This window comes from Streptomyces sp. NBC_00076, from assembly GCF_045041235.1.
In the GTDB taxonomy this organism is placed as follows: Bacteria; Actinomycetota; Actinomycetes; order Streptomycetales; family Streptomycetaceae; genus Streptomyces.
On sequence record NZ_CP108242.1, the window covers coordinates 5,030,027 to 5,086,565 of the forward strand.

The window sequence follows — 56,539 nt, forward strand, 5'->3', positions numbered from 1 at the left end:
CAGGACCTCGCCGTTCTCGTCGCGGACCAGGATGGGCAGGTGGCCGGCCGAGGCGTACACCAGCCGGCCCTCGTTCGGGTCGTGGATGGCGTAGACGCAGGTGGCGATCTGGTTGGCGTCGATCTCCGCGGCGAGGCCGTCCAGGAGCTGGAGGATCTCGTGCGGGGGGAGGTCCAGGCGGGCGTAGGCCCGCACCGCGGTGCGGAGTTGGCCCATGACCGCGGCCGCGCGGACTCCTCGGCCCATCACGTCGCCGATCACGAGGGCGGTGCGGCCGCCGCCCAGGGTGATCACGTCGTACCAGTCGCCGCCGACGGCGGCCTCCGTGCCGCCCGGCTGGTAGGTGGCCGCGACGCGCAGGTCGTCGGGCTGTTCCAGTTCCTGGGGGAGCAGGGAGCGCTGGAGGGTGACCGCGGTTTCCCGTTGCTCCCGTTCGCTGGCTCTGAGGCGTTCGGCGGCCTCGGCGTGGTCGGTGACGTCGGTGGCGAAGACGAGCACGCCTCCGCCGTCGCCCTGGGCGACCGGGGTGCAGGTGAAGGTGTAGGAGCGGCCGTCGGGGGCCTTGCGGGACTTGACGGTGCGGGGCTTTCCGCTGCGCAGGACCTGGTCCAGGAGCGGGAGCAGACCGAGTTCGTCGAGTTCCGGGACGGCCTCGCGGGCCGGGGCGCCGGTCGGGCGGGTGCCGAAGGCCGTCACATAGGCGTCGTTGACGTAGGCGAGGCGGTGGTCGGGACCGTGGACGAGGGCGACGAGGGCGGGGACGCGGTCCAGGACCTCGCGTACCGGCAGTTCGTCGACGGCGGGCACCGGTGGGGCGGCGTCGGTGAGTTGTTCGGCGCGGGCCGCGGGCACGGACGAGCTCGCGGCGTCCTCCCCCCGGTCCGGGGTCACCGGGTGGTCGGTCCGCGCTGCGGCGCGGCGCTGCGTTCCGGGGATGCGGGCGCTCCAGCGCGTGAAGTTCACGAATCCTTGCCTCGTGTCGTCGTCTGCGGCGTCTTCGGCCGGCTCCGGACCCGGTGGGGGGTCAGGGGGGCGGCACCCCGGGATTGCAGCACTGGGGGAAGCCTCGTGGGTTCGAAGGGCGGGGTCGGTCCGTCATGCGTGGGGGGGGGGACCAGTCTGGCAGGGCGGCCGACCGGGTCGGCATCCGTCAGACGCCTACCCCGTGGCTGAAGTTCCTCGGTCCGGTCAGGACGACCCCTTCGGGTCGTTCGAGGGGTCATGAGGAGGCTTTCCACCGGCCGCGAGTTCGAACTCCGCTCGGGGATGTTCGAGTGATCCCAGGGAGACGATCTCTCTCTTGAAGAGCCCGGACAGGGTCCATTCGGCCAGGACACGGGCCTTGCGGTTGAAGGTGGGGACCCTGCTGAGGTGGTAGACGCGGTGCATGAACCAGGCAGGGTAGCCCTTCAGCTTGCGTCCGTAGACGTGTGCGACACCTTTGTGGAGCCCCAGCGACGCCACCGAGCCGACGTACTTGTGGGAGTACGTCTCCAGGGGCTCGCCGCGCAGGGAGTGCGCGATGTTGTCGCCGAGGACCTTCGCCTGGCGGAGCGCGTGCTGGGCGTTGGGGGCGGTCTCCTTGCCGGGTTCTTCGGCGGTGACGTCGGGGACGGCCGCCGCGTCTCCGGCTGCCCAAGCGTGCGTGATGCCCTCGATCGTCAACTGGGCGGTGCATTTCAGGCGCCCGCGTTCGTTCAGGGGCAGGTCGGTGGCGGCGAGGAGCGGGTGGGGTTTCACACCGGCGGTCCAGACGACCGTACGGGTCGGGAAGCGGGCGCCGTCGCTGAGGACGGCGACGCGGTCGGCGCAGGACTCCAGGCGGGTGTTCAGGCGTACGTCGATGTTGCGGCGGCGCAGTTCGGTGACGGTGTAGCGGCCCATCTCCTCGCCGACCTCGGGCAGGATGCGGTCCGATGCCTCGACGAGGATCCACTTCATGTCCTGGGGCCGGATGTTGTGGTAGTAGCGCGCGGTGTAGCGGGCCATGTCCTCCAGCTCGCCGAGTGCCTCGACGCCGGCATAGCCGCCGCCGACGAAGACGAAGGTGAGGGCCGCGTCGCGGACGGCGGGGTCGCGGGTGGAGGAGGCGATGTCCATCTGCTCGATGACGTGGTTGCGCAGGCCGATGGCCTCCTCGACGGTCTTGAAGCCGATGGCGTGCTCGGCGAGACCGGGGACGGGCAGGGTGCGTGAGATCGAGCCGGGGGCGAGGACGAGTTCGTCGTACGACAGCTGCTGGGCGCCGGTGCCCTCCTCCTCGGTGGCGAGTGTGGTGAGGGCGGCGGTGCGCTTGGCGTGGTCGATGGAGGTGACCTCGCCGACGACGACCCGGCAGCGGTCCAGGACGCGGCGCAGGGGTACCACGACATGGCGCGGGGAGATGGATCCGGCTGCCGCTTCGGGGAGGAAGGGCTGATAGGTCATGTACGGGTCGGGCGTGACCACAGTGATCTCGGCCTCGCTCCGCTCCAGTTCCCGTTTCAGCTTCCGCTGGAGACGCAGGGCCGTGTACATCCCGACGTAGCCACCGCCGACAACGAGAATGCGCGCACGTTCCTTCACCATCCCATGACGCACCGGGCGCTTGCGTTTGTCCACAGCCTCGACAATTTGTGTGACCGCGCGCCATCGGCGCACAGGGTTGGCCGAATCACCAGAGTGCGCGGTATCCTCGCAGGTCAGTGGGTGTGTCCCGGGCGGTTGGAGGGGGCGAAATCAGGACGTATGCGCCCCGTACTCCGATCGGGGTGCGCTCCGTGCGGAACGTGCCCCTTCTGAATTGACCCTCACTCAACTATGTTCGTGTGTCGACGGGGTGTAGAGGGAATGCGCCTTCGGGTCCGCGACCGACGGGCCCGGGAAGCGGGCCTGTTCCGTTCACCCCGGCTTTCAGGTGGCGGGGAGAGTCTCCGGGGGGAGACGTCATTACCGGGGGATCACTTATGCATGTTCAGGACTCTCATTGGTCGTCCGCGTCCACCATCGCACCTGCTGGGGCGATGGGCGGCGCGATCGGCTCAGCGATGAGCGTGGCGGGCAACAACGGACGCGGGGACAGTTCGCGGACCACACCGCTGCGCGTGGACGCACAGCGCAATCTGGAGCACGTGCTGCGTGCGGCGCGGGAGGTCTTCGGCGAGCTGGGGTACGGCGCGCCGATGGAGGACGTGGCGCGGCGCGCGCGGGTCGGCGTCGGCACGGTGTACCGGCGCTTCCCGAGCAAGGACGTCCTGGTGCGACGGATAGCCGAGGAGGAGACCTCCCGGCTGACCGACCAGGCACGGACGGCGCTCGGTCAGGAGGACGAACCGTGGTCGGCGCTCTCGCGCTTCCTGCGGACGTCGGTGGCCTCGGGCGCCGGGCGGCTGCTGCCGCCGCAGGTGCTGCGGGTCGGCGTGGCGGACGAGGGCACCGGGTTCGAGGCGGCGCGGGTGCCGCAGCAGCGGACCCAGCCGGGCTCCGGGGAGTTACGGATCCTGGCGGACGAGGCTCCGGCGCTCTCCGCGGACGACACGGGCGCGACGGCCCTGCTCGACGTCGTGGGTCAGCTCGTGGAGCGGGCCCGCGCGGCGGGTGAATTGCGGACAGATGTGTCGGTGGCGGACGTCCTGCTGGTCATAGCGACGGCGGCACCCTCGCTGCCGGACGCGGCACAGCAGGCGGCTGCCTCGTCGCGGCTGCTGGACATCCTTCTGGAGGGCCTGCGCTCGCGGCCGGCTTGAGGAACTGGGGCCCGGGAGACGCCAACCTGTGGGGCGAGTGCCCCCGAAGAGGCCATCCTGTGAGGCGGCGCCCGTCACCGGGCGTCGCCTTGTGGCTCGCGACCGTGACTCGAACAGGTGACGGTGGAGAGTGAGCGCCGCACCGCTCTCACCCCGGGTGCAGTACGTGGGGACAATTCCGTTGCTTCTCGGGCGCTCTTCTCAACTCCCGCACGTAGAAAGCCGATTGAGGCCTCCCGGTCCACGTGACGACCGGTGCCGCGTCGCCTGAAGTCCGTACGGACGACGGGAAGGGCCGCACGGCAGGGTCCTGAACAAAAGCCCATATGGCACTCTGACCGGGTGTTCGGGACTGGTAGGGCCGGCGGCGGGGGCTTTCCGCGATGAGCTTTGACGGGCGGGACGGGTCACTCGGTGACGACGACGCGGAGGCCGGCGGCGCGGCCTCGCCGCAGGTGCCGAGCCAGGGGGGACGGGCCGGTGGTCCGCACGAGCCGGTGGCGGCCGGTATCCCGGCGCAGGGCGGCGAGCCTGTGGAGAGCAGCGTTCCGGCCCAGCGCGACCGGCGCGAGGACGGCGGTGCCCTGCCGCCGCCCAGGGAGCTGCCGCCGTCCGACGGCGACCTGATCGAGCGGATGCGCGCGGGCGACGACACCGCCTACGAGGCGCTCTACCGGCGCCACGCGGGAGCGGTGCGCCGGTACGCCCGCACCTGCTGCCGGGACAGCCACACCGCGGACGACCTCACCGCCGAGGTCTTCGCCCGCATGCTCCAGGCGGTGCGCGGCGGCCTGGGCCCCGAGCACGCCGTACGTCCCTATCTGCTCACCACCGTCCGCCGGGTGGCCGCGAGCTGGACGAAGTCCGCGAAGCGGGAGCAGCTGGTCGACGACTTCGCGGTGTTCGCCGCGCAGTCCACGCGCGCGTCCGAGGTGTCCGACGGCACCTCGCCCCCCGGCTCCTTCGGAGGGGGCCTGGACCTGGGTGCCGATGTGCGGGCGATGCACGAGGCCGAGCAGTCCATGGCCATGCGGGCCTTCCGGTCGCTGCCCGAGCGTTGGCAGGCCGTGCTGTGGCACACCGAGGTCGAGGACGAGTCGCCGAGCGAGGTCGCCACGCTCTTCGGGCTGGACGCCAACGGCACCCGGGTGCTTGCCAGCCGGGCCCGCGAGGGTCTCAAGCAGGCCTACCTCCAGGCCCACGTCAGCGCCGCCCTGGCCGGCGACGAGGAGTGCGCCCGCTACGCCGACCGGCTCGGCGCCTACGCCCGCGGCGGCCTGCGCACCCGCGCCGAACGGGGGCTGCGCAAGCACCTTGAGGAGTGCGCCAAGTGCTGGCTGGCCGCGGGCCAGATCAAGGAAGTCGCCGGCGGTATCCCCGCCGTCGTACCGGTCGCGGTCATCGGCTGGTTCGGTGCCGCCGGGTACGCCAAGGCTGTCGGAATCATCGCCGGCGCCGGGGCGGGCGCGGCCGGTGTCGCGGGGGCGGCCACGTCGGCGGGCGGCGGCTCGGGGGGCGGGGCAGCGAGCGGTGGCAGTGCGAGCACGGGTGGCGGGGCGAGCGCAGGTGGCAGTGCGGCCGCCTCCGAAGGGCTCGGCGCGCCGGTGAAGGCCGGTGTCGCGGCCGGTGTGGCGGCGGTGGCCGTCGTCGCGGTGACGCTCGCGCTGGCCGGCGGGGACAACCCGCCCAGGAAGCCGGACGCCAAGCCGCCCGCGTCAGCGCCGGTCGCCGAGCCGGCCGAGCCCGCCGAGAACCCGCCCACGCCTTCGGGGCAGGCGCCCGATCCGAAGCAGCCGGTGATCGCGGCGGCGGCCGCCGTGGCCAGCACGCCCGCAGGCGCATCCACGCCGACACCGACGTCGACTTCGGCTTCGGCTTCGGCTTCGGCTTCGGCTTCGGCTTCGAAGCCCGCGCCCACGCCCACGCCCACCTCGACTCCCCCGTCGGCCTCCACATCGACGCCGAAGCCGACCCCGACAGCCACCCCCGCCCCACCTTCACCGCAGTCACCGCCTCCACCGCCTCCCCCGTCCTTCGTGTACCAGTGGAGCGAGCTGTCGTACGACATCTTTGGCGACGGCACCGAGCCCGAGATGCGGATCGGCGGGAGCAGCTGGGTGTGGCAGCGGTACGGCATGTCGATCGCGGGCAAGCAGTACAGGCACGGCGTGACCGTGCACGGGAGTTCCTCCGTCACGATCGACCTCAACCGGGAGTGCACCGCCTACGACGCCCTGGTCGGCGTCGACGACCTGACCGCCGGGCTCGGCAAGGTCTCCTTCTCGGTCTACGCCGACGGGGTCCGGTTGTGGCGGTCCGGGACGGTCGGGGGCCGGGACTCCGCGGTGCCCGCCCATGTGGACCTCGCCGGGCGCGAGACCGTCAGGCTGGTGGTCGAGCCGCACAGCCACCTCGACGACCTGGCGCTCGCGGACTGGGCGGAGTCGAGGTTCACCTGCTCGTGAAGCCGTAACGGCGAGGATCCGTGACCACCGCCGCGTCCTAGGCGAGCACCGCCCCGCCGCCCGAAGCCCCGGCCCCCAGTGCTCCCTGCTGCGGTGTGACGCCCGCCGGAACCGCCCGCGTACGTGCGGGCGTTCCCGTCCAGCAGGTGCCCCGGCGGGCGATCAGCCGCCCGAGCCACAGCTCCAGGGAGACCAGGTCCGCCAGTCCGTCCAGGGGCAGCGGCTCGCCCTCCGCCGCGGCGCGCAGTGCCTTGCGGACCACCCGGGCTTCGACCAGGCCCGCCTGCGCGAGCAGGGGTGTGCCGAAGAGGGACATGAGGGAGTCCGCGGCGACTCGGAGCCCGGCGCGGGCGGCGGCGGCCGAGGGCCCGTGGGAGGTGGCGCCCCACCCGGGCGGGAGATCGGCGACCCCGGCGCCCTCCAGGACCGTACGGAGGATGGCCGCGCGGGCGCCCGGCTGGACCCGTAGGGCTTCCGGGAGGGCGCGGCAGGCGCGGACGACCTGGTTGTCGAGGAACGGGGCGTGCAGGCGCTGGAAGCGGACTTCGGCCGCCTGTTCGAGGATGCGCAGGTCCGCCGCGCTCCGGGTGAGGGCCGCACGGGCGCGGAAGTCGCCCGGTCGCTGCCCCGGACCGATCCCGGAACGCTGGGTCGCCCCTTGCAGGCGAACCGATACTTCAGCCAGCGCCTCACCCGTGAGCCAGCGCGCGGCGGGGCCCGGTCTGGCCCAGGTGAGCGCGGCCAGGGACGCCCCCACGGCACCTCCGGGTTCGTCGAAACGGCGGCGCATGAGACGGTCGGCGAGGCCTTCCAGACCGGAGCGGTAGGGCGTACGGGCGAGGCGGCGGGCCGCGCCGTACACGCGCGCGGGGACCAGGACCGAGCCGTCCGCCCTGGCGAGCGCGGCGACGGGACGGACCAGGTGACGGCGTTTGCGGTCCATCAGGAGGTCCGCGAGGCGGGCCGGGTGGGCGTCCAGGACCTGGCGGGCGCCGTAGCCGGTGAAGTGGTCCGCGCTGCCGGCCGCGAGGCGGGCGCGGTGGCGGGCGGCGGTCACCAGGGAGGCGGCGGGTTCGTCGGTCAGCGGGCCGTCCAGGTCGGCGTACGGGAGGGTCTCCTCGTCGCCGGTCACCACCACGTGGTGCAGGCGCGGGTTGGCCGCGAGCGTGCCCGCCCGCTCCAGTTCGGCCTCCCGGCCGCCGACGGCCAGATCGTTGAAGGTGACCGCCAGCAGCCGTTCCCCCGCGCCCGTGCCGTGGCCCAGCACGGTCCCCGGCATGCCGGGCAGGCCGGCGGCGAGCAGCGCGAGGGTTCCCGAGGCGGGGCCGCCGGACAGATCCGCTCCGATGCCCGGGACCGGCATCCCGCGCGCGGCGCGCCGTTCGGCGGGCCCCATGCCGGGGACCGGGCCTGGGTCTATGTCCGCGCCGGGGACATGACGGGGAGCGGACAGCCGCGCGCGGACGGCGTCGACCAGGGCGTCCCGTACGGCGTCGACCGCGCTGTCCGGGTCGGCGGAGGGTGCCGCCACGGCGAGGGAGGCGACCTGCTCGTATCCGGCGATCTCGCGCGCACCGGCGCGCAGGATCAGCGCGTGCCCCGGCGGAATGCGCCGTACGCCGTCGTAGGGGGTGGAGTCGTGCAGCGCGGCCGGGACGTCGGGGGCGGCGAGCAGCGCGGCGAGGTGGCCGTAGTCGAGGTTGGCCTCGATGAGGTCGGCGAGGGGCAGCGCGGCCGTCGCGTAGGCGGTGCCGCCGGCCCAGGGGGTGTGGAACACCGGGCGGGCGCCCGCCAGATCACCGCAGACGGTGATGCGGCGGCCCACCTGGACGACGGCCGTGTAGCTGCCCGGCCAGGCCGTCAGGTGCCGAAGTGCCCCGCCCCGCGCGGCGAACAGACCGACCCTCAGCTGTTCGTCGGAGGCGCCGCAGGTACCGAGGACGGCGATCCGGGTCCGCTCGTCGGCCTTCAGCACCCGCACCTCGTCCGGACGCCAGTCGCCGACCGCCCACAGCGGATCGGGATCGCCCCACAGAAGATGCGAGCCCACCGGATGCAGTGTCTCGCCGTCGTGCCCCACAGCGCCCGCGGAGCCGATCTCGGCGGCCACCGGGGCGGTGCTGCTCCATCCCACCAACCACCGCATCGCCGCCTCCACAGGCTGTGGACAACCAGTGCACCGTACGAACTCGGCACCATGCTGCCATGAAGGAGGCGCGACGGAGGGACGGCGGGGTCGCTCGCGCTCCGGGGAATGCGCCCCGGCGGATACCGTCCCATCGGACCTGGCCCGCCCGCACACCGCGTCGAACAGCCGCGCGAGGCAAGGAGATCGGGCACGGGCGAGGAGTGTTGATACGGTGACTGCGACGCGAATGCGCCCCCGAAACGCTCCCCAAAAACTCCCAACGCGCCCTCAACTGCCGTGGTGGGAGGGCTGACGGCCCGCACGAGTGGGGTCGATTTTCAGCCAAATCGGCGACAACGGAACAGGTTTGAGCACGCTCCGTACACGCCTCGCCCGCCGTCCGGCGAGCGCACGGCCCGGGAAACGGAGTTCGCCCCCCGGGCCGGTCCGCCGCCCGCGGGGATGTAGGCGGCGGTGTCCCCCAGCCCACTGGATCCAGTACAGCGGGCCGACCCACGCACGGCCCATGGAACCGCTCCCGCGATGGCCGGAGAAGAGCGCACGGCCGGGCGCACGGCCACACAGCGGGAGCACGTCGCAACCCTCCGTCGCTGAACCGCACTTCAGTACGGACCACAATCCCGCCAACCGGAACAATGCCCCTTAACGCTTGGGATGCGGCGAACTACGCTGGGTTTACGAATGCCGCATGGTTATGCCAGCGCGGCAGCCGTCTGTGTCGAGGGGTGGCGCAATGTCCAGGGAGCAACGCGGGCCGAACGAAAAACTCGGCGCCGTTCTCGCCCTCGCGGGAATCAGCAACGCAGGACTCGCGCGGCGCGTCAACGATCTTGGCGCCCAACGCGGGTTGACTCTTCGCTACGACAAGACGTCGGTGGCGCGCTGGGTGTCGAAGGGCATGGTGCCGCAAGGCGCCGCGCCCCATCTCATCGCCGCCGCGATAGGGCAGAAGCTCGGCCGCCCGGTGCCGCTCCACGAGATCGGCCTGGCGGACGCGGATCCCGCGCCAGAAGTGGGCCTCGCCTTCCCCAGAGACGTCGGACAGGCGGTGCGGTCGGCGACGGAGCTGTACCGCCTCGACCTGGCCGGACGCCGGGCCGGTTCCGGCGGCATCTGGCAGTCCCTGGCCGGATCGTTCGCGGTGAGCGCCTACGCGACGCCCGCCTCACGCTGGCTGATAACCCCGGCCGACAGCTCGGTCGCACGCGAGGTGAACTCCGCCGAGGCCTCCGGCGCACCGCTCAAAGTCGGCCACAGCGATGTGCAGAAACTGCGGGAGGCCGCCGAGGACGCCAGGCGCTGGGACTCCAAGTACGGAGGCGGCGACTGGCGTTCGTCGATGGTGCCGGAGTGCCTGCGGGTGGAGGCGGCTCCGCTGCTGCTCGGCGCGTACTCCGACGAGGTCGGCCGGGCACTGTTCGGCGCGAGTGCCGAACTCACCCGCCTCGCCGGCTGGATGGCCTTCGACACCGGCCAGCAGGAGGCCGCGCAGCGGTACTACATCCAGGCGCTGCGGCTCGCGCGCGCGGCGGCCGACGTCCCGCTCGGGGGCTACGTCCTGGCCTCCATGTCCCTCCAGGCGACCTACCGGGGCTTCGGCGACGAGGGCGTCGACCTCGCCCAGGCCGCTCTGGAACGCAACCGGGGGCTGGCCACCGCCCGCACCATGAGCTTCTTCCGCCTCGTCGAGGCACGTGCCCACGCGCGCGCGGGAGACGCCCAGGCGGCCGGCGCGGCCCTGAAGGCGGCGGAGGGCTGGCTGGAGCGGTCCCGCGACGGCGACAACGATCCGTCCTGGCTCGGCTTCTACTCGTACGACCGGTTCGCCGCGGACGCCGCGGAGTGCTACCGCGACCTGAAGGCCCCCCGTCAGGTGCGCCGGTTCACGGAACAGGCGCTGTCGAAGCCGACGGAGGAATTCGTGCGCTCGCACGGGCTGCGTCTCGTCGTCTCGGCGGTCGCGGAGCTCGAGTCCGGCAATCTCGACGCGGCATGCGAGCAGGGCGTGCGGGCGGTGGAGGTCGCGGGGCGCATCTCCTCGGCGCGCACCACCGAGTACGTGAAGGATCTTCTCCATCGTCTGGAGCCGTACGGGGACGAGCCGCGGGTGGTGGAGCTGCGGGAGCGGGCGCGGCCGCTGCTCATGACTCCGGCGTAGGCGCTCCGCTCGGGGCGCCGGATGCCGTCGCGTCCGCCGTGCCGACCCGTCCGCTGATCCCGTCAGCTGATCCCGTCAGCTGATCCCGTCAGCTGATCCCGTCAGCTGATCCGGTCTAGTTCCAGCCCCGTGCTCCCTTGGCGGGGCTGCGGTTTCCCTGGTTTGAAGGCATTGTCAGTGGCGCAGTGCACTATCGAAGCCGGGAGGTGGTGCAGGTGGCGAGGCAGGCGCGGGAGATCGCGTACGACTGCGACGTGCTCGTGATCGGCGGCGGGATCGTCGGCCTGTCGACGGCGTATGCGATCACGCGGGCCGCGCCGGGCACGCGGGTGACGGTGCTGGAGAAGGAACCCGGGCCCGCCCGGCATCAGACCGGGCGCAACAGCGGAGTGATCCACAGCGGGATCTACTACCGCCCCGGTTCCCTCAAGGCGCGGTACGCGGTCAGGGGCGCCGCCGAGATGATCAAGTTCTGCGCGGAGTACGACATCCCGCACGCCGTCACCGGCAAGCTGATCGTCGCCACCGAGCGGGCCGAGCTCCCCCGATTGCACGCACTCGCACAGCGCGGCCGGGAGAACGGCATTTCGGTGCGTGAACTGGGCGCGGCCCAGATCGCCGAGTACGAGCCGGAGGTCCGCGGGCTCGCCGCGATACACGTCGGGACGACCGGGGTGTGCGACTTCGTGGCGGTCGCCCGACAGCTGGCCGAGGCGTCGGGGGCGGAGATCCGCTACGGGGCGCGTGTGGTGCGGGTGGACCGGCGGCCGGAGCTCGGAGTGGCCGTGCGGACCGCGGACGGGGACGTCGTGCGCGGGCGGGCACTCGTGAACTGCGCCGGGCTGTACTGCGACGAGATCGCGCGGATGACCGGGGACGAGCCGGGGATGCGCATCGTGCCGTTCCGGGGCGAGTACTACACGCTGACCCGGCCGGAGCTGGTGCGGGGGCTGGTGTATCCGGTGCCGGATCCGGCGTTTCCGTTCCTCGGGGTGCATCTCACCCGCGGGATCGACGGGGGCGTGCACATCGGCCCCAACGCGGTGCCGGCGCTGGCCAGAGAGGGCTACGACTGGAGTGTGGTGCGGCCACGGGAGCTGGGGACGACGCTGCGCTGGCCGGGCTCCTGGCGGATAGCGCGGCGGCACTGGCGGTACGGGTCCGGTGAGCTGCGGCGGTCGGTGTCCAAGGGGGCGTTCGTCGGGGCGGTGCGGAGGCTGCTGCCCGCGGTCGAGGAGGCGGATCTGACGCCGGCGGCGGCCGGGGTGCGAGCCCAGGCGGTGCTGCGCGACGGGACGCTCGTGGACGACTTCCTGATCCAGGAAGGGCCGCGGACGGTGCACGTACTGAACGCACCGTCCCCCGCGGCGACGGCTTCGCTGCCGATCGGGCGGGAGGTGGCCCGCAGGGCGCTGGCGGTGCTGGGGGCGGAATGAGGGGAACGGTGAGCGGGCGGTCGGCAAGAGGACGGACGTGGATGAGCGGCCGGCCATCGATACGAGCAAGGCATCGATGCGGACAGAGACGGCATCGGCCCGGCCGCCGTAAAATCGACGCACTGTGTCTGACTCTCTCAACGCTTCCGAAACCCCGCACACCCCCGGTGTGTCCCGCCGCCACACCCGGGAGAAGGGCGAACCGCGGTTCCCGGACGGGCCGCAGCCCGATCCCGCCGGGTCGCACTTCGAGCGGCGGATCCGGAGTTTCCAGCCGCGCCGCAGTCGGGTGACGGCGGGGCAGGCGGACGCGCTGCAACGGCTGTGGCCGAAGTGGGGCCTCGACATCGACGGGCAGCGGGTGATCGACCTCGGCGAGCTGTTCGGGAACGACCGTCCGGTCGTGCTGGAGATCGGCTTCGGGATGGGCGAGGCCACCGCGCGGATGGCCGCCGCCGACCCGGACACCAACATCCTCGCCGTGGACGTACACACCCCGGGGCAGGGGAACCTGCTCAATCTCGCGGACCACAACGGGCTGTCCAACGTCCGCGTCGGCAACGGGGACGCGATCATCCTGCTGCGCGAGATGCTCACCCCCGACTCCCTCGGCGGCCTACGCGTCTACTTCCCGGACCCCTGGCCCAAGAAGCGGCACCACAAGCGACGGCTGATCCAACCGGAGTTCCTCACCCTCGCCGCCGCCCGGCTCCGGCCAGGGGCGATCATGCACTGCGCGACGGACTGGGAGCCGTACGCGGAGCGGATGCTGGAGGTGCTCGACGAGCACCCCGCCTTCGAGAACACCGAGGCCGACGGGGGTTTCGCGCCGCGTCCCGGGTTCCGGCCGCTGACCCGTTTCGAGGGTCAGGGACTGGAGAAGGGACATGTCGTGAACGACCTGCTCTTCCGCCGCGTAGAGCACTCGTGAAGCCCTCCGCAAAAGCACCGTTAGGGTCAATGCCGTGGCCACCGTTCCCCCGTATCCGCCGCACCCCGGTGCCCCTTCCGGCGGCGCCCTGCGCCACGCTCACTGGTGGCAGCGGAAGTGGGTGCGGTACGGCGCGCTGAGCACCCTGCTCGCGCTCTCCGGGCTGGTCATCCTCGCCCTGGTCCGCGAACAGACCGGCACGGAGGGATTCCTGGTCGGGCTCGGGCTCGCCGTCCTGCCCGTGCCGCTGCTCACCGCCGTCTTCCGGTGGCTCGACCGGGTCGAGCCGGGCCCATGGCGCAACCTGCTGTTCGCGTTCGCGTGGGGCGCCTGCGCGGCCGCGCTGATAGCGATCGTGGCCAACAGCTTCGCGACCAGATGGATAGCGACGGCCACCGCGGACCCCTCCAGCGCGGACACCCTCGGCGCGACGGTGATAGCGCCGATCGTGGAGGAGTCGGCCAAGGCCGCCGCCGTCCTCCTGGTCTTCCTCTTCCGGCGCCGGGACTTCACCGGGATCGTCGACGGGGTGGTGATAGCGGGCGTCACCGCCACCGGGTTCGCCTTCACCGAGAACATCCTCTACCTCGGCACGGCGTTCGGCACCGACCAGCTCACCGGCGACCGCGGTATCGCCTCCGTCACCGCGGCGACCTTCTTCGTGCGGATCATCATGTCGCCGTTCGCGCACCCGCTGTTCACCGTCCTCACCGGCATCGGCTTCGGCATCTCCGCGCTGTCGGCGGAACGCCAGCACGTGCGACGCGTGCTGCTGCCGCTGTCCGGGCTGCTGCTGGCGATGGGCATGCACGCGATCTGGAACGCCTCGTCGACGTTCGGCGAGTACGGGTTCATCGCCGTGTACGCGGCGTTCATGGTGCCCGCGTTCGGGCTGCTGACCTGGCTGGTCATCTGGACCCGGCAGCGCGAGCTGAGGACCGTACGGGAGGAGCTGCCCGCCTACACGGTGGCAGGATGGCTGACACCGGCCGAGCCGTACGCGCTCGGGTCGATGCGGGCACGGCGGATGGCGCGCGAGTACGCCCACCGGCGCGGAGGCCGTCCCGCGGCGCGGGCGGTGGCCCAGTACGAGGCGTACGCGACCTCCCTGGCCTTCCTACGGCACCGGGGGCGCCGCGGCCGGGCGGGGGCCGACTTCGTCGTACGCGAGCAGGAGTTGCTGCAGGAGCTGTGGCGGCGGCGGGACGTGGCGCGTCCCGCGCTGGACCACGCGGCGCGGGCGACGGCCCCGCCGGTGGCGGTGGCCGCGCCACCCTGGCCGGTGTACGGGGTGTACGGGTATCCGGCAGCGCCGGCGTACCCGGGCCACCTTGGGCAGGCGGTGGTGCCGTATCCGGCATACAACCCGTACCGGTCGTAGTCGCCGACCGAGCTGCCGCTGTCTCCACCCGCACCCAAGGGAGTTGACCCGAGCGGCGCCTGAGAACCCCGCACCGCGCGCAACGACGCGCGTCCCCAGTCGCACACTCGGGCCAGGCGCCCGTAGGACAGCCCCTCAGCCCTCAGCCCCTCAGGCAGAGGCCTCCGTCAACCGCGTGACCTCAGCGTCGGTCAGGACGAGGTCGCCCGCGCCCACCAGCGCCGGGAGTTGTTCCACCGTGCGCGCGGACGCGATCGGGGCCGCCACCGTCGGCTGGGCCGCGAGCCAGGCCAGGGCGACCGTGGCGATCTGGGTGTCGTGGGACTGGGCGATCTCGTCGAGGGCGGTGAGGACCTGCCGACCACGCTCGGTCTCCAGGTGCTTGGCCGCGCCCTCGGCCCGCGCGCTGTCGACCGTCGTACCGGGCCGGTACTTGCCGGTGAGGAAGCCGGAGGCGAGCGAGAAGTACGGGACGGCGGCGAGGCCGAAGCGTGCGGCGACGTCCTGGAGCTCACCCTCGTAGGTGTCGCGGGAGACCAGGTTGTAGTGGGGCTGCACAGCCACGTACCGCGCCAGGCCCACGCGCTCGGAGTGGGAGAGCGACGCTTCCAGCCGCTCGGGCGAGATGTTGGAGGCGGCGATGTACCGCACCTTGCCCGCCCTCACCAACTCGTCGAGCGCGCCGATGATCTCCTCGACCGGCACGTCCGGCTTGTCGAAGTGCGTGTAGTACAGGTCGATGTAGTCGGTGCCGAGGCGACGCAGCGAGGCGTCGGCGGCGGCCTTGATGTTGTCGGCGGACAGGCCCTGGTACTCGGGGTGCTGGCTGACCTTGGTGGCGATGACGACGTCGGAGCGATTCCCGCGGGCCTTGACCCACTTGCCGATGATGGTCTCGGACTCACCGCCGGAGTTGCCCTCGATCCACGCCGAGTACGAGTCGGCGGTGTCGACGAAGTTGCCCCCGGCGGCCGTGTACGCGTCCAGGACGGCGAAGGAGGCGGCCTCGTCGGCCGTCCAGCCGAAGACGTTGCCGCCCAGGGAGAGAGGGAAGACCTCCAGGTCCGAGGTACCGAGCTTGCGAAGAGAAGTCATGCTTCTCTTCAACACCCGTGGCGGAGCGCCTCATTCCGCCAGGACTGAGGCGCTCACGAAATCCACGCAACCGTCAGGGGTTGAGCCCCTTGCTGCGCAGCCAGGCCATCGGGTCGATGCCCGTGTCCGCGCCGCCCGAGTGGACCTCCAGATGGAGGTGGGCCCCGGTGACGTTGCCGGTGGCGCCCACGCGGCCGATGACGTCACCCGTGCTGACCTTCTGGCCGACGCTGACGCTGATGGACGACTGGTGGCAGAACCACAGCTCGGTGCCGTCGTCCAGGGTGAGGATCGTGCGGTAGCCGTACGAACCGGCCCAGCCCGCCTCCGTGATGGTCCCGCTGTGGACGGCCTTGATGAGCGTGCCCGTGGGCGCGGCGAAGTCGAGGCCGGTGTGGTAACCGGACGACCACAGGGAACCGGCCTGACCGAAGGTGGAGGTGATGGTGTACGAGGAGGTCGGCAGCGTGTACTGCTTGGCCAGCTCGGCGAGACGCTCGGCCTCGGCCTTCTTCTCGGCCTCCTCCTCCGCCTTCTGCTTCGCGGCGGCGGCCTTGGCCTCGGCTTCCTTCTCCGCCTTGGCGACCGCTTCCGCGACCTGCTTCTCGGCGGTGGCCGCGGCCTCGGCGGCGGCCTTGCTCTCGACCTGGTCCGCCTGCTTCTCGGCCTGGGCCATGATCCGGGCGCGCAGCACCTCCCCGGCGTCCGAGGTGCCCTCCGCGGTCTCCTCGGAGGTCACACCGACGCCGCTGAGCGCGGTCGCCGAGCCCTCGGGGGTGTCGTCCTCCGAAAGGAGGGAACCCACAGAGGGAAGATCGGGAATGGAGATGGACACCGGAGGCTTGCCGGTGTTGGCGCTGGCTATACCGCCCGCGCCGACGGCGGCGATGACGCCGACGCCCAGGACGGTCGAGCTGCGGGCGAGTCCGCCGCGCTGCTTGGCGACACGGTGCCGACCGCGTACCGGACGCAGGGACTCCTCGGTGGGGTTCCACTCCGTCCAGGGGCCCTCGTCGGTGCGGTACTCGCCGTAGCCGAAGGTTTCGGTGTCGCGCTGGCTCGGCACGAACGGGGCTTCTGGGGCAGGCCGGTTGGACGCCACGTGGGCGTACTCCTTTCCTTCCTTCTCGCCTACCGGGTTAGCTGACGGGTTCGGAGCAGGAAGGTCTCCTACGCGCGTATACCAGCCGTGAGTTCACGGTGATATCCGCGCGATTCACCCCAAGTTGGTGGTTCCCCGGTTTCCTTGCGGAATTCGGCGCATGCGCACGGAGCCGACTCTTGTGACGGCTGGGACGACCGCGCTGCGTTATCGAACGTTAATAGACCCGGGGGCCTGATTCCAAGCTGTTCCGCTTGATCATTAACGAATTTCCGCCCGACCAAGGCCTCATGACCGGCGAAAACGGGCGAGTTGACCTTGCCTCAGGAGACACACAGGTATTGACGGTGTGTCAGTTGTTATGCGGAGGTACCCACACGATCACCCCTCGTGACCGCCCACAATACGCGCCCCAACGCACCGAGGGCCGGAACCCTTTCGGATTCCGGCCCTCGGTTTTCAGTAGCGGGGACAGGATTTGAACCTGCGACCTCTGGGTTATGAGCCCAGCGAGCTACCGAGCTGCTCCACCCCGCGCCGTTGTGACTTCAGAGTACGCCATCCGCACCCCAGAAGTCACATCGGTTCCCCGGCGGCCGTGCACCCGCGTACGGAGGGAAGGGGACGGGACGGGGGTGTCCGCCCGCAGCGGTTGTCGCGTCAACACCGCCCCCTCACCAAGAAACCGATTCCGCGACGTTCCGAGGACGGACACCCCCGCCCCGGCCCCAACCCACCACCACACCCCAGGCGCTACACGCACCCCCACAACCCGCACAGGCGCCGCAGGCATCACGCACCACCCAACCCACACAAGCCGCCGCAGGCATCTCCCGCCCCAACCCGCAGACACGCACCCACCGAACCCCCGCTACAGGACAGCCACCCCCACCGAGCCCCACAGGCCGCCGCAGGCATCCCCCGCCCAACCGCCGGAGGCACCCGCACCCGTCACCGCAGCAAATGAAGATTCGCCCCCTTGGCCAGCCCCTCATACTCACCCAGCACCACCACATCCACCCCCGCCCCCGACAGCACCCCAGTCCCGTCGGCCCCCTGCACGAACGTGTCCGGCTCCCGCCACGCCGTGACCACCCGCCGTACCCCCGCCGACAGGATCAGCTGAGCACAGGGCGCCGGCCGGGACGCCCGGCGGGCGCACGGTTCCAGGCTGCTGTAGACCGTCGCGGACGCGAGCCGCGCATCCCCCGCGTCGATCTTCGCCAGCGCCGCCTCCTCCGCGTGGACGACAGGGTCGTCCCCCTCCCTCGAGTACCCGCGGGCAAGCTCCGTGCCGTCGGCCGCCACCACCACCGCACCCACGCTGAACGCCGTCCGAGAGGGCGGACACTGGGCGGCCAGCGAACAGGCGAGCCCCAGCCAGTGCCGATCCGCGGCGGAGGGGAGATGACCGACGCCGGGCGCCGTGGGCTCGTACCGCATGAGGACGACGTCCCCGATGGGACGGGTCTCCATCAGCCTCAGGCGCCCGCCCTGATACGGCCCGGCCCCGAAGAGACGAGGCGCCCCGGGATCACCGACGAACAACGGGGCCAGCACCAGCTGAAGTTCATCCGCGAGCCCCTGCCGCAGCAACTGGGTGTGGATCCGTCCGCCGCCCTCGACCATGAGCCGCCGGACGCCCCGCACCTCACCCAGATGCTCCAGCAGCAACCGCCAGTCGAGTTCGACGCCCCCCAACGCGACGACGTCCGTTGCCGGCCCCAGCCCCAGCGCACGGACCCGCTCCGCCCCCTTCTCCGTCGTGTAGACGACCTTCTCGCCGCCCGTGTGCCAGAACTTCGCGGCCGCGTCGAGGTCGCCGGAGCCGCTGACGGTGACCTTCAGCGGGTACTCCGGCTGCCCGGCGGCAACGCGCACGGCCCGCCGCGACGCCGAGTTGACCAGCAGCCGCGGGTTGTCGGCGCGAATGGTCCCCGCGCCGACGAGGATCGCGTCCACGGAGGCCCGCACCTCGTCGACCCGGTCGAAGTCGGCCGGGCTGGAGAGCAGCAGGCGTTCGGGGCCGGTGTCGTCCAGGTAGCCGTCGAGGGAGACGGCGGCGGAGAGGAGGACGTACGGGTGGGGCATCGGAGCGGTCCCTCTCGAAGGCGGCGACACGGGTAGGGCTTGGTTCAAGTTTGAAACAAACTTACACTGGGAGCATGACGACTCGCTGGCTCACCCCGAAGGAGCAGCGCGCCTGGCGCGCGTACATCGCCGCGACGCACCTCCTGGAGGACGCGCTCGACCGGCAGCTCCAGCAGGACGCCGGCATGCCCCACCTCTACTACTCCATCCTCGCCAACCTCTCCGACGCCCCGGAACACCGGCTGCGCATGACCGATCTCGCCGAGCAGCTGAAGATCACCCGGAGCCGGCTGACCTACGCGGTGACCCGCCTGGAGAAGGACGGCCTGCTCAGGCGGGAGAACTGCCGATGGGACAAGCGGGGCAGCATCGCCGCGCTCACCGAGGAGGGGATGACGGTCCTGGAACAGACCGCGCCGGGGCACGTCGAGACCGTACGGGCATCGCTGTTCGACCAGCTCACCGAGGAGCAGGTGGACCAGCTGGAGGAGATCTGTACGGGGATCGCGCGGGCCCTGGAGAGTGACGACGCCCGCCCCGCGGCGGACGACGTACCGTGGCGCCGCCGCTCTTCCTCCCCTTCGTGACCTACCTCGCAATCCAGTTGCTTCAAATTTAAAGCATGGGGTAGGGTCCATACCCAAGATCTGCTTCAAATCTGAAGCAGATACGGCCCCGGACCCGGAGGACCGCATGCCCGACTTCCCCGCCGCCACCCCGCGCTCCCGCGTCCGGGTCCCGCTGCGCTTCCACGACGGCTATGGCGTGGACGCCGAACTGGTCACCTTCCACGGTCTGGTTGACGGCCAGGAACACGTGGCCGTCGTCCTGGGCGACCCGGCCCCCGGCACCGCCCCGCTCGTCCGGCTGCACTCCGAGTGCCTGACCGGCGACGTCTTCGGCTCGGCCCGTTGCGACTGCGGCCCGCAGCTGCGCGAGGCGGTCGAGCGGATCGCGGACCGCGGCGGCGTTCTGCTCTACCTTCGCCAGGAGGGCCGCGGAATCGGCCTCTACAACAAGCTCGACGCGTACGCCCTCCAGGACCAGGGTCTCGACACGTACGCCGCCAACACCGCGCTCGGCCTGCCCGAGGACGCCCGCGACTACACGGCCGCCGCGCAGATGCTGGGCGCGCTCGGCATCACAGGCCTGGACCTGCTCTCCAACAACCCCGACAAGGCCGACCAGTTGCGCGACCTGGGCATCGACGTCCAACGCCGCGTACCCACCGGTGTGTTCACCACCGCGCACAACGTCCGTTACCTGCGCGCGAAGGTCCTCCAGACCCAGCACACGCTTCCCCTGGGCGAATTGACGGGCCACGCGGTCTGACACCGCACGAGCCCGCACCCACCCCGCACCTCTCGGCCCTGCCCTGCCCCCGTCCCCTCCAACTACCGATTCTCGTAGGCCAGTTGCCGACGCTACGCACTATGTACGCGCTCTTCCCGCACCAGGGCACCGTCCTCGGTGATCACCACACGCACGGCAGCTCCACCTGGATCACCGTTCCCTCTCCGACAGGGCTGGCCACCTCGACCGTCCCGTCGAGCGCGGCGACCCGGCGCCGCATGCCGAGGATGCCCGAGCCGTCGCCGGTCTCGTCGGCGCCGCCCCGGCCCTCGTCGCGCACCCGCACCGACAGCCCCCGCCGGGTCCGGGCGAGCCGGACGTCGGCGCTCGGCGACCCGCTGTACTTGGCGGCGTTGGTCAACGCCTCCGCGACCACGAAATACGCGGCGGCCTCCACGGCCGCGGGCGCCCGTACCCCCTCGTCCAGTCCGCCGTCGTCCACGGTCACGGCGAGCCCGCTGCCGGCGGCCAGCGCGCGGACGGCGCCGGCCAGTCCCCGGTCGGTGAGGATCGGCGGGTGGATGCCGCGCACCACGTGCCGCAGCTCGGTCAACGCCTGTTCGGCCTGGTCCTGGGCGTCGTCCAGCAGTGTGCGCGCGGCGTCAGGATCACGGTCGTAGGCCCGCTTGGCGAGCCCGATCCGCATCGACAGGGCCACCAGCCGGGCCTGCGCGCCGTCGTGCAGGTCCCGCTCGATACGGCGCAGTTCGGCGCCGTGCGCGGCGATCGCGTCGGCCCGGGTCTCCTTCAGTTCCTCGACCCGAGCGGCCAGTCGCGCCTGCGGGGAGGGCATGAGCAGGGCGGTCGACCAACGGGCCTCGGTGTCCGCGAGCCCCACGATCAGCGGCAGCACGACCGCCGGCCGGCGCAGCAGCCCGCACCACACACCGTCGACGACCAGTCCCACGGGCCACAGCGGCAGCGCGAGGACGACGAGGGCACCGTAGACGTAGTAGGCGAACATCCAGCGCAGATCGGTGCGCGTGCCGGGATCGCGTACGGCGATCCGCAGCCGCTCGCGCAGGGACCCGTCGAGACTCTGGTACGCCTCCGGGATCCGCCGCTCGGTCCAGGCGGACGTCAGCTGGCGTTTGGCCCCGGCGATCCGCCGGATCAGCAGTACCGTCTCGGGCAGCATCCAGGCACCGACCACCGCGAGCGTGCCGATGGCAGTGATCAGCAGCACGGTGATGAAGATCCACACACCGAGCGCCATCGCCGCGGCCACCACGAGATGCACCGTGGCCCACGCGGCACGCCGGACCGCTTTCCACATACGGCAACGCTAGAGGATCCGCCGGCCGCGGTCGGGGGGAGCGGCCACCCGGGCGGGGGTGGAGCGCGCTACACCCCCGAGGCCGCTGCCTCCCTCTCGACGCCCTCGGGGTCACAACACAGGCACGCCGAGCACACGCCGTTCACGTATGGCGCATGATGCACTCTCAGCACGCATCACCAGGGGGATCATGCGCACGCGCACAACCGTCGTCGCCGTCATGCTGCTAGGCGCGACGGCCACGGCCTGCTCCGGCACGACCGGCGACGAGGCACCCACCGCAGCCACCGGGGCGGCCGGCACGCCCACGGCCTCAGTCGGCGGAGGAGCCGGAACCGGGCCGCTGCGGATCGGGACCGGCCGTCACTGGATTGACATCGACACCGACGGCAGCCCCATCAGCGCCACCACCACCGTTCTCGGCTACACCCAACCCGCCAAGGGCGTCGGCCTGCCCGACAAGGCCGCCGACTTCTCCGATCCCGTGTGGGCCACACTCGAAGTCAAGGTCTGCGCCGATTCGGACAGCACGAACGTGATGGTCGGGCAGACCCCCTGGTCGCTGGGTTTCGCCGACGACACCCGTCTCGCCGCCCCCGGGCTCAGCGGTTCCGGTGTGCCAAAGCCGGAGTACCCCGCCGACGGCGCCGCGGTGACGCCGGGCACCTGCCTCCGCGGAAAGATCACGTACGCCCTCGAAAAGGACACCCGTCCCGATCAGGTGATCTACGGCGTCGAAGGCCGCGATCCCATCGAATGGGCGATCCCGAAGGCCTGACACCTGGGCCACCGGGCGCGATTCGACCCGATGCGGCTGCGACGCCCCCGTACAGGACCCTGAGGGGCCACGCAGTGAGGGCCCTACCGGCGCGCGCCGGTAGGGCCTTCACTGCTGTTCGGCTCGCGCCGGTCCCGTCGGTCAGACGGACATGGGAGTGCCGAGCATCACGGAAGCCCGCTGGAACGGGCTTTCGACACGCGCGGGTGCGGCCTTGGGGAGGCTGCGGCAGGTGAAGCCGAGCCGGGCCATGGCCCGGAGGACTTCGCCGGCGCTGAAATCGCGGCGGTCCTGGCGGGTGATGACCTGGCCGACCTGCTTGACGGGGTAGTGGCGTCGTCCGATGATCACGGACTCACCGGTGACCGGCTCGGGCTTGACCCCCTGCATCGAGTCCAGCACGCCGCTCTTGGTCAGGTCGAACGGGAAACGGGCGATGACACAGCGCATGATGCCTCACAGTGAGAAGGGGAGAACAGGACCGACCGCGGTGAAACGCCTCAGGGGGAGAGGGCGAGGACGCCCACGGTGCTGCCGTGTTTGCCGACCACGGGCAGACGACCGTGCCGCCCGTAGGACATCGTGTCCTCGGCTTCGGCCCTTGTGGCCAGCGGTGAGGCGAAGGGCCCCCCGCAATCGGTGATGTCACGCAGGCGGACCCTGTCCGTGTATCCGGAGCTGTCCCGGACCCCGATGAGCCGGGCCTGGGTGACCAGGCCGACACGCAGGCCGTCGTCGTCGCAGACGACCAGATGCCCCGTACGCGCGGCGGCCATGACGGACAGCGCCACCTCCACCGTCATGTCCTCCCAGACCTGCGGTCCGGCCGCGTCCATGGCGACGACCACCGGGCTGTGCGCGGGGCCGGCACTCGCCGGGCGGGACTGCATCTGGACCAGCGTCAAAGGGTGTCTCCTGCGCAGAAGGGTCGGATTCCTGATCAGAACGTTCTATGCCGCCGCACGGACTGTGGACTGCCGTACGGGTGCGCGGCGGGTCGCCGAAGCGGGGCGTCGTCGGCCGCGTGAGGTGGCGCCGCGCTTCTTGGTGCGTTCGGCCACCGGCGCGGTGATGACGACCGGGATACCGGAGGGGGCCTGGGCACCGGTGATGCGGTGCAGCGCCTCTTCGCCGACGCGGACCTGGGTGGTCTGCGGGACGATGCCGGCCGCTGCCATGAGGCGGGTCATGTCGCGGCGCTGGTTCGGGGTGACCAGGGTGACGACGCTGCCGGACTCACCGGCGCGGGCGGTCCTGCCGCCGCGGTGGAGGTAGTCCTTGTGGTCGGTCGGAGGGTCGACGTTGACGACGAGGTCGAGGTTGTCGACGTGGATGCCACGCGCCGCGACATTGGTCGCCACCAGCACGTTGACGTGCCCGCTCTTGAACTGCGTCAGCGTGCGGGTGCGCTGCGGCTGCGACTTCCCGCCGTGCAGGGCGGCGGCCCGTACCCCGCTGTTCAGGAGATGCTCGGTGAGGCGGTCGACGGCGTGCTTGGTGTCCAGGAACATGATCACGCGGCCGTCGCGTGCGGCGATCTCGGTGGTGGCCGTGTGCTTGTCGGCGCCGTGGACATGCAGCACGTGGTGCTCCATCGTCGTGACCGCGCCGGCCGAGGGGTCGACTGAGTGCACGACGGGGTCGCTGAGGTAACGGCGCACGAGCAGGTCGACGTTGCGGTCGAGGGTGGCGGAGAACAGCATGCGCTGGCCCTCGGGGCGGACCTGGTCGAGAAGAGCGGTGACCTGCGGCATGAAGCCCATGTCGGCCATCTGGTCGGCCTCGTCGAGGACCGTGATGGCAACCTGGTTCAGTCGGCACTCGCCGCGGTCGATGAGGTCCTTGAGGCGTCCTGGGGTGGCTACGACGACCTCGGCACCACCGCGCAGCGCGCTCGCCTGCCTGCCGATCGACATGCCGCCCACGACCGTGGCCAGCCGCAGCTTCACGGAACGGGCGTACGGGGCGAGCGCGTCGGTGACCTGCTGCGCCAGCTCACGCGTCGGTACGAGGATCAGCCCCAGCGGCTGCCCGGCCTCGGCGCGCTGCCCGGCCGTACGGGCCAGCAGCGCCAGCCCGAAGGCGAGGGTCTTGCCGGAGCCGGTGCGCCCGCGGCCCAGTACGTCCCGGCCGGCCAGGGAGTTCGGCAGGGTCGCGGCCTGGATCGGGAACGGTACGGTCACGCCCTGCGAGCCGAGCGCGGCCAGCAGCTCACTCGGCATGACGAGATCGGCGAAGCCCTCCACGGCGGGAAGCGCGGGAGTGATCGTCTTGGGGAGGGCGAACTCCCCCTGGATCGCGGCGGGCCGGCGGCCGTAACCGCCGGACCGGCTCGGCCCGCCGGACCGGCTCGGGGTCGACGAGCCGAATTGACTGCCGCTCCTCCCGGAGGCGGCACTGCCGTTACGGGTGCGGGCGAAGCGGTCGTTCGTGCGTGTGGGGTTCATGCGGAACCTTCCTCGATGCGGCACATACCAAGGAATTCCCGCAGCGATGAGCGGCACGGAGAATTGCAAGAATGGGCCGGTGGAACGCGAAATCGGATCTGACCGACGGTAAATCCGTGCGGGCGCAGGCGTTTAAATGGGTGACGCGACATGGATGCGATATCCGGGGCGTCTACCGCGGTGCAGCTGTGAAGGGATGCATCTGCATCCCGAAGGAGGATCCGTGTGCGGCGACACCGCGGATTCCTCGGAGTCGTCGTCTCGCAGGTGACACCACTGCGAGAAATGCGAGCAGCTGGGGCCCGCACCCCTCAGGATGCGGGCCCCAGCTGCAAAGTACGCGTCAGCGTCAGGCGAGAACGATGTTCTCGGCCGTCGGGCCCTTCTGGCCCTGCGCGATGTCGAAGTTCACCTTCTGGCCTTCGAGCAGCTCGCGGAAGCCCTGGGCAGCGATGTTCGAGTAGTGGGCGAACACGTCAGCGCCGCCACCATCCTGCTCGATGAAGCCGAAACCCTTTTCCGCGTTGAACCACTTCACGGTACCAGCAGCCATGTCATATCTCCTTTGGGGCAGTGCGTACGGAATCCGCACTGCGCGGACACCGTGTCGCCGCGATGATTACCCCGCCCGGAAAAAGACCGGAAATACAAAAGTGCTCCCAGTGGCTCAAAATCCGGCCGGAGAGCACTTGAAGTTTCGGGAACCACAACTGCAACTGAGATCGACAGTAGCACACCGCAACGGGCCTCTGCGCATCAAATAATCCCCCTCTAATTTTCGCGGCAAGGAACCTGTCTGTATGTTCCGTTAAAATCTCAGCTCACGGGCACAGGTATTGATTCACCCACAGCGCAGCGTTTCGGAAAGAGTATGGGGCGTGCCCCGGCGCAGCGCTTGGCTGGCCCGCAAGGAGCTCTGCCGCCCGACGGTGGTAGAGGTTCGTGAACGCCGAGGGCCCGGGTGAGAGCTGCCGACTCCGCATTGAGGCCGCGCCGGATGCGGCGGGTCGCGCCCGCGGTGGAGGCGGCGGCCGAGCACACCGAGGTGTGGCGGGCGGCGGCCGAGCACACCAAGGTGTGGTGGGCGGCGGCCGGGGTGATGGCCGCCGTCGGCGGGTGGCGCGGCCGCACGGCCGTTGCTGTCGCGTCGCCCCGCGCCGGATCCTAGGTGAACAGGGCCCACCGGGTGAGCAAGGACAGAAAGGTGAGCAAGGGCCACAAGGCGAGCAGGGTCCGCAGGGCGAACAAGGCCCCAGGGGTGAACAGGGTCCGCCCGGCCCTGCCTGCCCCGACGGGTACAGCCCGCAGGCCCCGAGCTACGACCCCGACCCGCTCGTCTGCCGGAAGGACGGAGCACCCGACCCGGAGCCGAGCAGCGGCGGCGGACTGCTCTCGATGAGCCCCGACCCCGCCCGCCGCCAGTACCCATGAAGACGCCCCCAACCACGGTCATGACGGCCGTGGTTGGGGGCGTTTCGTCATGTCTGCGGTCCAGATACGCTCGCCCGCATGACTGACTTCGTGCAGGTTTCTACGGCAACTGAGACGCGAGAACAGGCCCTTGAGCTGGCGCGATCCGTGGTCAGCGGGCGGCTTGCGGCCGGGGCTCAGATCGTGGGGCCAGTGACCTCAGCGTTCTGGCACAACGGCGAGTTCGGCACCGGCGAGGAGTGGCAGCTGCTGCTGAAGACCAGCCGGTCCCGGTACGCGGCGCTGGAATCACACCTGCTTCAGCATCATCCATGGCAGAGCCCGGAGGTCGCCGCAGTGCCGATCCTGGAAGGGTCGGAAGCGTGCCTGCGGTGGATCGCCGCGAACACGGAACCCGCCGAGTAGAGGTCAGGCTCCGGCTTTTTCCAGGACCTCCGCGACCTGCGGCAGCGAGCGATGTTCGCCGAGCATCCGCAGGACAGGGGCCAGACGCTCGCGCGGTCGCACGGAGGCGACCCCCGCGGACAGTTCGAGCGCGCGCCCGGTGACTGCGGCCGCCTGCTCGACCTCGCCGGCGTGCAGGTAAGCGGCGGCCAGCCAGGACAGGTAGAGGCTCTTGTCGCGAGCATGAGTGTCGTCGTAGCGGGCGAGCGCCGTCTCCAGCACGGGCACCGCGCGCAGCGGGCGGCGCAGCTCCGTCCAGCACCGCCCGGTCATGATCTGTAGCTCGTTGCGGTCTACCCAGGTCACCCAGTCGGGCTGGGGGAGTCGTCAGCCTCGGCGAGTGCAGCCTCGGCGGCGACCAGAGCCCGCTCCGTCTCGACGGCCATCCCGGCGACCGCGCACGCCCATGCCAGCCGCTCGTTCATCAGCGCCCGCACGCCCGGCGGCGCGTCCGGACCCGCCTCGGAGACGGAGCGTGCGGCGATCTCCATCCCGGTGCGCTGGTCGCCACTGACGGTTTGGTAGGCGAGGAAGGCGAGCGCGTTGCCTGCGAGAGCTGGGTCCCGCGCGTCCACGGCCGCCCGGTGGCTGGCTTCGTACAGGCCGGTGGTGTCCGCATGCCTGCCCGCGTCGAACGCTGCCCAACCGGCCTGCTGTGCCTGCTCGGCGAGCACGGACATCAGCCCGCGGCCGGTCTCCTCGGTGTAGCTGGCGTCGCGGATGAGCGCCTTGGTGGCCTGGTACTCGCCGACGTAGACGCGGTACGTGTCGCCGCCGCCGAGGATGTCGTCCAAGTGGCGCAGGCGTGCGGTGCGTTTCCGCAGACGCTCGGGGAAGCCTCTTCCGATCCTGCCGCCTGCCTGAGGACGGGTGAGGTCGGGCAGGCTCGCAGCGAGCCCCGCCCCGGCGGACGCCTTGAAGAACTCCCTGCGCTGCAACTCATCTCCATCCTCATCAGGCGCCTCCCAGGTGCGTGGGGCCAGGCCCAGCATGTGCCCGGGGATGCGCAGAGCGTCAGCGATCCGCGTGATCTTCTCGAAGGTGGTGATGCTGCCCTGCCCACGCGCCAGGGCACCCACCCGATCCGGTTTGATGCCGCACTCGGCTGCGATCTTGCTGTAGCTGATGCCCGCCTCACTGCGGGCCAGCGAGAAGACGGTGCCGAAGTCGTGGGCGGTGATCGCCGCTCTCATGTCCGTGCGCTTGAGAAGGGCACCCGGAAGTGCCGTCGGAGGTTCGTATCCGGTCATCAGGTTCCCCACCTGCGGATGGCAACCGTGTCACACGGGCTAACCAACGAGCCTACCCATCATGGGGATACCCACGGGCGGGAAGCGGGTGGTCTTGCGGCGCCGCAGGGTTGACGCGTTGAAGACCCCGGCGAGGTGGTGGCCTCCCGGGGCGTGGCCAACGCTGCTGAGGAGCGCCGACGTGAAGCAAGCTACAGCCCCAGCGCCAACCAGCGAAGACCGGGATTCCCGGCCGCCGGACATTGAGACCATGCGCGAGATCGTGAACCGTCTCCTCGACCCCGACGCCGCCCCGGACGCCGCTCTCCCCCCTGGGGCCGATGAGGTCGCCACGCTCACCCTCCAGTTGCGCGGCCATCTGCAACTCCTCGCCCCCGAGGTGGAGACCGCCGCCAGGAAGCTGAAGCCGGGCGTCCACCGCCGCACCGTCCTCGGCTACGTCTGGGAAGCGAACAGCAGGCTGGAGGCCGAGCCGAGCACCAGGTACGGCGGACCCGTCGGCCACGCCCGCCGCCTGGCCCGCGTCCTCAACGCCCTGTGCGACCACCACGAGGACCTCAGCGGCGGAGGCGAGCATGCACAGTCCTGACATGCCTGTGCCGCCGCCGTTCATGTGGTCCTGCCGCCGCTGCGCCGACCTTCTCATCGACCTCGCCACCGCGTCCGAGCTCACCCTCGAACACGATCTCTACGACGGCGTGGTCCGCTGCCAGCTGATGCTCGCCGGACACCTCGCAAACGAGCACCCATCCGAGATCCCCAAGCCGCATGAGGACTGCCCTCGCTGCACCCACTACGCCAAGTGGGCAGACCAGCAAGACATGCACGACCTGTGGCGGGAGCACCGGGCTCGGGACCTGTTTCTGCCGGCCGCTGTTGCACGCCGGATGTGACCCCTGCTGCGCGCTGTTGAGGGTGCGCGTGTGGCAGGTGCGGCCGCCTCGTACCCCCCGTTACGGGTGGCCGTGGGCTCGCCGCCGAGTGCTCCCCTGACACCGGCGGCGAGCCGCTCACCCCTACGCTGCACGGTCGTTGAAGCACCAGCAGCGTCCAGGATCGGAGACCCCATGGCAGGCATCGAATTCGAGGCAAAAACTCTCGACGTCGACCCCGCGAAAATCGCCCTACTCATCGCAGACGCCGGCGGCACCTGCATCAGCCGCCCCCGCCTGATGCGGCGGTACGTGTACGACACCATCCCGGCCGTCACCGGCCGATGGGTGCGGCTACGCGACACCTGCGACGAGGTCACCCTGTGCGTGAAGCAGATCAGCAGCGACGCCGTCGACGGGACCCACGAGACCGAGGTCACCGTCTCCTCCTTCGAGGAAGCCGCCGCGCTGCTGCAACTGGTCGGCCTGACGCCGCGCAGCTACCAGGAGAACCGGCGCACCTCATACACCCTCGGCGCCGCCCGCCTCGAAGTCGACGAATGGCCACGCATCCCGCCGTACCTGGAGATCGAGGCCGACGACGCAGCGCAAGTGCGGACGGCCGCCACCGCGCTGGGCATCGACCACACCCAGCTCACATCGATCAACACGGTGAAGGTCTACGGCCGGTACGGCATCGACCTGGAATCCATCGCCGACCTGCGTTTCGAGTAGGCCGGCGCCTGCTACTCCGGCCGCGGCACCGCGCCCCGGCCGGCCCGAAGGGGGCACCATCATGCACGACTTGACCAACGTTCCTGTGGAAGTGAAACCGGACCGCACCGTGCGCGTGAAGATCATCGACGCGTGCGGCATGGCCTGCAACTTTTGCCACAACGAGGGAACGCCCGTCGCCGCATCCGGCAACTCCGGACGCGTCTCCATCTACCTCCGCACCAACGGCTCCAGCTTCCTGCCCGCCCGGATCGCCGCCGACAGCGACTTCGCCCTGGCCCTCGCCGCCGTCCGCGGCAGCCTCCCGACGACCGAGGTCCATTTCACCGGCGGCGAGCCGACGCTGCACCCTGACCTGCCCGGCCTGATCACCATCGCCCGGCGCCTCGGACTCACCGTCGGACTCACCTCGAACGGCGAGAACGGCGCCGCGGTCCTGCCCGCCGCCGCAGCTGCTGGCCTCGACCGCATCAACCTGTCCGTGTTCGGCACCACCCCGGCCGAGCTCGCTGCCGTGCAGGCTCCGCGGCTCGCCTCGCCGAAGTTGGCCGAGCGGAAGCTGGCCGCCCTCGACGCGACGATCGAGGCCGCGACCGCGCACGGCATCAAGGTCTCCGCGAACATCGTGATCCCTGACTCCAACCACGTGGAGCGCGTGCTCCGCATCGTCGAGCGACACGGCCGCTCCGTCGTGGTCCGGATGCTCGTGTCGCTCGCGGACGGGGGCGCCTCCCTGGCCGCCATGCAAGCCGTCATTGACCACCTGGGCGCCGTGCCGATCCGCCGGATCATCACGCCAGGGGCGTCCGATCAGCGGGTGCGGTACCGCCTCCCGGACGGGCGAACGCTGTACGCCAAGAGCATCCGGCCCGTGCGCCTCCCCGAGACGTGCGCGGACTGCCGGTTCAACAACCCGGACGACTGCCAGGAGGGCTACTACGGGGTTCGGCTGTACCGCGCCGAGGGCGGCCCGTTCATGGTCGGCGTGTGCGTTCAGCGCATGGACCTGTGTCTGTCGCTCGGTGAGTTCGTGATGAGCCAGCGGTGCCGCGAGGTGGCGAATTTCCGTGATGACGAGGTGGCGCGGCCAACCCGTCTGCACTCCACGGCGACGGCAACCGGCGAATCGCACCCGGGCTGAAATTCCGTGCAGGCGCCTACCAGTACAGACGACCCCGGCCCCCGCTGTCACCTCGCGCCGACGCTGACACCGGCGGCGGGCCGCTCAACGTACGAGGTCGGGAAGCGACACGCCGACTGCATGCGCGATGAGGATCAGTTCCATCAGCGGCGGACTGGTGAGCGCGGTCTCGTACCGGTGGACAGTCTTGTGATCCCGCCCGATGGCTTCGCCCAGCAGTATCTGCGACAGGCCGGCCGCTCGGCGAGCCGCACGGATCTGCTCACCGATCACCCGCTGTCGGGCGACGGCCCACGCGGGCAGGGGATCGAGCGGCATCCGTGCACGCTCGAATGATCTTGACCAAGAGTCTTTACCGTCAGTGGTAAATCTTGTGATCTTGATGCACCGCCGTCGACACGACGGCACCACAGACCGTCGAGGCGTTGGGGTGCAAGCCCGGAGAGGGCGCCGAAACGGAGTCGGGCGGTCACCCCTATGGGTGGCCGCCCGATCTCGGTCCCGCCCGTCCTCTCGGGCCAGCGACGGGCCAGCTAGCGATCATGGAGCTATCCCAAAACGGACAGGACCCCAGCTCGATACTGCTCTGAACTGGGGTCCGGCAGGTAGGCCCTGTGGGACTCGAACCCACAACCAATGGATTAAAAGTCCACTGCTCTGCCAATTGAGCTAAGGGCCCAGGCGATGTTGCCACCCCGAGCATAACCGCACCTGGCCGTGTCTCCGATCGGGTATCGGGGACACGGCCGTGCCGGACGGTCATGGCGGGGCGGGGAAGGGGCGGAGTGTCAGGGATCAACCGGTTCGGGGGCGTTGGCGCGGGCCGCCTCGCGGGCCCGGGTGCGGTCGTGGCCGGGGTTCAGGAACCAGTGGCGGGCCGAGACCTGCCACCAGGTCGCCGCGAAGCCGAGGACGACCAGGACGGCGACCGGGGCGTAGTTGAAGTTCTCCGCGGTGACCGGGGAGACCTGCGGGAGCATGAACAGGATCGTGATCACGACGACCCAGAGGACCGACACCACGCCCACGATCCGCGACCAGCGGCCCAGATGCCACGGGCCGCGTTCGAAGGCCTCGCCCTTCCGCAGCCGCAGCAGCGTCGGGATGACGTACGCGATGTAAAGGCCGATCACGGCGATCGAGGTCACCGCCGTGTAGGCCGTGACATTGATCAGGTAGGGCAGACCGAGCACCAGGGCTCCGCCCGCCGCCAGCCATACCGCCGCCACGGGCGTCCGGGTGCGCGGGCTCACCGTGTGCCAGACGTGGGAGAAGGGGAGCGCGCCGTCGCGCGAGAAGGCGTAGATCATGCGGCTGTTGGCCGTCACGGACGCCATCCCGCAGAACAGCTGCGCCCCGATCACGACCAACAGCAGCAGCTTGCCCGCCGTGGCGCCGAGCGCGTCGAGCAGGATCTGGGCCGGGGGCGCCCCCGTCGGTGACGCGAGGGCCCCGTCGTACGACTGGATCGCGAAGGTGAAGCCCAGGAGCAGGACGAAACCGGCTATCCAGGACGTCCAGATCGACTGCACGATGCCCTTCGGGCCGGCCGTCGACGCGTCGTGCGTCTCCTCCGTCATGTGGGCCGAGGCGTCGTACCCGGTGAAGGTGTACTGGGCCATCAGCAGGCCGAGCGCCACCACGTACACGCCGCTGCCCCAGCCCGTGTTGTTCACGAACTCGCCGAACACGAACGACGCCGACTGGTGGTGGTCCGGCACGAAGGTCAGCGCGCCGACGATCACCGCCACGCCCAGCACGTGCCACCACACGCTCACGCTGTTGAGCAGACCGACGATCCGGACGCCGAAGGTGTTCAGCAGGCCGTGCAGCACCAGGATCCCGGCGAACATCAGGACGGTCCGGCCCGCTGTCACCTCGAAGTCGAACTGGAGGTTCAGGTAGGCGCCGAGGAAGGACGCCGCCCCGAAGTCGATGCCCGCGGTCACCGCGACCTGGCCGAGCACGTTGAACCAGCCCGTGAACCAGGCCCAGGCGGCCGCGGTCCGGGACGGGGCCAGTTTGTGCGCCCAGAAGTACAGACCCGCCGAGGTCGGGTACGCCGAGCAGATCTCGGCCATCGACAGACCCACGAAGAGGGTCATCAGGCCTACGGCCACCCAGCCCCAGGTGATCACCGCCGGGCCGCCCGTGTTCATGCCGAAGAGGTACAGCGTCAGGCAGCCCGAGAGGACCGAGATGATCGTGAAGGAGACCGCGTAGTTGGAGAACGCCGACATTCGGCGGGCGAGAACCTGCGTGTAACCGAGCTGGGCCAGCCGTTCCTCGTCGGAGAGTCCCTCGTTGGAGAGTTTTCCGTCCGACGGCCCACTCGCTATGGCGTCATCTGTCATGCCCCCAGCGATTCCCACCCCGGGGGCGTGACACACGTCACAATTTGGCTAGAAACAGTCCATGGACCCGCACAGCGGAACGCCGTGGCCCCCGGGATTCCCGGGGGCCACGGCGTTCACTGCTCAAAGACGCGCTCAGCCGTTGCGCTTCCAGCGCGGCTTGTCGTCGCGGCGGCCGAAGGAGCCGGTGCCGGTGCCGGTGCTGCCGCCGCTGCGGTGGTCGTCACGACGGCCGGAGGGGCGGTCGTGGCCGCCGGAACGGAAGCCGGGGCGGTCGCCCTGGCGGTCACGGTTGAACGGACGGTCGCTGCCACGGTGTCCGCCGCGCTCGTCCCGGCGCTCGAAGGGACGGGCCGGACGGTCGTCACGGCGGAAGCCGCCACGGTTGTCGTCACGACGCTCGCCACGGTTGTCGTCGCGACGCTCGAAGGAACGGCCGCCACCACGGTTGTCGTCACGACGCTCGAAGGAACGACCACCACGGTCGCCACCCCGGTCACCACGGTCGTCACGGCGGAAGCCGCCACGGTTGTCGTCACGGCGCTCGAAGGAACGGCCGCCACCACGGTTGTCGTCACGACGCTCGAAGGAACGACCACCACGGTCGCCACCCCGGTCACCACGGTCGTCACGGCGGAAGCCGCCACGGTCGTTGTCCCGACGGTCGTCCCGACGGAAGCCACCACGGTCGTCACGACGCTCGAAGGAACGACCACCACGGTCGCCACCCCGGTCACCACGGTCGTCACGGCGGAAGCCGCCACGGTCGTTGTCCCGACGCTCGTAGGAGCGCTCGGCCTTGTCGGCGTTGTCGAGGTTCTGCGCCACCGGCTGCTCGGGCACGGCCACCGCGGCGGCCGCGGCGACAGCCGCCTGCGCCTCGGCAACCGCGGCCTCCGGGTCCTCGCCGCGCTCGCGGGCGGCCCGGGCGACCAGCCGGTCGGACTCCTCGCGCAGCTCGGTCGCGCGCCGCTGCGCACGCTCCAACTGCTTGCTGAGGTGGGCGACCTCGCGCTCGGCCTGCTCCGCCGCGTTACCCGCGGACTCGGCCTGCACCTCGGTCATCGACCGGGCACCGGTGATCTCGGCGACCTCCGGCTCGAAGGCCGTGCCGCCCTGGATGATGTGACGCCCGGCGTCGACACCGGCGTCCTCCATGAGACGGAAGATCTGACGGCGCTGGTGCGGCAGGGAGAGGGACACGACCGTGCCCGTACGACCGGCACGGGCGGTACGGCCGGCCCGGTGCAGGTAGTCCTTGTGGTCGCCGGCCGGGTCCACGTTCAGGACCAGGTCGATGCCGTCGACGTGGATACCGCGCGCGGCGACGTCGGTCGCGACGAGCGCGTTGACGTAGCCCTTCTTGAAGTCCTCCAGCACGCGGGTGCGCGCGCCCTGCGTCATACCGCCGTGCAGCGCGTCGGCCTTCACACCGGAGTCGCACAGCTGCTCGGCGATACGGTCGGCGCCGAGCTGGGTGCGGACGAAGATGATCGTGCGGCCCTTGCGGGAGGCGATCGCGGCGGTGACCGGCGCCTTGTCCTTGGGCTTCACGATGAGGATGTGGTGCGACATGGTCGTGACGTTGCCCTGGGCGCTGTCGACCTCGTGCGTGACCGGGTCGGTCAGGTAACGCTTGACCAGCGTGGAGATCTCGTTCTCCATCGTGGCCGAGAAGAGCATGCGCTGACCGCCCGCCGGGACCTGGTCGAGCAGCTCGGTGACCTCGGGCAGGAAGCCCAGGTCCGACATCTGGTCGGCCTCGTCGATGACGGCGACCTCGATGTCCTGCAGCGAGCAGGCGCCGCGGTTGATGATGTCGCGCAGCCGGCCCGGGGTGGCGACGAGGACGTCGACGCCGCGCTCCAGGGCGTAGATCTGGTTGCCCATCGACGTACCGCCGCAGACGACCTTCATCTTCAGGCCGAGGACGTCGCCGTAGGGCTGCAGCGCGTCGGCGACCTGCATGGCGAGCTCACGGGTCGGCGTGAGGATGACGGCGCGCGGCCGGTGCTTCTCGCTGCGGCTGCCGGACAGTCGGGTCAGAGTCGGCAGACCGAAGGAGAGGGTCTTGCCGGAGCCGGTGCGGCCACGGCCGAGGATGTCCTTGCCGGCCAGGGCGTCCGGGATGGTCGCGGCCTGGATCGGGAAGGGGGCGGTCACGCCGTTCTGGGCGAGCTTGCGTACGACGCCCTCAGGGAGACCGAGGTCCTCGAAGGTGACCTCGGGAGCGTCCGCCGCGCCCTCGGTGCCCTCGTTCTCGGGCACGACGACGTGATCAGTAAGGGAAATGGACATGCGTATGCGAAACCTTCCGGAGTCTCGTCGGCACGCGCCCGTCAACTCCGTGTTTCGCAATACGACCGCCTCAATGCGGTCAGCCACGGTAAGGGGAGAGAACGCGCCACACGGCGCGCTCTGCGTTGGCGCCGGGCAATGGGATCAAACGATCTACCACCATACGCACCCCTCTCCCCCGAAGGCAAACCGAGTCGGATAGACGTAGGTCACACAGGCCCGCACGCAGGTCAACCCCGAGCCAGGGGGCGCCAGGGGCTTACGCACGCGCCCCCGCCTCCGGTGCCGGTTCCCGCTGGGCCAGTTGAGGTTGCGGCCCCGGCGGTTCGTGCGCCGAGGACGACGGCTCGGGGGTCGGTGGTTCGGGGGTCGGCGTTTCCGGCGGCGGTGGCGGAGCGGGGGTCGGTGGTGGCGGCGGCGGTGGCTCGACCGTCCGGGTGGGCAGGGGTTCGCCCCTGGTCGGCGACGGCACCCCCGGCTTCGGCGGTCCCTGCGGCCCGTTCTGCGCCGGGGCGGACGCGCCGCCCTTCGCCGGCTCCGAGGCCGACGGCCGCGCCGACGCCCCCTTGCCCTTCTTGTGCTTGCCGGGCCCGTGCTTGCCGCTACCGGCCGCCGCTCCGACGCCTACGCCACCGCCCGACACCGCCGCCCCGCCGTCGGGTTCCTCACCGCCTCGCTGCCCGGCCGAGTGCGACGGCTTCGCGCTGCCACGACCGCCGTCGTCGTCACCCACGCTCATACAGCCGGCGGCAGCGGCGATGGCCATGACCGTGGCGGCCAGACGGACGGATACGTACAAGGGGCGCACGGGCAGCCACCTCCGGTGGAGGGTGAAGGAGTCAACCCGTCCAACTCCCGCCGCCCACAAGAGGACACGCGCCACGCATCGAACAACTTCACTCGTTGGGGCTCACCCGTACCCGAGGGCGTCCAGCCGGGCGTCGTCGATCCCGAAGTGGTGCGCGATCTCATGGACCACGGTCACCTCCGTCTCCGCGACGACCTCCTCCCGCGACGCGCACATCCTGAGCGTCGGCCCCCGGTAGATCGTGATCCGGTCCGGCAGCACTCCGGCGTACCACTCGCCCCGGTCGGTCAGCGGAGTCCCCTCGTACAGCCCGAGCAGCTCGGGATCGTCCGCTGGCGGCTCGTCCTCGACGAACACCGCGACGTTGTCCATCAGCCGCGTCAACTCCGGCGGAATCCGGTCCAGCGCCTCGGCGACCAGTTCCTCGAACTCCTCGCGCGTCATCTCCAGCACACGCCCATTGTCCGGTACGGAACCTCTGTACGAGAGTCACGAGCGCCCCCGGCACTGCCGGCGGTCCCCATACCCCCGCATATCAACGGGCGGGCTTGGGCATACGGGACCAATGGCCCGCGTCCCCGTAGCCGTCCGGAACATCGTGAAACCCATCCGCAGGACCCCGCGTACCGTCGCCCGCCGCTACCGCACGCGCCGCCCCCATCCGGTCTTCGAACTCGTCCCCCAGCCGCACCCCTGGGTCCGCGCCCTCGGACTCGTCGCCGTCGTCGTGCTCGGCGCCTGGCTGGGCCTGCTGATCGTCGGCAATGTCCGGGCCCCGGTCGGACCCATGAACACCACGATGACCCTGCGCCCGTCGTTCACCGGCGGCACGAAGATCAACGTCTCGCCGCTCGGCGCGCTGCAGCTGAACAGCCACCACGCCCCGGTCCGCCTGGACGTGAACGTCGACCAGCTCGACCCGGTCCGTTCCCAGGCCCTGGTCGACCACCCCGAACGTCTGTCCGGACTCCAGGACGAGGTCACCGAGGACGTCGCCCACGGCACCCTCGACCTGGCCGTACGCTCCTGCGTCGCCGTCGTCTCCGGCGCCACCGCCCTCGGTCTCGCGGTCTACCGTCGCCCCCGCCGCGCCCTCGCCGCGGGCGGCCTGGCGTTCACCCTCCTGGCCGCCTCGGGCGGAACGGCGTACGCGACCTGGAACCCGGAGTCGGTCCTCGAACCGAAGTTCTCCGGACTGCTCTCCTCGGCGCCGTCCCTGGTCGGCAACGCCCGCAGCATCGTCACCGAATTCGACGTGTACCAGAAGGAGTTGGCCCGTCTGGTCACGAACGTGACGAAGCTGTACGACGCCACCTCCACGCTCCCCGCCTACGCGCCCGACCCGTCCACCATCCGCGTTCTGCACGTCTCCGACATCCATCTGAACCCGGCGAGCTGGAAGATCATCGCCTCGCTGGTGGAGCAGTACAAGGTGAACGTGATCGTCGACTCCGGCGACACCATGGACCACGGCACGGCTGCCGAGAACGGCTTCCTGGACCCGATCGAGGACCTGGGCGCCCCGTACGTCTGGGTCCGCGGCAACCACGACTCGACGCTCACCCAGCGCTATCTGTCCCGGATGAAGAACGTGCACGTCCTTGACGACGGCCGGGCGCGCACCATCGCCGGCCTGCGCTTCGCCGGCATCGGCGACCCGCAGTTCACGCCCGACCGCTCGACACGGCCCGGCGGCGACGCGTCCCAGGAACTGGCCGGCGCCCGCCTGGCCTCGGCCCTGCGCGACCAGCGCACGGCCGGTACCCCCGCCGACATCGCCGTCGCCCACGAACCGGCGTTGGCCCGCGAGGTCGACGGCGAGGTCCCGCTGGCCCTGGCCGGGCACCTCCACCACGAGGAGATGGAGGTCATGAAGTACGGCACCCGACTGCGGGTCGAGGGCTCCACCGGCGGCAGCGGTCTGCGCGCGGTGGAGGGCAAGTACCCCGACCCCATCGAGGCCTCGATCCTCTACATGGACCGCGACACCCGCCGGCTCCAGGCCTGGGACGAGATCGAACTGGGCGGCCTGGGGCTGACGACGGCCGAGGTCAGTCGCCATCTCGTACAGGAGAACCAGCCCGGCGCCACCCCGTCGCCCGGCGCGTCCTCCCCCAGCCCTTCCACCCCGTCGCCCGGCTCGTCCTCGCCCAGCCCTTCGACCCCCTCCGCCCCGGCCCCCTAAACCGTTTTGGCGATCCCTCCCGCCATCGCCTATGCTTCACACGTCCCCGACGCGCTGACAAAGCGCCCAGGCGGGCCGATAGCCCTCATCGTCTAGCGGCCTAGGACGCCGCCCTTTCAAGGCGGTAGCACGGGTTCGAATCCCGTTGGGGGCACGCAATACCGTGTGCGACACTGTCGTACGCACAGCAAGGTCCTGTGGAGCAGTTTGGAGTGCTCGCCACCCTGTCAAGGTGGAGGCCGCGGGTTCAAATCCCGTCAGGACCGCTGAGGTTTCTCCGGAAGTCTCGTGGCTGGGTAGCTCAGTTGGTACGAGCGATCGCCTGAAAAGCGATAGGTCGCCGGTTCGATCCCGGCCCCAGCCACCACCCAAGGGCCCCGTCCACACGGACGGGGCCCTTGTCGTGGGCCCTTGCCGTTCACCCACGCGACACCCCCTCCCCGCGCCACCGCGACGCCTGCCGAGAAGGTTGCCGACAGACCTTCCGTACCGCCGGAGGCAAAAGCGTTCGCCACGGATTTCCCGGGGATGAGATCCTGGATCGCGTATGTCTACGCACCCCGCCCCCGGCGCTGCCGCTCCCGCACCGGGCACCCCCGACCTCGGCGCTCTCGCCCCCCGCCTGACCGAGCTGTCCCTGCGCGACGCGCACCGGCTCGGGCGCAGGCTCGAAGGCGCGCGCAGGATCCGCAAGCCGGAGGCCCGTGCCGCCGTACTCGCCGAGATCGAGGCGGAGGTCGCGAAGGCCGAGGAACGGATGCGTGCGCGGCACGGCCGGGTGCCCGCCGTCAGCTACCCCCAGCAGCTGCCCGTCAGCCAGAAGAAGGACGAGATCGCGGCCGCCATCCGCGATCACCAGGTCGTCATCGTCGCCGGTGAGACCGGCTCCGGCAAGACGACACAGATCCCGAAGATCTGTCTGGAGCTGGGGCGCGGGGTGCGCGGCATGGTCGGGCACACCCAGCCCCGTCGTATCGCCGCCCGCACCGTCGCGGAGCGGGTCGCGGAAGAGCTCGACACACCTCTGGGCGAAGCCGTCGGCTGGAAGGTGCGGTTCACCGACCAGGTCAACCCGGAAGCCACCTTCGTCAAGCTGATGACGGACGGCATCCTGCTCGCCGAGATCCAGACCGACCGCGAGCTGCGCGCCTACGACACGATCATCATCGACGAGGCCCACGAGCGGTCCCTGAACATCGACTTCCTGCTGGGCTACCTCGCCCAGCTACTGCCGAAGCGCCCTGATCTGAAGGTCGTGATCACCTCCGCGACCATCGACCCCGAGCGCTTCTCCCGGCACTTCGGGGACGCTCCGATCGTCGAGGTCAGCGGGCGCACGTATCCCGTGGAGGTCCGCTACCGCCCGCTCCTGGAGGAGGACGGCGAGGACTCCGACCGGGATCAGATCACCGCGATCACCGAAGCCGTCGAAGAGCTCACGGGCGAGGGCAAGGGCGACATCCTCGTCTTCCTCTCCGGCGAGCGGGAGATCCGGGACACCGCGGACGCGCTCGAGAAGAAGAAGTTCCGCTTCACGGAAGTCCTGCCCCTGTACGCCCGGCTCTCGCACGCCGAGCAGCACCGCGTCTTCCAGCAGCACACCGGACGCAGGATCGTCCTGGCGACCAACGTCGCGGAGACCTCGCTGACCGTCCCCGGGATCAAGTACGTCATCGACCCCGGCTTCGCCCGCATCTCCCGCTACAGCCACCGCACCAAGGTCCAGCGCCTCCCCATCGAGCCGATCTCTCAGGCCAGCGCCAACCAGCGCAAGGGCCGCTGCGGCCGCACCAGCGACGGCATCTGCATCCGCCTCTACGCCGAGGACGACTTCGACGCCCGGCCCGAGTTCACGGACGCCGAGATCCTCCGTACGAACCTCGCCTCCGTCATCCTGCAGATGACCGCCGCCGGACTCGGCGACATCGAGAAGTTCCCGTTCATCGATCCGCCGGACCACCGCAACATCCGTGACGGTGTCCAGCTCCTCCAGGAACTGGGCGCGTTGGACCCGGCGGAGAAGGACGCACGCAAGCGGCTCACCCAGACCGGCCGCAAGCTCGCCCAGCTGCCCGTCGACCCGCGGCTGGCCCGGATGGTCCTGGAGGCCGACAAAAACGGCTGTGTCCGGGAGGTCATGGTCATAGCGGCCGCGCTGTCCATCCAGGACCCGCGCGAGCGCCCCGCCGACAAGCAGACCCAGGCCGACCAGCAGCACGCCCGCTTCCGCGACGAGACGAGCGACTTCCTCGCCTACCTCAACCTGTGGCGGTACGTGCGGGAGCAGCAGAAGGAGCGGGGCTCCTCCTCCTTCCGGCGTATGTGCAAGCAGGAGTACCTGAACTTCCTGCGCATCCGCGAATGGCAGGACATCTACACGCAACTGCGTACGGTCGCCAAGCAGATGGGCATCCATCTGAACGAGGACGACGCGGCAGAGCAGAGCGTCCACGTCTCCCTCCTCGCCGGCCTGCTCTCCCACATCGGCATGAAGGACGTGAAGGAGGGCGCGAAGAACGACTATCTGGGCGCCCGCAACGCCAAGTTCGCGATCTTCCCCGGCTCGGCCCTCTTCAAGAAACCCCCGCGTTTCGTCATGTCCGCCGAACTGGTGGAGACGTCCCGCCTCTGGGCCCGGGTCAACGCGAAGATCGAGCCGGAGTGGGTCGAGCCGCTCGCCGAGCATCTGCTGAAGCGCACGTACAGCGAGCCGCACTGGGAGAAGGACCAGGCCGCGGTGATGGCGTACGAGAAGGTCACGCTGTACGGCGTGCCGATCATCGCCCAGCGCAAGGTCAACTACGGCCGGATCGACCCGGAGACCTCCCGCGAGCTCTTCATCCGCAACGCCCTGGTCGAGGGCGACTGGCGCACCCACCACAAGTTCTTCGCCGACAACCGCAGACTCCTCAGCGAGGTCGAGGAACTGGAGCACCGGGCCCGGCGCCGGGACATCGTCGTCGACGACGACACGCTCTTCGACTTCTACGACCAGAAGGTGCCCGAACACGTCGTCTCCGGCGCCCACTTCGACTCCTGGTGGAAGCGCAAGCGGCACGAGCAGCCCGAGTTCCTCGACTTCGAGCGGGAGATGCTCATCCGGGAGTCGGCGGAGGCGGTCACCAAGGCCGACTATCCGGACTCGTGGCGGCAGGGCCCGCTGAAGTTCCGGGTGACGTACCAGTTCGAGCCGGGCGCGGACGCGGACGGCGTGACCGTCCATGTCCCGCTCCAGGTCCTCAACCAGGTCACGGACGAGGGCTTCGACTGGCAGATCCCGGGCCTCAGGGAAGAGGTCGTCACCGAACTGATCCGCTCCCTGCCGAAGCCGATCCGTCGCCATTACGTGCCGGCACCGAACTTCGCGAAGCGGTTCCTGGACACGGCGGTGCCCCTCCAGGAGCCGCTCACCACGACCATGGCGCGAGAGCTCAAGCGCATGGTCGGCGTCCCCTTCACCGCGGACGACTTCGACTGGTCGAGGGTCCCCGACCACCTCCGCATCACCTTCCGGATCGTCGACGAGCGTCGCCGCAAGCTGGCCGAGGACAAGGACCTGGAGGCGCTGAAGCTCCAGCTGAGGCCGAAGGCGAGGCAGGCCCTGTCCCAGGCGGCGGCCGCCACCGCCGAGCGCCAGGGCGGCGAGTCTCTTGAGCGCAAGGGCCTCACCGACTGGACGATCGGTTCCCTCACCCGCGTCTTCGAGACCCGCCGCGCCGGCCAGCCGGTGAAGGCGTACCCGGCCCTGGTCGACGACGGACCGACGGCGAACACCGTCTCCGTACGCCTCTTCGACACCGAGGCCGAGCAGGCGGAGGCGATGTGGAAGGGCACGCGCCGGCTGATCCTGCGCAACATCCCGGTCAACCCGGCGAAGTTCGCGTCCGAGAAGCTGACCAACCCGCAGAAGCTCGCCCTGTCCGCGAATCCGCACGGGTCGATCCAGGCGCTCTTCGACGACTGCGCGATGGCGGCGGCGGACAAGCTGATCGGCGACTTCGGCGGCCCGGTGTGGGACGAGGAGTCGTACCGGAAGCTGTACGACAAGGTACGCGCGGAGATCGTCGACACGACGGTCCGAACGGTGGGTCAGGTGCAGCAGGTGCTGGCCGCCTGGCAGGCCTGTGAGCGCCGCCTGAAGGGCGTACGGAGCGCCGTACTGCTGGCGAACCTGGCGGACGTACGGGGGCAACTGGACGCCCTCGTGAAGCCGGGCTTCGTGACGGAGGCGGGGCTGCGGCGGCTGCCCGATCTGATGCGCTATCTGGTCGCCGCGGACCGGCGGCTGCAGCAGATGCCGACGAACGTCCAGCGGGACACCACGCGCATGGAGAAGGTCCACGAGATGCGGGACGAGTACGCGTGGCTGCTGGAACAGCTGCCGCAGGGCCGCCCGATCCCGTCCTCGGTGCTGGACATCCGGTGGATGATCGAGGAGCTGCGGGTCAGCTATTTCGCGCACGCCCTGGGGACGGCGTATCCGGTCTCCGACAAGCGGATCGTGAAGGCGATCGACGCGGCCGTACCGTAACGGCACCCTCACGCTGAGTGAGTTCGACCAGGAGGCGCCGCCTCCTGTAGAGTCTCTTCTCGCAGCGCAACGCACGAATAGCGCCGCAAAACCTGGTCCTGTGGAGCAGTTTGGAGTGCTCGCCACCCTGTCAAGGTGGAGGCCGCGGGTTCAAATCCCGTCAGGACCGCAGTAATGAGAAGGGCCCGCACCCGCGAGGGGAAGCGGGCCCTTCCTCATGCCCGACACCACTCACCCCTGCCCCGCCGAGGCGGCGGCCGCGCCCGCGGCGCAGCCGCCATCGGGTACAGCAAATCCCGTCAGGACCGCAGTAATGAGAAGGGCCCGCACCCGTCAGGGGAAGCGGGCCCTTCTTCGTTCCCGCTTCCCCTCAGGACCGCGATAAGGGAGCCCGGGTCTTCGAACCCTGGCTCCCTTGGGTTCAGCGCCGTCCGGAAGCCCTCCGAGGCGCACACGCCGTCTTGACGGCGTCCCGTTCCGCCGGTACCCAGAAGTCAGGGCCGCCTCGCGTGCGGCCTTCCGGAGGTGGCGTATGGCGGCGTCAGCCAGGCACGAGACACGGGCGTTGCTCCGTGCGCACCTGTCGGCCGCCTCCTCCTATCGCCATCTGACGCGCCACTGCCCGATCTGCCACCGCCTGTTGCGGCTGGCGATGGACTCCGCCCCGCCGACCGCACCACCGGCCGCCCAGCAGACCGCCTCGCAAGCCGTCCAGCAAGCCGCCCGGCGAGCCCTCCAGGAGCCCGCCAAGGGCGTCGACGCGGACGTCGAGGACGAGAGCCCGGCCCCCGCGTGACCATCGGCGATGCCCAACCGCCCACCGCACAGGGAGCGCTGGAACACGCGCCTCCTTTAGCGCACGCGAGCCGACAGCAACAAGGACCCGGGCATGTGACGGGTGTCACCGCATGAGTTTCTGAAACTGCGGTACTTACGCCTCGCATACAACTGGTCAATTTTATATGTGCAATTGCACCACCCTCGGAGGGGCGTCCACGGTAGATCCGACAGCCCTCCCCAGACTCCGACAAGGCCGCTCACAGACCCACCCCACCGGCCACGTTCCGCACACAAAAAAGATCGCGCTGGACTCGGCGGAGTCCAGCGCGATCTACGACGCACCCTGTGTTGTGCTCGGAAAGCCCCTGGAGGCTTGGGCGTGAGGCCTGTTGGGGCAGGACTCGCGTCGCTTGGAGCTGTGGTGCCGGGCGCTACGACAAGTGGGGGACCTGCCGGTTTGCCCGGTTATTCAGTTGTTCAGGCCTCGCTGCGCTGCTGCGGGATGCCCGCGAGCAGAGCGCGGACCTCAGCCTCGCGGTAACGGCGGTGCCCGCCGAGCGTACGGATGGACGTGAGCTTGCCGGCCTTCGCCCACCGCGTGACCGTCTTCGGGTCGACGCGGAACATCGTGGCGACTTCAGCCGGGGTCAGCAGCGGCTCGGCATCAGGGGTGCGAGCGGTCATGAGCGGCCTCCTCGGGAGAACCGAACCTTCTCGGTTCATTCCTCTAAATTCTGCACCTTGACCCGCGTTGCCCGAAATGGCGGACGCGAGTCGAGTCGGTTATAGGACGAACGGCTTGTCCTCGGCACTACAACTACACCATCCGTCCAGCCGCGTAGGCCAAACCGATGGAATTGCCCCTCCAGGTGTTCATCAGCCGCGGAAGCCGATGGACCATGCCATAGCGGACAGTCACGCCACTGTGACGATCAGTCACAGGACGATCAGGAGTCATCAGGCCCCCCAAAGCGTGCAATGCTGAGATTCCGCCCACATCGCAGCACAACGGGGCGGAAGGAGCCCTCCCCGGACTCCTTGTCCTATTTTGGCATGAGGGGGGGCAAGCGGCGCAAGAGCCGCGTACGTGCGTTCCGTCACGCTTGACACACTTGGGGCGAACGCCCTGATCCGGACCTACATCCCTTGTTGGCGAAACCTCAGGACATATGTCCGAGGACGAAACCCCAAAACGGGCGTCAGGTCAAACGTCAGTTCGTCACCTGGGGCGCGTTCAGTTCGCCGAGCGTCGGTTCCGCACCGACCGCCACCGCTCCACGAGCCGGGCGTAGGCCTCCCCCGCCGCGTCCCCGTCACCGAGCCGCAGCGCCTCGATCCCCTCGGCCACGTCGGCCGCCGAGTGGTCGTCCTCCAGCGCGCCGGCCGGCAGCACGTGCACCAGACCGCCGTAGTCCAGCTCCACCAGCGAGCGCGGGTGGAACTCCTCCAGCCAGCGCCCCACGTCGATCAGGCCGTCGATCAGCGGCCCCTCGTCGATGGCTTCCTTGAGCGCCCTCAGGGCCCGTGCCACCCGCCGCCGTGCCTGCACCATGGGCGTGCGGTAGCGCAGCATCGGCGGGACCTCGCCGGAGCCCTTGTCGAACCGCCGCTCCTCGTCGGACACCAGCACGAACCAGTTCAGCGGCACCTGCCAGGTCGCCGTCCGGATCCAGGGCCGCGCGTCCGGGTTGCGGGCCAGCCATCGCTCGTAGTCCTGGGCCGCCTGACGTCGTACGACGGGGGGCAGCACCGCGTCCAGGACCGGCGGCGGAAGCTCCTCGGGCAGCTCGTCCAGGGCCTGCCAGCCGCGCAGCCGGGTGCGCCACGGGCAGACGCACACCACTCCGTCCACATCGAGCACGAACGCGTCGCTGCTCTCGTGCACCGGCACCGGGATCGGCGGGGTGGGCAGCAGGTCGGCCAGGGAGCGACGCAGCTCGTCCTGGTACGAGGGGCGGTCGGCACGGCGGGCGTAGCGGGTCCAGTAGCCGCGCTCCGGCTCAGGGAAGGCGGCCAGCGGTTCGTACACGCGCAGATAGGCCGCGTACGGGACGATCACGGAGGACACCTTGGGCACGCCTGCTCCCTCCCCCGACGGCTGCCAGGAAAACCTGCGAAACCCGCACCCGACGTGCGGGAACCCATGCAAATCGTCGCACGGGCGTGCGCCGGGGGGACGTGATCCGGGGCGCTGCGCGAACGACCGGGCGTCCAGGCTCTAATCTCGTGCTCAGAGCCCCCGCCACCCATACGGGAGCTGGTCTCCGACCGCCGCAACTTACTTCAGGAGTCACCACCGTGACCGACGTAACCGGCGCACCTGCTGATGTACTGCACACCCTGTTCCACTCGGAACAGGGCGGCCATGAGCAAGTCGTGCTCTGCCAGGACCAGGCAAGCGGCCTCAAGGCCGTCATCGCCCTCCACTCCACCGCCCTCGGCCCCGCGCTCGGCGGTACCCGCTTCTACCCGTACGCGAGCGAGGCGGAGGCCGTCGCCGACGCGCTGAACCTCGCGCGCGGGATGTCGTACAAGAACGCCATGGCCGGCCTGGACCACGGCGGCGGCAAGGCCGTGATCATCGGCGATCCCGACGTGATCAAGACCGAAGAGCTGCTGCTCGCGTACGGCCGTTTCGTGGCCTCGCTCGGCGGGCGGTACGTGACCGCCTGCGACGTCGGCACCTACGTCGCCGACATGGACGTCGTGGCCCGTGAGTGCCGCTGGACGACCGGCCGCTCGCCGGAGAACGGCGGGGCGGGCGACTCGTCCGTCCTCACCGCGTTCGGCGTGTACCAGGGCATGCGGGCCTCCGCGCGGCACCTGTGGGGCGACCCGTCGCTGTGCGACCGCACGGTCGGCATCGCCGGCGTGGGCAAGGTCGGGCACCACCTGGTGGAGCACCTCCTGGAGGAGGGCGCCCGAGTCGTGATCACCGACGTGCGGCAGGAAGCCGTGCGGCGGATCGCCGACAGGCACCCGTCCGTGGCCGTGGTCGCCGACACCGAGGCGCTGATCCGCGTGGAGGGTCTCGACATCTACGCTCCCTGCGCGCTCGGCGGGGCCCTGAACGACGACTCCGTGCCGGTGCTCACCGCGACGATCGTCTGCGGTGCCGCCAACAACCAGCTGGCCCACCCCGGCGTCGAGAAGGACCTCGCCGACCGCGGGATCCTCTACGCGCCGGACTACGTCGTGAACGCCGGCGGTGTCATCCAGGTCGCCGACGAACTGCACGGGTTCGACTTCGAACGGTGCAGGACGAAGGCCGCGCGGATCTACGACACCACGCTGGCCATATTCGCACGTGCGAAGGCGGATGGGATTCCGCCGGCCGCGGCGGCCGACCGGATCGCCGAACAGCGGATGGCGGAGGGACGCGGGCGGCGCTGAGAGGCCTTTCCCGGGTTTGATCGGTACCCGTCGGCGCACACTTAGAGAGAACTCTCACGTCCGTCGGCGGGTCGCCTGCCAAGAAGTGGTTAAAATCGCGGTTGACCAGCGGGGACGGGGCACCCCGAGGGTCCTGGGTCCGGGCACGTCCTGCGGGCGACGTACCGTATGGGCGCGGGCTCAGGTACCGTGGAAGCCCTACGGACCGGTCTCTCCACGGAGAGCCCGTTCCAGATCATGAACGCGTGTCAAGACTCTGGGGCCGTCGAGCCCCGTCACCGAGGGGGTCGAGCCATGGGGCGCGGCCGGGCCAAGGCCAAGCAGACGAAGGTCGCCCGCCAGCTGAAGTACAACAGCGGCGGGACTGACCTGTCGCGTCTGGCCAGCGAGCTGGGCGCTTCGACTTCGAGTCAGCCTCCGAACGGCGAGCCGTTCGAGGACGACGAGGACGAAGACGACCCGTACGCCCAGTACGCGGATCTGTACAACGACGACGATGAGGACGAGGACGACGAGTCCGGTCCCGCGTCACAACGCCGCGGCGCTTGACGATCCAGCACTGCATGACCCGGTCCAGCGGTTTCCACCGCCGGACCGGGTTTTGCTCTGCCCTCGTCAGGCCGGGCGTCGTACAGATCCCGTACGGACGCTTACGGACTCCTACCGAAGCGGAGACGCTTTTAGACTGAATACGTGCCGACCAGTTCCGCACCCGTGGTGTGATCGCCGCGGTCCGTGATCTCGCCGGCCACCCACGCCTCGACCCCGCGGTCGGCCAGGGTGGCCAGGGCCACGTCCGCCGACTCCTCGGGCACGATCGCGATCATGCCGACGCCCATGTTCAGGGTCTTCTCCAGCTCCAGGCGCTCGACCTGACCGGTCCTGCCGACAAGGTCGAAGACCGGGGCCGGGGTCCAGGTGGATCGGTCGACGATCGCGTGCAGCATGTCGGGGATCACACGGGCCAGGTTGGCGGCGAGCCCGCCGCCCGTGACGTGACTGAAGGCGTGCACGTCGGTGGTCCGGGTCAGGGCCAGGCAGTCCAGCGAGTAGATCTTGGTGGGCTCCAGGAGCTCCTCGCCCAGCGTGCGTCCGAACTCCTCGATCCGCGCGTCCAGCGCGAGACCGGCCTGGTTCAGCAGGACATGCCGGACGAGCGAGTACCCGTTCGAGTGAAGACCGGAGGCGGCCATCGCGATGACCGCGTCCCCCGTACGGATGCGATCCGGGCCCAGCAGGCGGTCGGCCTCCACCACGCCCGTACCGGCACCGGCGACGTCGAAGTCGTCCGGCCCCAGCAGACCGGGGTGCTCGGCCGTCTCGCCGCCCACCAGGGCGCAGCCGGCCAGGACACAGCCCTCGGCGATGCCCTTGACGATGGCGGCGACCCGCTCGGGGTGGACCTTGCCGACGCAGATGTAGTCGGTCATGAACAGCGGCTCGGCGCCGCAGACCACGATGTCGTCCATGACCATCGCGACCAGGTCGTGGCCGATGGAGTCGTAGACGCCCAGTTGGCGCGCGATGTCGACCTTGGTGCCGACGCCGTCGGTCGCGGAGGCGAGCAGCGGGCGCTCGTAGCGCTTGAGGGCGGAGGCGTCGAAGAGGCCGGCGAAACCGCCGAGGCCGCCGAGGACCTCGGGGCGCTGCGCCTTCTTCACCCACTCCTTCATCAGCTCGACGGCGCGGTCGCCCGCCTCGATGTCGACACCTGCTGTTTTGTAAGAAGCAGCTGCGTAGCTGGCACCAGTTGTCTCAGACATGACGGTGAGAACTTTCGTGTCGAGTTGCAGTCGTCATCGCAGTCGGCATTGCGGTCGTACGGCGGTCGTACTGCGCGGTCGTACTGCTGTCGTCTGCGGGTGATACGGGCTGCCTACGGGCGACGGATCGCGTCGGCCGCGGCCGTGGCCGCCGGCCCGGCGGCCAGCTCGGTCTCCAGGAGCTGCTTGCCGAGCAGCTCGGGGTCCGGGAGGTCCATCGGGTACTCACCGTCGAAGCAGGCGCGGCACAGGTTCGGCTTGGCGATGGTGGTCGCCTCGATCATGCCGTCGATGGAGATGTACGCCAGGGAGTCGGCGCCCAGGGAGGTGCCGATCTCGTCGATGCTCATGCCGTTGGCGATGAGCTCGGCGCGGGTGGCGAAATCTATGCCGAAGAAGCAGGGCCACTTCACGGGAGGCGAGGAGATCCGGATGTGGACCTCCGCCGCGCCCGCCTCGCGAAGCATCCGGACCAGGGCGCGCTGGGTGTTGCCGCGCACGATCGAGTCGTCGACGACGACCAGGCGCTTGCCCTTGATGACTTCCTTCAGCGGGTTCAGCTTCAGCCGGATACCGAGCTGGCGGATCGTCTGGGAGGGCTGGATGAACGTCCGGCCCACGTACGCGTTCTTGACCAGGCCGGCACCGAAGGGGATGCCCGAGGCTTCCGCGTAGCCGATGGCGGCGGGGGTGCCGGACTCCGGAGTAGCTATCACCAGGTCGGCGTCGACCGGGGCTTCCTTGGCGAGCTTGCGGCCCATCTCCACGCGGGAGAGGTACACGTTCCGCCCGGCGATGTCGGTGTCGGGGCGGGCCAGGTACACGTACTCGAAGACACAGCCCTTGGGCTTCGCTTCCGCGAATCGGGAGGAACGCAGGCCGTTCTCGTCGATGGCGACGAACTCGCCCGGCTCGATCTCGCGGACGTAGGCGGCGCCGCAGATGTCGAGGGCGGCCGACTCGGAGGCGATCACCCAGCCACGCTCCAGGCGGCCGAGGACCAGCGGGCGGACGCCCTGCGGGTCGCGGGCGGCGTAGAGGGTGTGCTCGTTCATGAAGACGAGCGAGAAGGCGCCCTTGACCTGCGGGAGGACCACGGGGGCGGCCTCCTCGATGGTCAGCGGCTTGCCGTCGTCGTCGACCTGGGCCGCGAGGAGCGCGGTGAGCAGGTCGGTATCGTTGGTGGCCGCGACGCGGGTCGAGCGACCGTTGGTGTCCTTCGGCAGGTCGGCGACCATCTCGGCGAGCTGCGCCGTGTTGACCAGGTTGCCGTTGTGGCCGAGCGCGATGGAACCGTGCGCGGTGGCACGGAACGTCGGCTGGGCGTTCTCCCACACGGAGGCACCGGTGGTCGAGTAGCGGGCGTGACCGACCGCGATATGACCCTGGAGCGAACCGAGCGAGGTCTCGTCGAAGACCTGGGAAACGAGCCCCATGTCCTTGAAGACGAGGATCTGGGAGCCGTTACTGACCGCGATTCCCGCGGATTCCTGACCTCGATGCTGGAGGGCGTAGAGCCCGAAGTAAGTGAGCTTGGCGACCTCTTCGCCCGGAGCCCAGACACCGAAGACGCCGCATGCGTCCTGGGGGCCTTTCTCACCGGGGAGCAGATCATGACTGAGTCGACCGTCACCACGTGGCACGCCACCGAGTGTAGGCGAGATCGACCACTGGTCCGAATTGGGGAATGCTCCAGGGTTCTCGGCCGCATGGGATCACTCGGCGGCGACCGCCCGCACACTTGTGCCGTTTGTGCTGGTCAGCGTGAGGGTTTCCTGGTCGACCCGGTAGCCGACCTTCCCGTCGAAGAGGCTCAGCAAGGCCCGTTCGGTCTCCATGAGTGAGGCGTCGCACATCATTCGGGTGGTGGCCGGGGTGCCCAGGGTGATATGTCCGTCGCGCACGGTGGCCTTGGCGTTGACGTGGTTGCAGCCGAGCCGGCCGCCGACCTTGCCGGTCTTCTTGTCGAAGGTGAGGTGGGCGTTCGAGTCGGTCTTGTGCGTCTTGCCCTTGGCGGTGACGCTGTCGATGTTCCACCGCACGTCGGTGACGGGCTGTTCGGCGCCGACCGCACCGCTGTCGGCCTGTTCGCCGCCGCTGCCCGCCTTCTCGTTGCCGCAGGCCGCCGCGAGAGGGATGAGGGCCACGGCGGCCGTCGTGATCAGGGGCTTGATCAGTCGCTGCTTCTGCCGGTACATGTCGGTTCGACGGGACATACGGGGTGATCGGTTCCACTCCGGCCCCCTCCGGTTCCGGGTTCAGCCCAGCAACGGCAGCAATCCGCCAAGATCGGCCCGCTCCCCGCTCGCGCTGACCTTCGCCTCCTCGACCGCCCCCGTCCAGGTCGACCGCCCGCACGCGAGCCGGATCCAGGTCAGCGGGTCGGTCTCGACGACGCTTGGCGGGGTGCCGCGGGTGTGCCGGGGTCCTTCGACGCACTGCACGACGGCGTACGGCGGGATCCGCACCTCGGTGGAGCCGCCGGGGGCCTTGACGGCGAGGGCGTCGGCGAGGAGCCGGGTGGCGGCGGCGAGCGCCTGGCGGTCGTACGGGATGTCCAGGCCGGGCACGGCCGCGTTGAGGTCGTCGGTGTGGACGACGAGTTCGACGGTGCGGGTGACGAGGTAGTCGGCGAGCGTGATGGCGCCCGTCCGGGCGGCGAGGAGACGGCCGCCGGGAGCGGTGTCGAGTGCCTCGGTGAGACGTTCCTCGGCGCGGGCGTAGAGGGCGTTCAGGTCGGGGTGGGCGGCGGCGAGGTCCAGGGTGTCGTCGGAGATGCCGGCGGCCCGGGCGGCGGTGGCGAAGGGCCAGTCCAGGAGGGCGAGCTCCGCCTTGGGAGGTTCGGCCCTCTCGAGGTTGCGGCTGACGGTCTCCACCGCCATCGTCACGTGCGCGGCCAGATCCCGGACGGTCCAGCCCGCCAGCCTTGTGGGAAGGGCGAGTTGCTCGGGAGTGAGGGTGCGTACGGCCTGTCGTACCGTCCCGAACTGGGTGAGCACCGCCGTGCGGATCCTGCCGGGGTCGTAGGTACGCGCACGCTTCTTGGCCGGGGGCATGAGGTTCAGCCTAGGCGGGCCGGGACGTGCTCGCGGGGGCGTCGAAGATCTCGAGGGTGTGCGGGACGCCGATGCCTGCCGGCGTAATCACGTCAGCCCTGCGCGCGGGTGACCCTCGAGCCCTCGTGGGACCCGTCTCGGCATGACGAAGGCCCCGCCCGGACTCCTGGCCCGGGCGGGGCCCTCTGTGCCGTGACGTGCCGTGAGGCCCCTCGGCGGCGTGGAGCCGACTACGCGAGCAGCGCCGGGATGGTCTCCTCGTGTGCCGTGCGCAGGTCCTCCAGGGAGAGCGCGAACTCGCCCTGGACCTCGACGGAGTCGCCGTCGACGACACCGATGCGGGTGACGGGCAGACCCCGCGCACCGCACATGTCGTTGAAGCGGACCTCTTCGGAACGCGGCACGGCGACGACCGCACGGCCCGCGGACTCCGAGAACAGGAAGGTGAACGCGTCGAGCCCGTCCGGCACGATCAGCCGTGCGCCCTTGCCGCCGAGCAGCGCCGACTCGACCACGGCCTGGACCAGACCGCCGTCGGACAGGTCGTGCGCGGAGTCGATCATGCCGTCGCGGGAGGCGGAGATCAGGATCTCGGCCAGCAGGCGCTCGCGCTCCAGGTCGACCTTCGGAGGCAGGCCGCCCAGGTGGTCGTGGACGACCTGGGACCAGGCCGAGCCGCCGAACTCGTCACGCGTGTCGCCGAGGAGGTAGAGCAGCTGGCCCTCCTCCTGGAAGGCGACCGGCGTGCGCCGGGCCACGTCGTCGATGACGCCGAGGACCGCCACGACCGGGGTCGGGTGGATGGCCGCCTCGCCGGTCTGGTTGTAGAGCGAGACGTTGCCGCCGGTCACCGGGGTGCCGAGCTGCTGGCAGGCGTCGGCGAGACCGCGGATGGCCTCCGCGAACTGCCACATCACCGCCGGGTCCTCGGGCGAACCGAAGTTCAGGCAGTCGGAGACGGCGAGCGGCTTGGCACCGGTCGTCGCCACGTTGCGGTAGGCCTCGGAGAGGGCCAGCTGGGCGCCCGCGTACGGGTCCAGCTTGGCGTACCGGCCGTTGCCGTCCGTCGCGATGGCGACGCCGAGGCCGGTCTGCTCGTCGATGCGGATCATCCCGGAGTCCTCGGGCTGGGCCAGCACCGTGTTGCCCTGCACGAAGTGGTCGTACTGCGAGGTGATCCACTTCTTGGAGGCCTGGTTGGGGGACGACACCAGCTTCAGGACCTGGTCCTTCAGCTCCGCCGAACTCGCGGGCCGCGCGAGCTTGCCGGCGTCGTCCGCCTGAAGGGCGTCCTGCCAGTCCGGACGCGCGTACGGGCGCTCGTAGACCGGACCGTCATGGGCGACCGTGCGCGGGTCGACGTCGACGATCTTGCCGCCGTGCCAGTAGATCTCCAGGCGGTCGCCGTCGGTCACCTCGCCGATGACGGTGGCGATGACGTCCCACTTGTCGCAGATCTCCAGGAACCGGTCGACCTTCTCCGGCTCGACGACCGCGCACATGCGTTCCTGCGACTCGCTCATGAGGATTTCCTCGGGCGAGAGCGTCGAGTCACGCAGCGGTACGTCGTCCAGGGTCACGCGCATGCCGCCGGAGCCGTTGGAGGCCAGCTCGGACGTGGCACAGGACAGACCGGCCGCGCCGAGGTCCTGGATGCCGACGACCAGCTTCTCCTGGAAGGCCTCCAGGGTGCACTCGATGAGGAGCTTCTCCTGGAAGGGGTCGCCGACCTGGACCGCGGGACGCTTCGACGGCTTGGCGTCGTCGAAGGTCTCGGAGGCGAGGATTGACGCGCCGCCGATGCCGTCGCCGCCCGTGCGGGCCCCGTACAGGATGACCTTGTTGCCCGCGCCGGACGCCTTCGCGAGGTGGATGTCCTCGTGCCGCATCACGCCGATGGCACCGGCGTTGACCAGCGGGTTGCCCTGGTAGCAGGCGTCGAAGACGACCTCGCCGCCGATGTTCGGCAGGCCCAGGCAGTTGCCGTAGCCGCCGATGCCCGCGACGACACCCGGCAGCACCCGCTTGGTGTCGGGGTGGTCGGCCGCGCCGAAACGAAGAGGGTCGACGACGGCGACCGGCCTGGCGCCCATCGCGATGATGTCGCGCACGATGCCGCCGACACCGGTCGCGGCACCCTGGTACGGCTCCACGTACGACGGGTGGTTGTGCGACTCGACCTTGAAGGTGACCGCGTAGCCCTGGCCGACGTCGACGACACCGGCGTTCTCACCGATGCCGACGAGCAGCGCGTCGGACTGGGGGGCCTTCTCGCCGAACTGGCGCAGGTGCACCTTCGACGACTTGTACGAGCAGTGCTCGGACCACATGACCGAGTACATGGCGAGCTCGGCGCCGGTCGGGCGGCGGCCGAGGATCTCCACGACCCGCTCGTACTCGTCCTTCTTCAGTCCGAGTTCGGCCCAGGGCAGCTCGACGTCGGGGGTCGCGGTCGCGTGCTCGACCGTGTCCAGAGGCGTCCGGCTCATGCGTTGACCAGCTTCTTGAGGATCGAGGTGAAGAACGGGAGGCCGTCGGTGCGGCCGGACCCGATGAGCGGCTCGACGGCGTGCTCCGGGTGCGGCATGAGGCCTACGACGTTGCCGGCCTCGTTGGTGATGCCGGCGATGTCGCGCAGCGATCCGTTCGGGTTGCCGTGTCCCTCGTCAGCGGCTCCGCCGCCGACCACGTAGCGGAACGCGACCCGGCCCTCGGCCTCCAGCTTGTCGAGGGTGTACTCGTCGGCGACGTACCGGCCGTCCATGTTCTTCAGCGGGATGGTGATCTCCTGGCCGGCCGTGTAGTCGGTCGTCCAGGCGGTGTCCGCGTTCTCCACCCGCAGCTTCTGGTCGCGGCAGATGAAGTGGAGGTGGTCGTTGCCGAGCATCCCGCCCGGGAGGAGGTGGGCCTCGGTGAGGATCTGGAAGCCGTTGCAGATGCCGAGGAGCGGCAGTCCGGCCTTCGCCTGCTCGAGGAGGGGCTCCATCACCGGCGAGAAACGGGCGATGGCACCGGCCCGCAGATAGTCGCCGTAGGAGAAACCGCCGCACAGCACCACGGCGTCGACCTGGTGGAGGTCCTTGTCCTTGTGCCACAGGGCGACCGGCTCGGCGCCCGCGAGGCGGATCGCACGCTGCGTGTCCCGGTCGTCGAGGCTGCCCGGGAAAGTGACGACGCCAATACGAGCGGTCACTTCGCGGCCCCCGCGACTTCCTCCACCTTGACGGTGAAGTCCTCGATCACGGTGTTGGCGAGGAAGGATTCCGCGAGATCGTGGATGCGGGCGAGCACGGCCTCGTCGACCGGCCCGTCAACTTCCAGTTCGAATCGCTTTCCCTGACGTACGTCGGAGATCCCTTCGAAACCCAGCCGCGGCAGTGCGCGCTGCACCGCCTGGCCCTGGGGGTCGAGGATCTCCGGCTTGAGCATGACGTCGACTACGACGCGTGCCACTGGCACTCCCGGTGTTGTGGTGCTGAGCAGGTTCCTGCAGGTGCCTTCAGACTACCCGTACAAAATTTCTACGCGAGTAGAGTTGTAGGAATCTACGTGACGGCTGTCACGATCCGGCATCGGGGCGGGAGCTTCACGAAAAGTTCAGGAAAAGATCCCGGATCGATGCACCTGGCCTATTGCGCTGGGGACACGCGGACAGATTTAGTCGGGCTTCACATTGCAATGCCGGGCACTGTACAAATGAATTGTCATTAACCGATACTTTGCCCAATAACAGGCGGACAGTCGGCATCTCCCAGACGTCTTGGCACGTCATCGTAGAGATGCCGCACGAAGGGACCGATATTCGTGGCGCAGAAGGTCGTGGTCACTCTCTTTGACGACATCGACGGCTCGGAAGCGGCGGAAACGATCGCCTTCGGACTCGACGGCAAGTCGTACGAGATCGACCTGAATCCAGCCAATGCCAAGAAACTGCGTAAGGCGCTCGCGCCGTACGTGGACGCCGGCCGCAAGCGGTCGAGGTCCGGCAAGGCGTACCGGCAGACGGAGGTCGCGCCCGACCCGGCGGCCGTCCGGGCCTGGGCACAGGCGAACAAGATGGACGTCCCGGCGCGCGGGCGCATCCCCAAGAAGGTCTACGAGGCGTTCGCCGCCGCACGGTGACAGCCGGCCGCGGCGCGGTGCCCCCAGAGTCCGTCAGCGGGCCCTGGGGGCAACCGACTTGCGTTGCACCCCACCTGGTCAGCTAGAGTCTGGAGCACGCCGAGGGGCAAGGCCGAAAAGCCCAGCCCACGGAGTACATGCGGGTGTAGTTCAGTAGTAGAACATCCCCCTTCCAGGGGGAAGGCGCAGTGTGCAATTCCTGTCACCCGCTCTGCACCGCCGATCCGACCACTCCTGTGGATCAGGTAGGCTGGTGCTCGCGCCGATCGGTGAGAGCCGGTCGGAGGCAATGCGGACGTAGCTCAGTTGGTAGAGCGCAACCTTGCCAAGGTTGAGGTCGCCAGTTCGAACCTGGTCGTCCGCTCAGTTCTGAAGGCCCCGGTCCAGTGGACCGGGGCCTTTTGTGTATGTCCTTCCGGTGTCCGGGGCCGCCTCGACCGAGCGTCTGACATTTGTCATGTGCGGTGATGACAGCCCGCACTCCCGTCGGTCCCGGATCGCCGGAAGGCTGAGGGCATGGACACCAACGGACACGAACACGTGATTGAGGTCACCGACCTGAGGCGTGTGTACGGGGGCGGGTTCGAAGCCGTGCGCGGGATCACCTTCTCCGTGCGCCGCGGCGAGGTCTTCGCACTGCTCGGCACCAACGGCGCCGGAAAGACGTCCACCGTCGAACTGCTGGAGGGACTCGCACGGCCGGCCGGGGGCCGGGTACGGATCCTCGGGCACGATCCCTACACCGAGCGGGACGTCGTACGGCCGCGGACCGGGGTGATGTTGCAGGAGGGTGGCTTTCCCTCCGAACTGACCGTCGCGGAGACCGCGCGGATGTGGGCGGGCTGTGTGAGCGGGGCGCGTCCGGCGCGGGAAGCGCTGGAACTGGTCGGTCTGGAGCGGCGGGCCGGTGTCCGGGTGAAGCAGTTGTCCGGAGGCGAGCGGCGGCGCCTGGACCTGGCGCTCGCGCTGCTCGGCCGGCCCGAGGTGCT

The 56,539-nt window shown here is 70.1% G+C and carries 49 protein-coding genes, 8 tRNA genes and 1 riboswitch (2 of these 58 cut by a window edge); of the genes, 28 read left to right on the forward strand and 29 right to left on the reverse strand.

Going from position 1 to position 56,539, the window contains the following annotated elements:
* Positions 1 to 963, reverse strand: the 5' portion of a protein-coding gene (locus OHA64_RS22760) for a SpoIIE family protein phosphatase (protein WP_405615910.1). The gene continues 693 nt to the left of window position 1, outside the view; the window shows 963 of its 1,656 coding nt (coding positions 1-963); its start codon is at positions 961 to 963; the stop codon falls past the left edge of the window.
* A 225-nt stretch (positions 964 to 1,188) separates the two neighbouring features.
* Positions 1,189 to 2,568 carry an NAD(P)/FAD-dependent oxidoreductase gene (locus OHA64_RS22765; RefSeq protein ID WP_405615912.1) on the reverse strand — a complete coding sequence of 460 codons (1,380 nt, stop codon included), beginning with the start codon at positions 2,566 to 2,568 and terminating at the stop codon, positions 1,189 to 1,191.
* Positions 2,569 to 2,945: 377 nt separating this feature from the next.
* On the opposite strand from OHA64_RS22765, the gene OHA64_RS22770 reads away from it, so the two are divergent.
* Together OHA64_RS22770 and OHA64_RS22775 are read left to right on the forward strand one after the other, a co-directional pair.
* A complete protein-coding gene (locus tag OHA64_RS22770; protein WP_405615915.1) occupies positions 2,946 to 3,725 on the forward strand; it encodes a TetR/AcrR family transcriptional regulator in 780 nt (259 codons plus the stop codon).
* Between the two features lie 383 nt (positions 3,726 to 4,108).
* Positions 4,109 to 6,190, forward strand: a complete 2,082-nt coding sequence (locus OHA64_RS22775) for a sigma-70 family RNA polymerase sigma factor (protein WP_405615917.1) — start codon at positions 4,109 to 4,111, stop codon at positions 6,188 to 6,190.
* 37 nt (positions 6,191 to 6,227) lie between these two features.
* On the opposite strand, the gene OHA64_RS22780 is transcribed toward OHA64_RS22775, so the two are convergent.
* Positions 6,228 to 8,336 (reverse strand): asparagine synthase-related protein, encoded by a 2,109-nt coding sequence (locus OHA64_RS22780; protein WP_405615919.1) that lies wholly within the window; start codon positions 8,334 to 8,336, stop codon positions 6,228 to 6,230.
* A 736-nt stretch (positions 8,337 to 9,072) separates the two neighbouring features.
* On the opposite strand from OHA64_RS22780, the gene OHA64_RS22785 reads away from it, so the two are divergent.
* From OHA64_RS22785 to OHA64_RS22800, 4 genes are all read left to right on the forward strand, one after another.
* Positions 9,073 to 10,497, forward strand: coding sequence for an MFS transporter (locus OHA64_RS22785; RefSeq protein WP_405615921.1), 1,425 nt, complete (start codon positions 9,073 to 9,075; stop codon positions 10,495 to 10,497).
* Between the two features lie 185 nt (positions 10,498 to 10,682).
* Positions 10,683 to 11,933: an L-2-hydroxyglutarate oxidase gene (gene lhgO, locus OHA64_RS22790; protein WP_405615924.1), complete on the forward strand. Its 1,251-nt coding sequence runs from the start codon at positions 10,683 to 10,685 to the stop codon at positions 11,931 to 11,933.
* A gap of 124 nt (positions 11,934 to 12,057) precedes the next feature.
* Entirely contained in the window at positions 12,058 to 12,864 is an 807-nt protein-coding gene (gene trmB, locus OHA64_RS22795; protein ID WP_405615926.1) for a tRNA (guanosine(46)-N7)-methyltransferase TrmB, read from the forward strand.
* A gap of 34 nt (positions 12,865 to 12,898) precedes the next feature.
* Positions 12,899 to 14,245 carry a PrsW family intramembrane metalloprotease gene (locus tag OHA64_RS22800; RefSeq protein WP_405615929.1) on the forward strand — a complete coding sequence of 449 codons (1,347 nt, stop codon included), beginning with the start codon at positions 12,899 to 12,901 and terminating at the stop codon, positions 14,243 to 14,245.
* 150 nt (positions 14,246 to 14,395) lie between these two features.
* On the opposite strand, the gene OHA64_RS22805 is transcribed toward OHA64_RS22800, so the two are convergent.
* The 4 genes from OHA64_RS22805 to OHA64_RS22820 form a co-directional block, all read right to left on the reverse strand.
* Entirely contained in the window at positions 14,396 to 15,340 is a 945-nt protein-coding gene (locus OHA64_RS22805) for an aldo/keto reductase (RefSeq protein WP_405615931.1), read from the reverse strand.
* Between the two features lie 73 nt (positions 15,341 to 15,413).
* Positions 15,414 to 16,442, reverse strand: a complete 1,029-nt coding sequence (locus tag OHA64_RS22810; RefSeq protein WP_405615933.1) for a M23 family metallopeptidase — start codon at positions 16,440 to 16,442, stop codon at positions 15,414 to 15,416.
* 11 nt (positions 16,443 to 16,453) lie between these two features.
* Positions 16,454 to 16,611: riboswitch (cyclic di-AMP (ydaO/yuaA leader) on the reverse strand.
* Between the two features lie 294 nt (positions 16,612 to 16,905).
* A tRNA-Met gene (locus OHA64_RS22815) sits at positions 16,906 to 16,979 on the reverse strand.
* A gap of 414 nt (positions 16,980 to 17,393) precedes the next feature.
* Positions 17,394 to 18,533 (reverse strand): dihydrofolate reductase family protein, encoded by a 1,140-nt coding sequence (locus OHA64_RS22820; RefSeq protein ID WP_405615935.1) that lies wholly within the window; start codon positions 18,531 to 18,533, stop codon positions 17,394 to 17,396.
* 74 nt (positions 18,534 to 18,607) lie between these two features.
* On the opposite strand from OHA64_RS22820, the gene OHA64_RS22825 reads away from it, so the two are divergent.
* Both OHA64_RS22825 and ribA read left to right on the forward strand, forming a co-directional pair.
* Complete coding sequence (locus tag OHA64_RS22825) at positions 18,608 to 19,120, forward strand: MarR family winged helix-turn-helix transcriptional regulator (RefSeq protein WP_405615937.1); 513 nt, start codon at positions 18,608 to 18,610, stop codon at positions 19,118 to 19,120.
* A 106-nt stretch (positions 19,121 to 19,226) separates the two neighbouring features.
* Positions 19,227 to 19,865, forward strand: coding sequence for a GTP cyclohydrolase II (gene ribA / locus OHA64_RS22830; protein ID WP_405615939.1), 639 nt, complete (start codon positions 19,227 to 19,229; stop codon positions 19,863 to 19,865).
* A gap of 142 nt (positions 19,866 to 20,007) precedes the next feature.
* Here the strand turns inward: ribA and OHA64_RS22835 are convergent, their stop codons facing one another.
* Positions 20,008 to 21,162: a histidine kinase gene (locus OHA64_RS22835; RefSeq protein WP_405615941.1), complete on the reverse strand. Its 1,155-nt coding sequence runs from the start codon at positions 21,160 to 21,162 to the stop codon at positions 20,008 to 20,010.
* A gap of 190 nt (positions 21,163 to 21,352) precedes the next feature.
* Between OHA64_RS22835 and OHA64_RS22840 the strand changes: the two genes are divergently transcribed.
* Positions 21,353 to 21,940: a hypothetical protein gene (locus OHA64_RS22840; RefSeq protein WP_405615943.1), complete on the forward strand. Its 588-nt coding sequence runs from the start codon at positions 21,353 to 21,355 to the stop codon at positions 21,938 to 21,940.
* A gap of 141 nt (positions 21,941 to 22,081) precedes the next feature.
* On the opposite strand, the gene OHA64_RS22845 is transcribed toward OHA64_RS22840, so the two are convergent.
* The 4 genes from OHA64_RS22845 to OHA64_RS22860 all read right to left on the reverse strand — a co-directional run bounded on the left by OHA64_RS22845 (position 22,082) and on the right by OHA64_RS22860 (position 24,940).
* Entirely contained in the window at positions 22,082 to 22,390 is a 309-nt protein-coding gene (locus OHA64_RS22845) for an SCO5918 family protein (protein ID WP_405615945.1), read from the reverse strand.
* Between the two features lie 50 nt (positions 22,391 to 22,440).
* On the reverse strand, positions 22,441 to 22,845 hold the full coding sequence (locus OHA64_RS22850; RefSeq protein WP_405615947.1) for a CBS domain-containing protein: 405 nt from the start codon (positions 22,843 to 22,845) through the stop codon (positions 22,441 to 22,443).
* A 45-nt stretch (positions 22,846 to 22,890) separates the two neighbouring features.
* Complete coding sequence (locus OHA64_RS22855) at positions 22,891 to 24,387, reverse strand: DEAD/DEAH box helicase (RefSeq protein WP_405615949.1); 1,497 nt, start codon at positions 24,385 to 24,387, stop codon at positions 22,891 to 22,893.
* A 349-nt stretch (positions 24,388 to 24,736) separates the two neighbouring features.
* Positions 24,737 to 24,940 (reverse strand): cold-shock protein, encoded by a 204-nt coding sequence (locus OHA64_RS22860; protein ID WP_030817331.1) that lies wholly within the window; start codon positions 24,938 to 24,940, stop codon positions 24,737 to 24,739.
* A 444-nt stretch (positions 24,941 to 25,384) separates the two neighbouring features.
* Between OHA64_RS22860 and OHA64_RS22865 the strand changes: the two genes are divergently transcribed.
* Positions 25,385 to 25,555, forward strand: a complete 171-nt coding sequence (locus OHA64_RS22865) for a hypothetical protein (protein ID WP_405615951.1) — start codon at positions 25,385 to 25,387, stop codon at positions 25,553 to 25,555.
* Positions 25,556 to 25,896: 341 nt separating this feature from the next.
* Positions 25,897 to 26,223: a divalent-cation tolerance protein CutA gene (cutA, locus tag OHA64_RS22870; protein ID WP_405615953.1), complete on the forward strand. Its 327-nt coding sequence runs from the start codon at positions 25,897 to 25,899 to the stop codon at positions 26,221 to 26,223.
* A 3-nt stretch (positions 26,224 to 26,226) separates the two neighbouring features.
* Here the strand turns inward: cutA and OHA64_RS22875 are convergent, their stop codons facing one another.
* Both OHA64_RS22875 and OHA64_RS22880 read right to left on the reverse strand, forming a co-directional pair.
* Positions 26,227 to 26,568, reverse strand: a complete 342-nt coding sequence (locus OHA64_RS22875; RefSeq protein ID WP_405615955.1) for a hypothetical protein — start codon at positions 26,566 to 26,568, stop codon at positions 26,227 to 26,229.
* Positions 26,565 to 27,512 carry a helix-turn-helix domain-containing protein gene (locus tag OHA64_RS22880; RefSeq protein WP_405615957.1) on the reverse strand — a complete coding sequence of 316 codons (948 nt, stop codon included), beginning with the start codon at positions 27,510 to 27,512 and terminating at the stop codon, positions 26,565 to 26,567. The genes OHA64_RS22875 and OHA64_RS22880 overlap by 4 nt, the downstream gene beginning before the upstream one ends.
* A gap of 250 nt (positions 27,513 to 27,762) precedes the next feature.
* Between OHA64_RS22880 and OHA64_RS22885 the strand changes: the two genes are divergently transcribed.
* The 4 genes from OHA64_RS22885 to OHA64_RS22900 all read left to right on the forward strand — a co-directional run bounded on the left by OHA64_RS22885 (position 27,763) and on the right by OHA64_RS22900 (position 30,260).
* Positions 27,763 to 28,101 (forward strand): DUF6415 family natural product biosynthesis protein, encoded by a 339-nt coding sequence (locus OHA64_RS22885; protein ID WP_405615959.1) that lies wholly within the window; start codon positions 27,763 to 27,765, stop codon positions 28,099 to 28,101.
* 1 nt (position 28,102) lies between these two features.
* A complete protein-coding gene (locus tag OHA64_RS22890) occupies positions 28,103 to 28,405 on the forward strand; it encodes a hypothetical protein (RefSeq protein WP_405615961.1) in 303 nt (100 codons plus the stop codon).
* A gap of 174 nt (positions 28,406 to 28,579) precedes the next feature.
* Entirely contained in the window at positions 28,580 to 29,119 is a 540-nt protein-coding gene (locus tag OHA64_RS22895; RefSeq protein ID WP_405615963.1) for a CYTH domain-containing protein, read from the forward strand.
* Between the two features lie 61 nt (positions 29,120 to 29,180).
* Positions 29,181 to 30,260: a radical SAM protein gene (locus OHA64_RS22900; RefSeq protein ID WP_405615965.1), complete on the forward strand. Its 1,080-nt coding sequence runs from the start codon at positions 29,181 to 29,183 to the stop codon at positions 30,258 to 30,260.
* Positions 30,261 to 30,344: 84 nt separating this feature from the next.
* Here the strand turns inward: OHA64_RS22900 and OHA64_RS22905 are convergent, their stop codons facing one another.
* From OHA64_RS22905 to OHA64_RS22930, 6 genes are all read right to left on the reverse strand, one after another.
* Positions 30,345 to 30,578 carry a helix-turn-helix domain-containing protein gene (locus OHA64_RS22905; RefSeq protein WP_405615967.1) on the reverse strand — a complete coding sequence of 78 codons (234 nt, stop codon included), beginning with the start codon at positions 30,576 to 30,578 and terminating at the stop codon, positions 30,345 to 30,347.
* A 288-nt stretch (positions 30,579 to 30,866) separates the two neighbouring features.
* Positions 30,867 to 30,939: transfer RNA gene (locus tag OHA64_RS22910), tRNA-Lys, on the reverse strand.
* 109 nt (positions 30,940 to 31,048) lie between these two features.
* A complete protein-coding gene (locus tag OHA64_RS22915) occupies positions 31,049 to 32,614 on the reverse strand; it encodes an amino acid permease (RefSeq protein WP_405615969.1) in 1,566 nt (521 codons plus the stop codon).
* 135 nt (positions 32,615 to 32,749) lie between these two features.
* Positions 32,750 to 34,912, reverse strand: coding sequence for a DEAD/DEAH box helicase (locus OHA64_RS22920; RefSeq protein WP_405615971.1), 2,163 nt, complete (start codon positions 34,910 to 34,912; stop codon positions 32,750 to 32,752).
* Between the two features lie 259 nt (positions 34,913 to 35,171).
* A complete protein-coding gene (locus tag OHA64_RS22925) occupies positions 35,172 to 35,720 on the reverse strand; it encodes a hypothetical protein (RefSeq protein WP_405615973.1) in 549 nt (182 codons plus the stop codon).
* A gap of 102 nt (positions 35,721 to 35,822) precedes the next feature.
* Positions 35,823 to 36,173, reverse strand: coding sequence for a metallopeptidase family protein (locus OHA64_RS22930; RefSeq protein WP_405615975.1), 351 nt, complete (start codon positions 36,171 to 36,173; stop codon positions 35,823 to 35,825).
* 112 nt (positions 36,174 to 36,285) lie between these two features.
* On the opposite strand from OHA64_RS22930, the gene OHA64_RS22935 reads away from it, so the two are divergent.
* The 7 genes from OHA64_RS22935 to OHA64_RS22965 all read left to right on the forward strand — a co-directional run bounded on the left by OHA64_RS22935 (position 36,286) and on the right by OHA64_RS22965 (position 43,232).
* On the forward strand, positions 36,286 to 37,905 hold the full coding sequence (locus tag OHA64_RS22935) for a metallophosphoesterase (protein WP_405615977.1): 1,620 nt from the start codon (positions 36,286 to 36,288) through the stop codon (positions 37,903 to 37,905).
* Between the two features lie 81 nt (positions 37,906 to 37,986).
* Positions 37,987 to 38,059, forward strand: a tRNA-Glu gene (locus OHA64_RS22940).
* Positions 38,060 to 38,096: 37 nt separating this feature from the next.
* Positions 38,097 to 38,171: transfer RNA gene (locus OHA64_RS22945), tRNA-Asp, on the forward strand.
* Positions 38,172 to 38,195: 24 nt separating this feature from the next.
* Positions 38,196 to 38,272 (forward strand) — tRNA-Phe (locus OHA64_RS22950).
* A 180-nt stretch (positions 38,273 to 38,452) separates the two neighbouring features.
* Complete coding sequence (hrpA, locus tag OHA64_RS22955) at positions 38,453 to 42,436, forward strand: ATP-dependent RNA helicase HrpA (protein ID WP_405615979.1); 3,984 nt, start codon at positions 38,453 to 38,455, stop codon at positions 42,434 to 42,436.
* 94 nt (positions 42,437 to 42,530) lie between these two features.
* A tRNA-Asp gene (locus tag OHA64_RS22960) sits at positions 42,531 to 42,605 on the forward strand.
* 363 nt (positions 42,606 to 42,968) lie between these two features.
* Positions 42,969 to 43,232 (forward strand): DUF6274 family protein, encoded by a 264-nt coding sequence (locus OHA64_RS22965; RefSeq protein WP_405615981.1) that lies wholly within the window; start codon positions 42,969 to 42,971, stop codon positions 43,230 to 43,232.
* A gap of 461 nt (positions 43,233 to 43,693) precedes the next feature.
* Here the strand turns inward: OHA64_RS22965 and bldC are convergent, their stop codons facing one another.
* Together bldC and OHA64_RS22975 are read right to left on the reverse strand one after the other, a co-directional pair.
* Positions 43,694 to 43,900 (reverse strand): developmental transcriptional regulator BldC, encoded by a 207-nt coding sequence (gene bldC / locus OHA64_RS22970; RefSeq protein WP_003949541.1) that lies wholly within the window; start codon positions 43,898 to 43,900, stop codon positions 43,694 to 43,696.
* Positions 43,901 to 44,450: 550 nt separating this feature from the next.
* Positions 44,451 to 45,293, reverse strand: coding sequence for a hypothetical protein (locus OHA64_RS22975; RefSeq protein ID WP_405615983.1), 843 nt, complete (start codon positions 45,291 to 45,293; stop codon positions 44,451 to 44,453).
* A 221-nt stretch (positions 45,294 to 45,514) separates the two neighbouring features.
* Here OHA64_RS22975 and OHA64_RS22980 point away from each other — a divergent pair, with 221 nt between their 5' ends.
* Positions 45,515 to 46,609: a Leu/Phe/Val dehydrogenase gene (locus tag OHA64_RS22980; RefSeq protein ID WP_405615985.1), complete on the forward strand. Its 1,095-nt coding sequence runs from the start codon at positions 45,515 to 45,517 to the stop codon at positions 46,607 to 46,609.
* Positions 46,610 to 46,903: 294 nt separating this feature from the next.
* The gene (locus OHA64_RS22985; RefSeq protein ID WP_362432310.1) at positions 46,904 to 47,158 is read left to right on the forward strand and encodes a DUF3073 domain-containing protein; all 255 of its coding nucleotides are present in this window, start codon (positions 46,904 to 46,906) and stop codon (positions 47,156 to 47,158) included.
* A 131-nt stretch (positions 47,159 to 47,289) separates the two neighbouring features.
* On the opposite strand, the gene purM is transcribed toward OHA64_RS22985, so the two are convergent.
* From purM to purS, 7 genes are all read right to left on the reverse strand, one after another.
* Positions 47,290 to 48,372 (reverse strand): phosphoribosylformylglycinamidine cyclo-ligase, encoded by a 1,083-nt coding sequence (gene purM, locus OHA64_RS22990; protein WP_405615988.1) that lies wholly within the window; start codon positions 48,370 to 48,372, stop codon positions 47,290 to 47,292.
* A gap of 113 nt (positions 48,373 to 48,485) precedes the next feature.
* Positions 48,486 to 50,015, reverse strand: a complete 1,530-nt coding sequence (purF, locus tag OHA64_RS22995) for an amidophosphoribosyltransferase (protein WP_405615991.1) — start codon at positions 50,013 to 50,015, stop codon at positions 48,486 to 48,488.
* Positions 50,016 to 50,087: 72 nt separating this feature from the next.
* Complete coding sequence (locus OHA64_RS23000) at positions 50,088 to 50,570, reverse strand: META domain-containing protein (protein ID WP_405624057.1); 483 nt, start codon at positions 50,568 to 50,570, stop codon at positions 50,088 to 50,090.
* A gap of 60 nt (positions 50,571 to 50,630) precedes the next feature.
* Positions 50,631 to 51,428, reverse strand: a complete 798-nt coding sequence (locus OHA64_RS23005) for a sterol carrier family protein (RefSeq protein ID WP_405615993.1) — start codon at positions 51,426 to 51,428, stop codon at positions 50,631 to 50,633.
* 230 nt (positions 51,429 to 51,658) lie between these two features.
* Positions 51,659 to 53,917 carry a phosphoribosylformylglycinamidine synthase subunit PurL gene (gene purL, locus OHA64_RS23010; RefSeq protein WP_405615995.1) on the reverse strand — a complete coding sequence of 753 codons (2,259 nt, stop codon included), beginning with the start codon at positions 53,915 to 53,917 and terminating at the stop codon, positions 51,659 to 51,661.
* Positions 53,914 to 54,621 carry a phosphoribosylformylglycinamidine synthase subunit PurQ gene (gene purQ / locus OHA64_RS23015; protein ID WP_405615996.1) on the reverse strand — a complete coding sequence of 236 codons (708 nt, stop codon included), beginning with the start codon at positions 54,619 to 54,621 and terminating at the stop codon, positions 53,914 to 53,916. The genes purL and purQ overlap by 4 nt, the downstream gene beginning before the upstream one ends.
* Positions 54,618 to 54,881 carry a phosphoribosylformylglycinamidine synthase subunit PurS gene (purS, locus tag OHA64_RS23020; RefSeq protein ID WP_405615998.1) on the reverse strand — a complete coding sequence of 88 codons (264 nt, stop codon included), beginning with the start codon at positions 54,879 to 54,881 and terminating at the stop codon, positions 54,618 to 54,620. The genes purQ and purS overlap by 4 nt, the downstream gene beginning before the upstream one ends.
* A 351-nt stretch (positions 54,882 to 55,232) precedes the next feature.
* Here purS and OHA64_RS23025 point away from each other — a divergent pair, with 351 nt between their 5' ends.
* The 4 genes from OHA64_RS23025 to OHA64_RS23040 all read left to right on the forward strand — a co-directional run.
* Positions 55,233 to 55,550 (forward strand): Lsr2 family protein, encoded by a 318-nt coding sequence (locus tag OHA64_RS23025; protein ID WP_405616000.1) that lies wholly within the window; start codon positions 55,233 to 55,235, stop codon positions 55,548 to 55,550.
* Between the two features lie 139 nt (positions 55,551 to 55,689).
* Positions 55,690 to 55,761 (forward strand) — tRNA-Gly (locus OHA64_RS23030).
* A gap of 80 nt (positions 55,762 to 55,841) precedes the next feature.
* Positions 55,842 to 55,914: transfer RNA gene (locus OHA64_RS23035), tRNA-Gly, on the forward strand.
* A gap of 152 nt (positions 55,915 to 56,066) precedes the next feature.
* On the forward strand, positions 56,067 to 56,539 hold the 5' portion of the coding sequence (locus OHA64_RS23040; RefSeq protein ID WP_405616002.1) for an ABC transporter ATP-binding protein. 523 nt of this gene lie beyond the right edge of the window; 473 of the gene's 996 nt are visible here — the first part of the coding sequence; its start codon is at positions 56,067 to 56,069; its stop codon lies off the right edge, out of view.

Excerpts from the sequence above, each read along its gene's own strand:
- OHA64_RS22765 (WP_405615912.1), bottom strand. The coding sequence starts at position 2,568 with ATGGTGAAGGAACGTGCGCGCATTCTCGTTGTCGGCGGTGGCTACGTC.
- OHA64_RS22770 (WP_405615915.1), top strand. The coding sequence starts at position 2,946 with ATGCATGTTCAGGACTCTCATTGGTCGTCCGCGTCCACCATCGCACCT.
- OHA64_RS22775 (WP_405615917.1), top strand. The coding sequence starts at position 4,109 with ATGAGCTTTGACGGGCGGGACGGGTCACTCGGTGACGACGACGCGGAG.
- OHA64_RS22780 (WP_405615919.1), bottom strand. The coding sequence starts at position 8,336 with ATGCGGTGGTTGGTGGGATGGAGCAGCACCGCCCCGGTGGCCGCCGAG.
- OHA64_RS22785 (WP_405615921.1), top strand. The coding sequence starts at position 9,073 with ATGTCCAGGGAGCAACGCGGGCCGAACGAAAAACTCGGCGCCGTTCTC.
- OHA64_RS22805 (WP_405615931.1), bottom strand. The coding sequence starts at position 15,340 with ATGACTTCTCTTCGCAAGCTCGGTACCTCGGACCTGGAGGTCTTCCCT.
- OHA64_RS22820 (WP_405615935.1), bottom strand. The coding sequence starts at position 18,533 with ATGCCCCACCCGTACGTCCTCCTCTCCGCCGCCGTCTCCCTCGACGGC.
- OHA64_RS22825 (WP_405615937.1), top strand. The coding sequence starts at position 18,608 with ATGACGACTCGCTGGCTCACCCCGAAGGAGCAGCGCGCCTGGCGCGCG.
- ribA (WP_405615939.1), top strand. The coding sequence starts at position 19,227 with ATGCCCGACTTCCCCGCCGCCACCCCGCGCTCCCGCGTCCGGGTCCCG.
- OHA64_RS22835 (WP_405615941.1), bottom strand. The coding sequence starts at position 21,162 with ATGTGGAAAGCGGTCCGGCGTGCCGCGTGGGCCACGGTGCATCTCGTG.
- OHA64_RS22840 (WP_405615943.1), top strand. The coding sequence starts at position 21,353 with ATGCGCACGCGCACAACCGTCGTCGCCGTCATGCTGCTAGGCGCGACG.
- OHA64_RS22845 (WP_405615945.1), bottom strand. The coding sequence starts at position 22,390 with ATGCGCTGTGTCATCGCCCGTTTCCCGTTCGACCTGACCAAGAGCGGC.
- OHA64_RS22855 (WP_405615949.1), bottom strand. The coding sequence starts at position 24,387 with ATGAACCCCACACGCACGAACGACCGCTTCGCCCGCACCCGTAACGGC.
- OHA64_RS22860 (WP_030817331.1), bottom strand. The coding sequence starts at position 24,940 with ATGGCTGCTGGTACCGTGAAGTGGTTCAACGCGGAAAAGGGTTTCGGC.
- OHA64_RS22865 (WP_405615951.1), top strand. The coding sequence starts at position 25,385 with ATGCGGCGGGTCGCGCCCGCGGTGGAGGCGGCGGCCGAGCACACCGAG.
- cutA (WP_405615953.1), top strand. The coding sequence starts at position 25,897 with ATGACTGACTTCGTGCAGGTTTCTACGGCAACTGAGACGCGAGAACAG.
- OHA64_RS22880 (WP_405615957.1), bottom strand. The coding sequence starts at position 27,512 with ATGACCGGATACGAACCTCCGACGGCACTTCCGGGTGCCCTTCTCAAG.
- OHA64_RS22885 (WP_405615959.1), top strand. The coding sequence starts at position 27,763 with ATGCGCGAGATCGTGAACCGTCTCCTCGACCCCGACGCCGCCCCGGAC.
- OHA64_RS22890 (WP_405615961.1), top strand. The coding sequence starts at position 28,103 with ATGCCTGTGCCGCCGCCGTTCATGTGGTCCTGCCGCCGCTGCGCCGAC.
- OHA64_RS22895 (WP_405615963.1), top strand. The coding sequence starts at position 28,580 with ATGGCAGGCATCGAATTCGAGGCAAAAACTCTCGACGTCGACCCCGCG.
- OHA64_RS22900 (WP_405615965.1), top strand. The coding sequence starts at position 29,181 with ATGCACGACTTGACCAACGTTCCTGTGGAAGTGAAACCGGACCGCACC.
- OHA64_RS22905 (WP_405615967.1), bottom strand. The coding sequence starts at position 30,578 with ATGCCGCTCGATCCCCTGCCCGCGTGGGCCGTCGCCCGACAGCGGGTG.
- OHA64_RS22915 (WP_405615969.1), bottom strand. The coding sequence starts at position 32,614 with ATGACAGATGACGCCATAGCGAGTGGGCCGTCGGACGGAAAACTCTCC.
- OHA64_RS22920 (WP_405615971.1), bottom strand. The coding sequence starts at position 34,912 with ATGTCCATTTCCCTTACTGATCACGTCGTCGTGCCCGAGAACGAGGGC.
- OHA64_RS22935 (WP_405615977.1), top strand. The coding sequence starts at position 36,286 with ATGGCCCGCGTCCCCGTAGCCGTCCGGAACATCGTGAAACCCATCCGC.
- hrpA (WP_405615979.1), top strand. The coding sequence starts at position 38,453 with ATGTCTACGCACCCCGCCCCCGGCGCTGCCGCTCCCGCACCGGGCACC.
- OHA64_RS22965 (WP_405615981.1), top strand. The coding sequence starts at position 42,969 with ATGGCGGCGTCAGCCAGGCACGAGACACGGGCGTTGCTCCGTGCGCAC.
- bldC (WP_003949541.1), bottom strand. The coding sequence starts at position 43,900 with ATGACCGCTCGCACCCCTGATGCCGAGCCGCTGCTGACCCCGGCTGAA.
- OHA64_RS22985 (WP_362432310.1), top strand. The coding sequence starts at position 46,904 with ATGGGGCGCGGCCGGGCCAAGGCCAAGCAGACGAAGGTCGCCCGCCAG.
- purM (WP_405615988.1), bottom strand. The coding sequence starts at position 48,372 with ATGTCTGAGACAACTGGTGCCAGCTACGCAGCTGCTTCTTACAAAACA.
- OHA64_RS23000 (WP_405624057.1), bottom strand. The coding sequence starts at position 50,570 with ATGTACCGGCAGAAGCAGCGACTGATCAAGCCCCTGATCACGACGGCC.
- OHA64_RS23005 (WP_405615993.1), bottom strand. The coding sequence starts at position 51,428 with ATGCCCCCGGCCAAGAAGCGTGCGCGTACCTACGACCCCGGCAGGATC.
- purL (WP_405615995.1), bottom strand. The coding sequence starts at position 53,917 with ATGAGCCGGACGCCTCTGGACACGGTCGAGCACGCGACCGCGACCCCC.